The following is a 57,671-nucleotide window of genomic DNA, read 5'->3' on the forward strand; positions in this document are numbered from 1 at the left end:
GCGTCCGTGGCGAGCGCGCGGGCCAGGCCCACACGCTGCTGCATACCGCCGGACAGCTCGTCGGGGAAGGACTTCTCCCACCCCTCCAGACCGGCCAGACGCAGCGCCTCGATCGCCCGCTCCTCGCGCTCGGCGCGCGGAACGCCCTGCACCTCCAGGCCGTAACCCGCGTTCTCCATGACGGAGCGGTGCGGGAACAGCGCGAAGTGCTGGAAGACCATGCTGATCTTGTGGGAGCGGACCTCGCGCAGCTCCTTGGGAGCCAGCGTCGTCAGGTCCTGCCCGTCGAACGTCACCTGTCCCGACGTCGGGTCCAGGAGTCCGTTGAGCATCCTGAGCAGGGTCGACTTGCCCGATCCCGACAGGCCCATGACGACGAAGATCTGACCGGGCTCGACGGTGAACGACGCGTCGATCACGGCGGCCGTGGTTCCCTCGGCGCGCAGCTCCTCACGGTCCGCGCCGCCGCGGAGCCTCTCCACAGCCTTCTGTTGTCGCCCACCGAACACCATGTAAAGGTGTTCGGCCACCAGTCTGGAGGACACACCGACCTCTATTCTCTTTGACCTGTGAAAGGTTGAAAAGCCATACACACGGCTCAAGGTCGCGCCTGCCCCCGTCTGACCAGCGCAAACAAAAAGTGCCGGTCGAGATAATCTCGACCGGCACTCCGTGAGTGTCCGAGGGGGGACTTGAACCCCCACGCCCGATAAAGGGCACTAGCACCTCAAGCTAGCGCGTCTGCCATTCCGCCACCCGGACAAGGTGCGCTCGACACGGGGCGTACCCCGCGGCGACACCTCAACAATACCAAGGTTTCGGAGTGGCTTTCACGTGCGTATATCGGTGCCCTACCGGACACGGAGCGTTACTTCTTGATGCCGATGCCCTTCGGGTTCAGGTGGGCGATGTGGCCGCTCTCCGTACCGGCCGACGGGTCGATCACGCAGTCGATGAGCGCGGGGCCGCCGGAGGCGATGGCCTCGGTGAGGGCGGCCGTGACCTCGGCGGGGGTGGTGGCCCGGTAGCCCTTGCCGCCGAAGGACTCGATCATCCGGTCGTGGCGGGCGGCGCTCATGAGGGTGGTGGGGGCGGGGGCGTCGGTGATGGTCTCGTCGCCCTTGTAGACGCCGCCGTTGTTCATGATCACGGTGACGACCGGCAGGTGGTAGCGGCAGATCGTCTCCAGCTCCATGCCGCTGAAGCCGAAGGCGCTGTCGCCCTCGATGGCGACGACGGGCGCTCCGCCGCTCTCGACGGCGGCCGCGATCGCGTAGCCCATGCCGATGCCCATGACTCCCCAGGTCCCGGAGTCGAGGCGGCGGCGCGGGTGGTGCATGTCGATGACGTTGCGGGCGATGTCGAGGGTGTTGGCACCCTCGTTGACGATGTACGTCTCCGGGTGCTGGTGGACGACGTCGCGGACCGCCTTGAGCGCACCCATGAACTGCATGGGGTGCGGGTCGGCCTCCAGGCGCTTGGCCATCTTGGCGACGTTCTGCGCGGAGCGGTCGCCCAGTTCCTCGCGCCAGGCGGTCGACGCCGCGATCTGGCCGGGCTTGGTGCGGTCGGCGAGCTGGTCCAGGACCGACTCGATGTCACCGACGAGCGGGGCCGCGATCGGCTGGTTGGAGTCCAGTTCCCGGGACTCGATGTCGACCTGGATGAATTTCGCGTCCGGGTTCCAGCCGCGTTCGCCGTGGTTGAGCAGCCAGTTGAGGCGGGCGCCGACCAGCATCACGACGTCGGCCTTCTTCAGGGCGAGGGAGCGGGCCGTCGCCGCCGACTGCGGGTGGTCGTCGCGGAGCAGGCCCTTCGCCATCGACATCGGTACGTACGGGATGCCCGTGGACTCGATGAGGTTGCGGATCTTGTCGTCCGCCTGGGCGTAGGCCGCGCCCTTGCCGAGGACGATCAGCGGGCGCTCCGCGTTCTCCAGGAGGTCGATCGCGCGGTCCACCGCCTCGGGTGCGGGCAGCTGGCGCGGGGCCGGGTCGACGAGGCGGGAGAGGGTCCGCTCCCCCGCCTCCTTGTCCATGACCGAGCCGAGGACCGCCGCCGGGATGTCGAGGTAGACGCCGCCAGGGCGGCCGGAGATCGCCGTGCGCAGGGCGCGGGCGATGCCGCGGCCGATGTCCTCGACGCGGCTGACGCGGTACGCGGCCTTCACGAAGGGCTGGGCGGCGGCGAGTTGGTCCATCTCCTCGTAGTCGCCCTGCTTGAGGTCGACGAGGTGGCGCTCGCTCGACCCGGAGATCTGCACCATCGGGAAGCAGTTGGTGGTGGCGTTGGCGAGGGCGACCAGGCCGTTGAGGAAGCCGGGGGCCGAGACCGTGAGCGCGATGCCGGGCTTCTTGGTGAGGTAGCCGGCGATCGCGGCGGCGTGGCCCGCGTTCGACTCGTGACGGAAGCCGATGTAGCGGATGCCCTCGGCCTGCGCGAGGCGGGCGAGGTCGGTGACGGGGATGCCCACGAGTCCGTAGATGGTGTCGACGTCGTTCTTCTTCAGGGCGTCGACGACGAGGTGGTAGCCGTCGGTGAGCTCGGTCGGCGCGTCGGCTCCTGCCGCGGCCTCGGCGGTTTGGTCGGCGGTCGAGTCAGCGGTCATGATCCGAGTTCCTCCTTGGACGGGTCTCCTGTTCTCACCTTCGACAGGCGGCGGCGCCTCGTCCAAGACCCATCGGCTTCCAGGCGATAACCGGCGTCTATCGAGAGTCAAGCGTGCGCCAAATCCCCTGCTGGGGTGGGTCTTTGGGGGTTGATAAGCGGTTGCTATCGGGTGTTCGTGAGTGCGTATTGGACGTGTGCGGCCGCTGACCGCACGCTCGCTGAGGACGGGAGGTGGAAGGCATGGCCACATCGGCCCTGACCGTCACGGGGCTCGCCGATCTCCTCGACCGGCAGGCCCGTGCGCGGCCCCACGCCCCGGCGCTCGTCGTCGGCGCCGAGCGGGTTCCCCTGTCGTACGAGGCGTTGGACGCGCTCGCGGACCGGATGGCGGAGCGGATCGTCGGGGCGGGGCTGAGCGCCGGTGATGTGCTCGGTCTCGTCGCGGGCAATACCGCGGAGTTCGTGGCCGCGTTGCTCGGGGCGGGACGTGTGGGGGTGGTGGCCGCGCCTCTGGATCCGGGTCTTTCGGATGCCGAACTCCGGTTTCGGGTTGGCGAGTTGGGGGCGCGCGCCGTACTTGGCGCCGATGGGATCGCCGGTACCGACGCGGCACCGCACAGGAGGCAGGAGGACGCGCTCGTCCTGTTCACCGCGGGGGCCACGGGGCGTGCCCGCATGGTGCCGCTCACGCACACCAATGTGGCGGCGTCCGTCCACAACGTCTGTGCCACCTACGCGTTGGGGCCCGAGGACGCGACCGTCGCGGTCATGCCGTTCTTCCACGGGCACGGTCTTTTCGCGTCGCTTCTGTCCACGCTCGCCAGCGGGGGGCGGGTGCTGCTGCCCGCGGGTGGGCGGTTCTCGGCGGAGACGTTCTGGGCGGATCTGCGGGCGGCGGGGGCGAGTTGGTTCACTGCGGTGCCGACGATCCATGAGGCGCTGCTCGATCGGTCGTCGGAGGCGGCGGACCTGGGCGGCGTGGGTGACCTGGGTGACCTGGGAGCGCCGCCGCCGTTGCGTTTCGTGCGCAGTTGCGGTGCGTCGCTCAACGCTGCGTCCCAGCGGGCGCTTGAGCGGATGTTCGGGGCGCCGCTGCTGTCCGCGTACGGGGTGACCGAGGCCGCGCACCAGATCGCCAGTGAGCCGCTGCCGGAGCGCGGGCCGCTCAAACACGGGACGGTGGGGCGGGCGACCGGGGTACGGCTGCGCGTCGTCGACCGGGACGGGAGGGTGTGTCCGGCCGGGGTGCGGGGGGAGGTGTGGGTGTCGGGGCCGAGCGTGGCGGGTGACGGGTGGTTGCGTACGGGGGACCTGGGGTCGCTCGATGAGGACGGGTATCTGTCCCTTGCCGGACGGATCGAGAGCCTGATCGTGCGGCGGGGGCTGACGATCTCCCCGGAGTACGTGGAGGATGTGCTGGCCGGGTGCCCGTCGGTCGCGGAGGCGGCGGTGTTCGCGGTGGGTGGGGAGGGGATTGGGGCGGCGGTTGTGGTGCGGGGCGGAGAGTGTGTGGAGGTGGGTGAGGTGTTGCGGTACTCGCGCGAGCGGTTGGCTGCCGCCGAGGTGCCGGATCGGGTCGTGTTCGTGTCCGGTCTGCCTCGGACTGCGCAGGGAGGGTTGGACCGGGGGGCGGTGCGGGAGCGGTACGGGTGAGTCGACGTCACGGGGCTCTGCCCCGGACCCCGCGCCTCAATCGCCGGCGGGGCTTGATGTGCCCGTACCGCCGCACCGGCTCGAAAGGCCTGCTCAATCGCCGCAGGGGCTTGAATAACCGACCCCCGCCGGGCTCGGATGATCCACTCCCCGCCGGGCTCAGATGATCCAATCGCCGGCGGGGTTTGATCTATCAAGCCCCGCCGGCGATTGAGGCGGTCTTTCCAGCCCCGTCGGGGATTGAGGCGATTCAGCCCCGCCGGCCGATGGGCACTTCAAGCCCCGCCGGCGATTGAGGCGCGGGGTCCGGGGCGGAGCCCCGAGGCGTCGGCCGCGGTGCCGGTTGCTCAATCGCCGCAGGGGCTTGGGCTGCCGACCTGGGCCGGGACCCGGTGGGCGAAGACCTCGTCCAGGTTCAGGGCTGTCGCCGCGTTGACGAAGGCGCGGGCCGCCACCGAACCCGGCGTGCCCGCGTGGATGGCCACCGAGACCTGGGCCCCGGCCTCCGGGTCGACCAGTGGGAGCGCTCGTGTACGGCCGTCCACCGGCATCGCGCGGAGCCATGTGTGGGGCACGACGCTCGCCCATTCACCGCCGCCCACATGTGCGTACAGGGAGGCGATGGAGTCGGTCTCGACCTGTGGGGTGACCTCCAGGCCCTTGTTCGCGAAGACCTTGTCGATGATCTGGCGGATGCGCATGTCGGGTGTCAACAACGCCAGGGGGAGTTGCGCCGCGTCCGCCCACGTCAGGCTTCCGGTACTGGACTTGAACTGGTCGTCCGGAACCAGGAGGAGGTAGCGCTCCTGGTAGAGGGGGACCACTTGGAGGCCCTCCTGGTCGTCCGGGTCGAAGTGGGCGATGGCCACGTCGAGTTCGAAGTCGCGGAGCTGGCGGTGGAGCTCCTTCGTCGACAGACGGGAGCGGACCTGGACCTTCGCCAGGGGGTGCGCCGAGCAGAACGCGCCGACCGGGAGGGCCAACGTCGTGGACGCCGTGGGGTCCGTGCCCAGGCGGAGCGTCCCCGTGATGCCCGACTGGACCGCCGCCACCTCCGCCTTGAACGCGTCCTGTTCCGCGAGGATCCGTTTCGCCCACACCACCAGGCGCTCGCCCTCCGGGGTGAGGCCCTGGTAGTTGTGGCCGCGGTTGATCAGCGTGACGTTCAGCTCGCGTTCCAGCTTGGCGATCGCCGCCGAGAGCGCGGGCTGGGAGACGTAGCAGGACTCGGCGGCGCGTGCGAAGTGGCGTTCACGGGCCACCGCCACGAAGTACTCCAACTGCCGGAACAGCATGTACGTCTCCTCTGCCACGTGATCTTCATCCGTAGCGTGCTACGGCAGCACGGTGCGTGCCAATAGGTCGGTCGCCGCGTGGATGGCACGCAGCGTGGGTGCCTCGGCGCCGGTGATGTCGGCCATCTCCACGACCGCCGTGACGATCGCGTCGAGCTCCAGCTGCTTTCCCGCCTCCAAGTCCTGGAGCATGGACGTCTTGTGGGCGCCTACGCCCTCGGCTCCGCGCAGGCGCTTCTCGATGGAGATCTCGGGTGTCGAGCCGACGCGGGCCGCGATGTCGAGGATCTCCTCCATGACATGAGCCACCATCGCGCGTGTCAGGGGGTGGCGGCACATGTCTGTCATGGTGGCTCGGGTCAGCGCACTGATCGGGTTGAAGGCCGCGTTACCCATCAGCTTGATCCAGATGTCGTCGCGCAGGTTCCGCTCGACGGGGCACTTGAGGCCGCCCGCGACCATGGCCTCGCTCAGGTCCGTGCAACGGCGCGAGACACTGCCGTCCGGCTCGCCGATGGAGAAGCGGGTGCCTTCCAAGTGCCGTATGACGCCCGGGGATTCGATGACCGTGGCTGGGTAGACCACGCAGCCGATCGCGCGCTCGGGCGGCAGTACTTTGCTCGTCGCGCCGCCCGGGTCGACCGCCTCGATGCGGCGGCCCTCGTACGGGCCCGTGAGGCGGTGGAAGTACCACCACGGGACGCCGTTCTGGCCGGCCACCAGCGCGGTGTGCTCGCCGAGCAGCGGGGCGACGAGCGAGCCGCACGACGGGTACGAGTGGGCCTTGAGGCCGAGGAACACGTAGTCCACGTGGCCGATCTCGCTCGGGTCGTCGGTGGCATGCGGGTGGGCGGTGAAGTCGCCGCGCGGGCTGAGCACGCGGACGCCTTCGGCCTGGATGGCGCGCAGATGGTCCCTGCGGGCGACGAGGTGCACATCCGCGCCGCCGCGGTGGAGGGCCGCGCCCACGTACGCGCCGATGGCTCCGGCGCCGACAACTGCGATCTTCATCGTGGTGCCTCCTGGCTTCGAGGGTGTGGAGGTACGCACATGTCACCGGGCGCGCGCCGCACAGCACGCGGAACCGACGACACATGGAGAAGTGGGTGCGGCCGCCGCGCGTGCCCTGGCGCGCGGCGGCCGCTGGGAAGGTGGCCGGGACGGTCTCAGCGCATGAGTTTCACGGCCGAGACCACGAGCGGATCGAGGCCGCCCGCTCCGTCGTCCACGAGCGCGTAGAGCCGCGTCCGCATCCTCGGGTCCCAGAACCGGGTGAGGTGTCCGGCGATCGCCTCCGCCGCGGCGGCGTCCGGAAGGTGGCCCTGGTGGGCGGCGATGTCGTTCGCCATCCGGCGTTCCGCCGGGACGGTGTGTGCCCCGTCAGTGTGTGTCATGTCAGTCCACCACCGTGACGAGTTCCTCGGCGCCCTGCTGTTCCGCGAGTGCCTTGGGCGCGAGGCCGACCTGTACGGCTGTCACCTTGTACTCCGGGCAGTTGGTGGCCCAGTCGGAGTTCTCCGTCGTCACCACGTTCGCGCCCGTCACCGGGTGGTGGAACGTGGTGTAGACGACGCCCGGTGGCATCCGGTCGGAGATCTGCGCGTGCAGCGCCGTCGCGCCGACGCGGCTGGAGAGGGTGACGAGGTCGCCGTCGGTGATGCCGCGCTCCTCCGCATCGTGGGGATGCACCTCCAGGATGTCCTCGGGGTGCCAGGCGACGTTGCCGGTGCGGCGGGTCTGCGCGCCGACGTTGTACTGGCTGAGGATGCGGCCCGTGGTGAGGACCAGCGGGAAGCGGCGCGTGCTGCGTTCGTTGGTCGGTACGTAGGAGGTGACCACGAACCTGCCCTTGCCGCGCGTGAACGCGTCGACGTGCATGGTCGGTGTGCCCTCGGGGGCCTCCTCGTTGCACGGCCACTGGATGCTGCCGAGCTTGTCGATGAGGTCGAAGGAGACACCGGCGAAGGTCGGGGTGACCGAGGCGATCTCGTCCATGATCTGCGACGGGTGGTCGTAGTCCATGGCGTAGCCCATGGCGGTGGCGATCTCGCACACGATCTGCCACTCGTGCTTGCCCGCCTTCGGTGGCATCACCGACCGCACCCGGTTGACGCGCCGCTCGGCGTTGGTGAACGTGCCGTCCTTCTCCAGGAAGGAGGCGCCGGGCAGGAAGACGTGGGCGAACTTCGCGGTCTCGTTGAGGAACAGGTCCTGGACCACGACGAGTTCCATGGCTTCGAGGGCCGCCGTGACGTGCTGGAGGTTCGGGTCGGACTGGGCGATGTCCTCGCCGTGCACGAACAGGCCGCGGAAGTCGCCGTCGATCGACGCGTCGAACATGTTGGGGATGCGCAGGCCCGGTTCCGGCAGCAGCTCCCGGCCCCACAGGTTCTCGAAGACACCCCGCACGGCGTCGTCGGAGATGTGCCGGTAGCCGGGCAGCTCGTGCGGGAAGGAGCCCATGTCGCAGGAGCCCTGAACGTTGTTCTGCCCGCGCAGCGGGTTGACGCCGACGCCGTCGCGGCCGATGTTTCCGCAGGCCATCGCCAGGTTGGCCATTCCCATGACCATCGTCGAGCCCTGGCTGTGCTCGGTGACACCGAGGCCGTAGTAGATCGCGCCGTTGCCCGCGGACGCGTAGAGGCGGGCCGCCGCGCGCAGGTCGGCGGCGGGGACGCCGCTGATCTCCTCGGTCGCCTCGGGGCTGTTCTCCGGGCGGGCCACGAACTCGGCCCACTCCGCGTACCCCTCGCAGCGCTCCGCGACGAAGTTCTCGTCGGTGAGGCCCTCGGTGACGACGACGTGTGCCATCGCGTTGACGACGGCGACGTTCGTGCTGGGGCGCAGCTGGAGGTGGTGCTGGGCCTCGATGTGCGGGGTGCGCACCAGGTCGATGCGGCGCGGGTCGACGACGATCAGACCGGCGCCCTCGCGCAGCCGGCGCTTCATCCGCGACGCGAACACCGGGTGTCCGTCAGTGGGGTTGGCGCCGATGACCATGATGACGTCGGCCTCGGCGACGGAGCGGAAGTCCTGGGTGCCGGCCGATTCGCCGAAGGTCTGCTTGAGGCCGTAGCCGGTGGGCGAGTGGCAGACGCGGGCGCAGGTGTCGACGTTGTTGTTGCCGAAGGCGGCGCGGACCATCTTCTGGACGACGTACACCTCCTCGTTGGTGCAGCGGGAGGAGGAGATGGCGCCGATGGAGCCCGATCCGTACGTGCCCTGGATCTCGCGGAAGCGGCGCGCGACGGTACCGATGGCCTCGTCCCACTCGACCTCGCGCCACGGGTCGGTGATGCGCTCGCGGACCATGGGCTTGAGTTTGCGGTCGGGGTGGGTGGCGTAGCCGAAGGCGAAGCGACCCTTGACGCAGGAGTGGCCCTCGTTGGCGCCGCCGTCCTTGTGGGGGACCATGCGGACGAGTTCGTCGCCGCGCAGCTCGGCCTTGAACGAGCAGCCGACACCGCAGTACGCGCAGGTGGTGACCACGGACCGGGTCGGCATGCCGAGGTCAACTACGGACTTTTCCTGGAGAGTTGACGTCGGGCAGGCCTGGACGCAGGAGCCGCAGGACACGCACTCGGAGTCCATGAACGACTCCCCCGCGCCCGCCGACACCTTCGACTCGAAGCCGCGCCCCTCGATGGTGAGGGCGAACGTGCCCTGCACCTCGTCACAGGCGCGGACACAGCGCGAGCAGGCGATGCACTTCGACGGGTCGAAGTCGAAGTACGGGTTGGAGGTGTCCTTCTCGGCGTCGAGGTGGTTGGCACCCTCGTAGCCGTAGCGGACCTGGCGCAGACCCACCACGCCTGCCATGTCCTGGAGTTCGCAGTCACCGTTGGCGGGGCAGGTGAGGCAGTCGAGCGGGTGGTCGGAGATGTAGAGCTCCATGACGCCCTGACGGAGCTTCTCCACCTTCGGGGTCTGCGTCTTCACCGACATGCCGTCCGCGCACGGCGTCGTACAGGACGCCGGGGTGCCGCGCCTGCCGTCGATCTCGACGACGCACAGCCGGCAGGAGCCGAACGCCTCCAGGCTGTCGGTGGCGCACAGCTTCGGTACATCGATGCCCGCCTCGGCGGCAGCCCGCATCACGGATGTGCCCTCGGGGACCGTCACCTGTTGTCCGTCGATCTCCACCGAGACCGTGGCCGCTCCGGGGCGTTCCGGAGTGCCGAAGTCGGGTTCCTTCAGAAGCGTCATGCCTGGCCCTCCGTTCGAGTGTTGCCCCGCTGTACGGGGTGGATCTCCAGGAGCCGACGGTCGCCGCGGCCGACGAAGTCGTCGGCGAAGTGCGCGAGCGCGCTGCGCACGGGCATCGGGGTGAGCCCGCCCATGGCACACAGTGAACCATCGGTCATCAGCTCGCACAGGTCCTCGAGCAGCGCGAGATTCTCGTCCTGCTGCTCACCGGCCACGATCCGGTCGATGACCTCGACGCCGCGCACCGAACCGACCCTGCACGGCGTGCACTTGCCGCAGGACTCCTCGGCGCAGAACTCCATCGCGAAGCGGGCCTGCGCCGCCATGTCGACGGTGTCGTCGAAGACGACGACGCCGCCGTGCCCGAGCATCGCCCCGGCCTCGGCGAGCGCCTCGTAGTCCATCGGCAGGTCGAGCCGTTCCTCCGGCAGATACGCGCCGAGTGGCCCGCCCACCTGCACGGCGCGCACGGGTCGGCCGCTGAGGGTGCCGCCGCCGTAGTCCTCGATCAGCTCGCGCAGGGTGATGCCGAAGGCGGTCTCGACGATGCCGCCGCGCTTGATGTTGCCGGCGAGCTGGAAGACCTGGGTGCCGCGGGAGCGGCCGACGCCGAGGTCCTGGTAGGCCTTGGCGCCGTCGGCGAGGACGACGGGGACGGTGGTGAGTGTGAGGACGTTGTTCACCACGGTCGGCCTGCCGAAGAGGCCCTCGATCGCGGGGATCGGGGGTTTCGCGCGGACCATGCCGCGCTTGCCCTCCAGGCTCTCCAGCATGGAGGTCTCCTCGCCGCAGATGTACGCACCGGCGCCGACGCGGATGTGAAGGTCGAAGTCGAGGGACGAGCCGAGGATGCCGGCGCCGAGCCAGCCGCGGCCGCGGGCGATGTCGATCGCGGCGCCCATCGTGGCGATGGCGTCGGGGTATTCGGAGCGGATGTAGATGTAGCCCTCGCGGGCGCCGACGGCGTGGGCGGCGATCGTCATGCCCTCGATGAGGAGGAAGGGGTCGCCCTCCATGACCATGCGGTCGGCGAAGGTGCCGCTGTCGCCCTCGTCGGCGTTGCAGCAGATGAACTTGGTGTCGTCAGCGCAGTCCAGCACCGTCTTCCACTTGATGCCCGCCGGGAAGCCGGCGCCGCCGCGACCGCGGAGCCCGGAGTCGGTGACCTCGGTGACGACGTCGGCGGGCGGCATCTCCAGGGCCGCGCGCAGCCCTTGGAGGCCGCCGTGGGCCTCGTAGTCCTCGGGCGAGAGCGGGTCGGTGATGCCGACGCGGGCGAAGGTGACGCGGTTCTGCCGTGCCAGCCAAGGGAGTTGGTCGACCGGGCCGAGCCGCAGCGGGTGGTCGGCGCCGTCGAGCATTCCGGCGGCGAGGAGGTCGGGGACGTCGTCGGGGGTGACCGGACCGTAGCCGATGCGGCCTTCGGGGGTCACGACCTCCACGAGGGGTTCGAGCCAGAGCAGTCCGCGCGAGCCGTTGCGGACGACGTCGACTCCGAACCCGCCGTCGATCGCGGCGAGTTGGAGTTGCTGCGCCACTTCGTCAGCGCCGACGGAGCGGGCCGCGGCGTCACGGGGGACGTACGCGGTCGTCATGCCGTCCGAAGTCACGTGGTCGGAAGTCACCTCTCACACCGTCCCGTTGAGGATCGCGCCGAGCCGGGCCGGGGTCACGCGCCCGTGCAGCCCGCCGTTCGCCTCCACCGAGGGGCCGAGCGCACAATTGCCGAGACAGAAGACCTGCTCGACCGTGACACCGCCGTCGGCGCTGGTGTCGCCGAGCGTCAGGCCCGACTCCCGTACGTGGCTCAACAGCCGGTCGGCACCCAGGGCCTGGCAGGCTTCGGCGCGGCAGATGCGGACGGTGGAGCGGCCCGCGGGCTCGCGGCGGAAGTCGTGGTAGAAGGTCACCACTCCGTGCACGTCGGCCCTCGACAGGTTGAACTCGTCGGCGAGGACGGGGATCGCCTCCTGCGGTACGCACCCCAACTCGGCCTGCACGGCGTGGAGTACGGGCAACAGCGCGCCGCGCTCGCCGCGGTGCGCCACTGCCGCCCTCCTGACCACGCTCTCGACCGACACGTCCGTCCCGCTGGTCGTCATGATCGCTCCGCCTTCCGTCATGCGGGCCTCCGGCGCGGGTGCAGGAGACCCAGGCACTACCCCATACAGACTTCTGTATACAGAAGCCCGGTGTAAAGGAGTGGGACGAAATCGAGCGGAGTCGATCGGCCGACTTCCGTACACCGGGCGGGTGTTCACGAGGCCACGAGCGCGGGCTCCTGGCCCGGCACTGTGTCCGCCGCGGCGGCCAGTTCGGTCAGCCACGGCAGCACAAGTTCCCGCACCAGCCGTTCGCCGTCCCCGTCCTCGCCGAGCAGGGCCGAGGCCGGTACGCGCACGGGGTCGGCGCAGACCGTCGAGGTCGCGCTGCCGCTCGGCCCCGGTCCCGCGGCCCGGGCCGGCACGTACAGATCGGGGGCGTGGGCCGGGACCAGCCACAGACTCCGGCCTCCGGGGCCGACCTCGGAGGGCCCGGCCCCGGACGGCCCAGTCCCGGACGCCCCGGCCCCGGACAGCCCGCTCGACCAGACGTAGCTGTCGGCCTCCCCTGCCGCGACCACCTGGCGCTTGCGGCCCCGAAGGGTGACGACCTCGCCGGTGCGGCGCGCCGCGAACTCCGGCCCGTCCTCCTCCAGGGCGAGCGAGCACAGGTGGCGCCCGGCGGCGATCTCGGCGCGCACCCAGGCGCCGCCGTGCGCCTCGACGACGGCCACCGCAGCGTAGTGCGAGCGGAGCACGGCCGCGGCGGCCGGACAGACGCGGGCGACGCGCGCCACGACATCGGCGGCCTCGGCCAACCCTCGCCCGCCGCCGCCGAGTTCGGGGGCGACGGTAAGGCCGAGGAGTCCGGCGCGGCCGAGCGCAGTGACGCCGGAGCGGGGGAATCTTCCTTGTGTGCGGGCCGGTTCGCCGCCGGATGCAACGGCGCCGGTCAGGACGTGATCGAGTGCGGTGCGGTACGACACGGGGCGACCCCCTCGTCAGCGATACATGAAGCGGCACATGAGCTGCCGCGATGCGGCGCAGCAATTGCATGCGGTTGGTTGGGTGGAACGGGGCTACGCGGTGATCTCCCGCAACAGCCCCGTCCGAACGTCGAAGACGAATCCGCGGACGTCGTCGGTGTGCGGCAGGAAGGGCGACGTGCGCACCTTCCGCAGGGACTGCCGCACATCCTGGTCGACGTCGGTGAAGCCCTCCACCGCCCACGTCGGCCGCTGGCCGACCTCGCGTTCCAGCTCGTGCCGGAAGTCCTCGCTCAGCGATTCGAGACCGCATCCTGTGTGGTGGATCAGCACCACGCTGCGGGTGCCGAGCGCCCGTTGGCTGATGGCGAGCGAACGGATGGTGTCGTCGGTGACCACACCGCCCGCGTTGCGGACGGTGTGACAGTCGCCGAGTTCCAGGCCGAGCGCGGCGTGCAGGTCGATCCTGGCGTCCATGCAGGCGACGACGGCCACCTCGAGGACCGGGCGGGCGTCCATGCCGGGATCGGTGAACGCGGCGGCGTACCGTTCGTTCGCCTCGACGAGGCGGTCGACCACGGTGCCGTCCATCTCAGATGACACCCTGCTCGACAAGTTGCGCCAACTCCGCGGCATCCAAGCCGAGTTCGTCGGCGTAGATGGCGGAGTTGTGCTCGCCCAGGAGCGGGGAGCCGGAGATGGTGGTCGGCGAGTCGGAGAGTTTGAGCGGGTTGCCGACCGTGGTGTACGAGCCGCGTCCCGAGTGCGGCACCTCGACGACCATGTCATTGGCCACCAGCGACTCGTCCTCGATGATCTCTTTGGTGGAGAGGATCGGGCCGCAGGGGACGTTGTGGGCGTTGAGCTTGTCCAACACCTCCCACTTGGGGAGCGTCGAGGACCACTCCTCGATGAGCTGGAACATCTTGCCCAGCTTCGGAAGGCGCGCCTCCGGCGTCGACCACTCCGGGTCGTCCGCCATCTCCGGCCTGCCTATCAGCTCGGCCATCGGCTTCCAGCCGACGGGCTGGACGATGACGTAGACGTAGTCGTTGGGTCCGCCGGGTGCGCACTTGACGGCCCAGCCGGGCTGTCCGCCGCCGGAGGCGTTGCCGGAGCGGGGCACCTCGTCGCCGAAGTCCTCGTTCGGGTACTCGGCCAACGGTCCGTGCGTGAGGCGCTGTTGGTCGCGCAGCTTGACGCGGCACAGGTTGAGGACCGCGTGCTGCATGGCGACGTTCACGCGCTGCCCGCGCCCGGTGCTCTCGCGCTGGAAGAGCGCCGCCAGGATGCCGGCGACGGTGTGGATGCCGGTGCCGGAGTCACCGATCTGCGCGCCCGTGGCCGTCGGCGGTCCGTCCTCGAAGCCGGTGGTGGCCATCGAGCCGCCCATCGCCTGGGCGACGACCTCGTAGGCCTTGAAGTTGGTGTACGGGCCGTCGCCGAAGCCCTTGATGGAGGCGTAGATGATGCGGGGGTTGATCTCCTGGATGCGGTCCCACGTGAAGCCCATCCGGTCCACGGCGCCCGGTCCGAAGTTCTCCACCATGACGTCCGAGCGGCGGATCAGCTCCGTGAGGATCTCCTTGCCGCGGTCACTCTTAGTATTGAGGGTGATGCTCCGCTTATTGGAGTTGAGCATCGTGAAGTAGAGGGAGTCGACGTCCGGGATGTCACGCAGCTGTTTGCGCGTGATGTCACCGGTCGGCGCCTCCAGTTTGACGACGTCCGCACCCAGCCACGCCAGCAACTGGGTTGCGGACGGGCCCGACTGAACGTGCGTCATATCGAGGACCCGCACGCCCTCAAGAGCCTTGGTCATGATCGACACCCCATCTCTTCGCTTGCGCGTTCGGAGTAAGAAGGTCGGGACGGATACCACTCTTCATACAGTATTCGTCGACTGTATGCAATCCTTGGCGACAGCGAGAACCGGACGGTGCAAGGCAGTTGGGCCGCTGCTTCGCCCGCCTACTTCGCCCTCTGGTGGTACGACGTGCGCGTGTGCTCGGTGTGCGCGCGCATGACCTCCGCCGCGCGGCCCTCGTCCCGGTTCGCGAGCGCCGCGATCAGCTCCCGGTGCTCCGCCCAGGACTGGTGGCCGCGCTGCCGCGCCACCGGCGTGTAGTACCAGCGCACCCGGCGGTCGACCTGTGCGGCCAGCTCCGCGAGAACCTCGTTCGCCGCCAACTCCATTACCGTGCCGTGCAGTTGTGCGTTGAGCGCGACCGCCGCCTCCACGTCGTCCGCCGCGACCGCCCGCTCCCCCGCCTCGCACAGCTCCTCCAGCGCGGCGACCGCGGCGGCGTCGGCCTTGCCCGCGGCGAGCCGTACCGCCTCCGTCTCCAGGAGCTGGCGGACCCTCAGGAGCTGGTCCGCCTCGTCCTCGGTCGGCTCGTGCACGAACGCGCCCTGCGCGGGCCGCAGATCGACCCACCCCTCGGTACTGAGGCGCTGCAGCGCCTCCCGTACGGGCTGCCTCGACACCCCGAGCTGCACCGCGAGTTCCGTCTCGACGAGGTGTGCGCCCGGCGGCAGGACGCGGGTGATGATGAGTTCGAGGAGCGCGCCGTAGACCCGCTCGCGCAGCGGTCCCGGCCGGTCCAGCTTGGGCACCGCACCCTGTGGCAGTCCTGCGGTCGGCAACATCGCGCCCCTTCCGTCCTGCGTCCACGGTGTCTCGATCCACGCTTCTCGCATGGGAGTTGTCGTAGTTCTTGCCGAGGGCAATCCGAGCCTGTACACAGTATCCGGTCGACACATCGTGTGCGCGGGGCGGGCGAGAACTCGCCCCGCGGCACGGCGGCGGGGTCCACGTGCGGCGGGGAGCGCCCCCTGCGCCACGCGGGACCCCGCCGCAGCTGCGTCTACGTCAGGGCATCAGCTGGTACTCGGGGAAGTTGCCCGGCAGCCGCTCCCCCTTCGGCCCTTCGGTGACCGCGCGGACCAGGAGTTCGCCGCCCACGAACGCGCCGCGCCACGACGCCCCGAAGCCGCCGAACAGCTCGTCCCGGTCCCCGCGCGAACGCGGCTTGCCGTGGCCGACCTTGAACGCCCGGATCTGCGGGGCGAGCCGCTCGTACGTCGCCTCGTCGTCGGTGGACAGGGTGGCGACGAGGGCGCCGTTGGACGCGTTCATCGCCGCGAGGAGTTCCGCCTCCGTGTCGACGAGCACGATGGTGTCGACCGGGCCGAACGGCTCGGCGTGGTGCAGCGGCGAGGACGGCGGCGGGCCGAGCAGTGTCACCGGATGCATGTACGCGCTCGTGTCCTGGCCCGGCAGGAACAGCGCCGGGTCGGGGTCGGCGCGGTGCAGCGGGACGGCTCCGCGGTCGATCGCCTCCGCGACCTGGTCGTGCAGTTCCTTCGCCTTCGCCGCGTTGATGAGCGGCCCGAAGTCCAGTGCCGGGTACGGGTCTTCGGGGTGCTCGACGGCCAGCGGGTGGCCGACGCGCAGGGTGCGTACGGCGGGCAGGTAGGCGGCGAGGAAGTCGTCGAAGGCCTCGCGCTGCACGACGAACCGCGGGTAGGCGGTGCAGCGCTGCTTCCCGTAGTCGAACAGCTTGGGCAGGGCGGCCGTCAGCCTGTCCCAGTCGGTGAAGTTCCAGATGCCCCAAGTGTTGAGGCCCTCCTGCTCCAGGATGTGCCGCTTGCCGAGGTCGGCGACGTCCGTGGCGACCGCCGCGCCCGTGTCCCGGCCGCCGACGAAGGATACGCAGCCGATCTCCGGCGCCCGCACGAGCGCCTCGGAGAGCTGCCCGCCGCTGCCGCTGACCAGCGTGACCGGGATGCCCTCGCGGGCGGCGAGCGCGCAGGCCAGGGTGAGGCACGAGACACCGCCGTCGGTGGGTGTCTTGGCGATGACCGCGTTGCCGGCCAGCGCCTGGACCAGCATGGCGTGCACGAGCACGCTCATCGGGTAGTTCCAGCTGGCGATGTTCGACACGGGTCCTGCGAGCGGGGTGCGCTCGCCGAGGATGTCGTCGATGCCGTCGACGTACCAGCGCACGCCGTCGATGGCGCGGTCCACGTCGGCCTGCGCGAGCCGCCACGGCTTGCCGATCTCCCAGACCAGGAGCAGGGCGAGGAGTTCGCGGTGCTCGGTGAGGGCGTCGAGGGTCGCGGCGACGCGGGCGCGCCGCTCGGGAAGCGGGACGTGCCGCCAGGCGCGGTGCTGGTCGAGGGAGGCGCGCACGGCCTGGTGGGCAACGTCGGCGTCGAGTCGGGGCGGGCCCGCGATGGGGCTGCCGTCGACGGGGCTGGTAGCGGGCAGGGCGCGGCCGTCGGCCTGCCAGGCGCCGTCCCACAGGTTCAGGACGCGGTCGTCGCGGAACGCCTCGGGGGCGACGGCGAGACAGCGCTGCCAGGCGTCGGCCCAGGACGTACCGGACTTGAGGGTGGGTGTGTTGAGGGTGATTGCCATGGTCTTCGGTCTCCGCTCACGTTGCACAATCGGGGCGGGGGAACTTGATGGCTGGTGGTGCTGTGGACGGGAGGTGCCCAGCGGACACCTCCCGTATGCCAATAGCCTTACGTAGATGGCCAGTTGGCGCCTATGAGAAGCGTCACTGCCCGTCGGCGAGTCGGTCCTGGACGAGTCGCGCCGTCTCCGTCGGTGTCGATCCGACGCGGACGCCGGCCGCTTCGAGCGCCTTCTTCTTGGCCTCCGCCGTACCCGATGAACCGGAGACGATGGCGCCTGCGTGGCCCATCGTCTTGCCCTCGGGCGCGGTGAATCCGGCGATGTAGCCGACGACGGGTTTGGTGACGTGCTCGCGGATGTGAACCGCGGCCCGTTCCTCGGCGTCGCCGCCGATCTCCCCGATGAGGACGATGAGTTCGGTCTCGGGGTCGGCCTCGAACGCTTCGAGGCAGTCGATGTGCGTGGTGCCGATGACGGGGTCGCCGCCGATGCCCACGCACGTCGAGAAGCCGATGTCGCGCAGCTCGTACATGAGTTGGTAGGTGAGGGTGCCGGACTTGGAGACGAGTCCGATGCTGCCCGGCTTGGTGATGTCGGCCGGGATGATGCCCGCGTTCGAGGCGCCGGGCGAGATGAGCCCCGGGCAGTTGGGGCCGATGACGCGGGTGCCCTGCTGCTTCGCGTACGCCTGGAAGGTCACGGCGTCGTGCACCGGGATGCCCTCCGTGATGACGACGGCGAGCGGGATGCCCGCGTCGGCCGCCTCGATCACGGCACCCTTGGCGAAGGCCGGCGGGACGAAGACGACGGTGACGTCGGCTCCGGTGGCGGCCATGCCCTCGGCGACGCCGCCGAAGACGGGGATCTCGCGTCCTTCGAGGTCGACGCTGCTCCCGGCCTTGCGGGGGTTGACGCCGCCGACGACGTTCGTGCCCGCCTGGAGCATGCGGCGGGTGTGCTTCATGCCCTCGGCTCCGGTCATGCCCTGGACGAGGACCTTGCTCTCCTGGGTCAGGTAGATGGCCATGTCCGTTCTCCTCAGCGGGTGTTGGTGGCGAGGGAGAGGTCCGCCGCCTGGCGGGCGGCGCCGTCCATGGTGGTGGCCTGCTCGACCAGCGGGTGCGCGCGCTCCTCGAGGATGGTCCGGCCGCGCGCGGCGTTGTTGCCGTCGAGGCGGACGACGAGCGGCTTGGTCAACTGGACGTGCTCCAGGGCCTGGACGATGCCGTCGGCGACCGCGTCGCAGGCGGTGATGCCACCGAAGACGTTGACGAAGACGGACTTCACGGCCGGGTCGGAGAGGATGACGTCGAGCCCGTCCGCCATGATCTGCGCGGAGGCGCCGCCGCCGATGTCGAGGAAGTTGGCGGGCTTCGCGCCGCAGCCCGCGACCACGTCGAGGGTGGACATGACGAGCCCGGCGCCGTTGCCGATGATGCCGACCTCGCCGTCGAGCTTGACGTAGTTGAGTCCCTTGGCGGCGGCCCGCGCCTCCAGGGGCTCCTCGTGGTCCGCCTGCTCGTCGATGCCCCAACGGGCTTTGCGGAAGCGGGCGTTGTCGTCGAGGGTGACCTTGCCGTCGAGTGCGAGGATCTGCCCCTGCGCGGTGCACACGAGTGGGTTCACCTCGACGAGCAGCGCGTCCTCGCGGGTCAGGACGTCCCACAGGCGGACGAGGACGTCGACGGTCTGCGGCGGCAGTCCCGCCGCCTCGGCGATGCGGGCCCCGACGGCGGAGGTGACACCCACGGCCGGGTCGATGGGGATCCGGGCCACGGCCTCGGGCCGGGTGGCGGCGACCTCCTCGATGTCCATGCCGCCCTCGGCGGAGGCGATGGCGAGGAAGGTGCCGGCCGCGCGGTCGAGGACGTAGGAGACGTAGAACTCGGCTTCGATGTCGACGGGTTGGGCCAGCATCACCCTTCGTACGGTGTGGCCCTTGATGTCCATGCCGAGGATCTGGCGCGCCGCCAGTTCGGCGGCGGCCGGGTCGGCGGCGAGCTTGACGCCGCCCGCCTTTCCGCGTCCGCCCGTCTTGACCTGCGCCTTGACGACGACGCGACCGCCGAGCCTGCGCGCGAACTCGCGTGCCTCCTTGGCGGATTCGGTGACCTCGGCCCGCGGGACGGGGATGCCGTGCTCCGCGAACAGGTCCCTCGCCTGGTGTTCGTACAGGTCCATTTTGCGGCTCCTGTCTCAGTTCCTGCTTCAGCCACTGATTCGGCTACGGAAAGGAAAAGTGCTGCACGCCCCCTGGACACCACCCACTCAATGCGGGATACCAGTTTTCATACAGTATTCGGCGACTGTATGCAATGTACGAGCCGACGGTGGACCGACCGTGGACCAGTAGCGAGGTGAGTCGTTCGTGACCAAGGCACTCGAGGGTGTGCGCGTCCTGGACATGACCCATGTCCAGTCAGGCCCATCCGCCACGCAGATGCTGGCGTGGCTGGGTGCGGACGTCGTCAAACTGGAGGCGCCGACCGGTGACATCACGCGCAAACAGCTGCGTGACATCCCGGACGTCGACTCCCTCTACTTCACGATGCTCAACTGCAACAAGCGGAGCATCACCCTGAACACCAAGACAGAGCGCGGCAAGGAGCTGCTCACCGAACTCATCCGCAGGTCGGACGTGTTGGTGGAGAACTTCGGACCCGGCGCCGTGGACCGGATGGGTTTCACCTGGGACCGCATCCAGGAGATCAACCCCCGCATCATCTACGCCTCCATCAAGGGCTTCGGCGACGGCCCGTACACCAACTTCAAGGCCTACGAAGTGGTGGCCCAGGCCATGGGCGGCTCCATGTCGACCACCGGCTTCGAGGACGGGCCGCCCCTCGCGACCGGCGCACAGATCGGCGACTCCGGCACCGGCATCCACACCGTCGCCGGCATCCTCGCCGCCCTGTTCCAGCGCGAGAACACGGGGCGCGGACAGCGCGTGAACGTCGCCATGCAGCACGCGGTCCTCAACCTGTGCCGCGTCAAGCTACGCGACCAACAGCGCCTGGCACACGGCCCGTTGGCCGAGTACCCGAACGAGGACTTCGGCGACGAGGTGCCCCGTTCCGGCAACGCCTCCGGCGGCGGACAGCCCGGCTGGGCCGTCAAGTGCGCACCCGGCGGGCCCAACGACTACGTCTACGTCATCGTCCAGCCCGTCGGCTGGAAGCCACTCACCGAGCTGATCGGGCGGCCCGAACTGACCGAGGACGCCGACTGGGCGACACCCGAGGCACGCCTTCCGAAGCTGAACAAGATGTTCCAGCTCATCGAGGAGTGGTCCTCGACGCTCCCCAAGTGGGAGGTGTTGGACAAGCTCAACGCCCACAACATCCCCTGCGGCCCGATCCTCTCCACCAAAGAGATCATCGAGGACGAGTCGCTGGTCGCCAACGAGATGGTCGTCGAAGTGCCGCACTCGGGACGCGGCTCCTTCAAGACCGTCGGTTCCCCTCTCAAGCTCTCCGACTCCCCCGTCGACGTCACCTCCTCCCCGCTGCTCGGCGAGCACAACGCGGAGGTCTTCATCGGTGAACTCGGCCTCGGGGACGAAGAGTTGCACCTGCTTAAGTCGAACGGAGTGATCTGATTGATGGCCGAGGAACGTGAGCTCAAGGTACGGGCGCTGCTCGATGCCGTACGGGCCGAGGGACGTACAGCGCTCACCGCGCCCGAGGGAAAGGTGATCGCCGACGCGTACGGGATCGCCGTCCCCGGCGAGGAGCTCGCGACCGATGCCGACCAGGCGGTGGCGGCCGCGGCCCGCTTCGGCGGACCCGTGGTGCTCAAGATCGTCTCGCCCGACATCCTGCACAAGACCGACGCCGGCGGCGTCATCGTCGGAGTGGAGGGCGAGGCCGCCGTACGGGAGGCGTACCAGCGGATCGTCGACAACGCGCACGCCTACGCGGCCGATGCCCACATCACCGGCATCCAGGTGCAGGAACTGCTGCCCACCGGGCCCGACACCCAGGAGGTCATCGTCGGGTCCGTCACCGACCCGACCTTCGGCAAGGTCGTCGCCTTCGGGCTCGGCGGCGTCCTGGTCGAGGTGCTCAAGGACGTCACCTTCCGGCTCGCGCCGGTGACGGCGGACGAGTCCCTCGACATGCTCGACTCGATCAAGGCCGCGGAGGTGCTGCGCGGAGTGCGCGGCGCCAAGGGTGTCGACCGGGAGGCACTGGCCGAGCAGATCCGCCGAGTGTCCCAACTGGTCTCGGATTTCCCGGAGATAGCCGAGGTCGACCTCAACCCGGTGATCGCGACCCCGAAGGGCGCGCTCGCCGCCGACATCCGCGTCATCCTCGCCGAAGGCGAGCCGAAGAAGCGGCGCACGTACACCCGGGAGGAGATCCTGGGCACGATGCGACGGCTGATGGAGCCGCGCTCCGTCACCGTGATCGGTGCCTCGAACGAGCAGGGCAAGATCGGCAACTCGGTGATGCGCAACCTCATCGACGGCGGCTTCTCCGGCGAGATCCACCCGGTGAACCCGAAGTCCGACGACATCCTGGGCCGCAAGGCGTACAAGAGCGTCACGGACGTCCCCGGCGACGTCGACGTGGCGATCTTCGCGATCCCCGCCAAGTTCGTGGCCTCGGCACTCGAGGAGGTGGGTCGCAAGGGCATTCCCAACGCGGTGCTCATCCCCTCCGGGTTCGCCGAGACCGGCGAGCAGGAGCTCCAGGACGAGATCGTGGCCATCGCCGAGCGCTACGGCACCCGCCTCCTCGGCCCGAACATCTACGGCTACTACTCGACGTGGCAGGACCTGTGCGCCACGTTCTGCACGCCGTACGACGTGAAGGGCGGCGTCGCCCTTACTAGTCAGTCCGGCGGCATCGGCATGGCCATCCTGGGCTTCGCGCGCACCACGAAGACGGGTGTCTCGGCGATCGTCGGGCTCGGCAACAAGTCGGACCTCGACGAGGACGACCTGCTGACCTGGTTCGGCGAGGACCCCAACACCGACTGCATCGCGATGCACTTGGAGGACCTCAAGGACGGGCGGGCCTTCGTGGCGGCCGCGCGCGAGACCGTGCCGAAGAAGCCGGTCGTCGTCCTGAAGGCGGGACGTACCGCGGCGGGCGCCAAGGCGGCCGGTTCGCACACGGGCGCGCTCGCGGGCGACGACGCCGTGTACGAGGACATCCTCAAGCAGGCCGGTGTCATCCGGGCACCGGGCCTGAACGACATGCTGGAGTACGCGCGGGCGCTGCCGGTGCTTCCGACCCCCAAGGGCGACAACGTCGTGATCATCACGGGGGCGGGCGGTTCGGGTGTGCTGCTCTCGGACGCGGTGATGGACAACGGGCTCCAACTCATGGAGATCCCAGACGACTTGGACGCGGCATTCCGCGCGTTCATTCCGCCCTTCGGCGCCGCCGGCAACCCCGTGGACATCACGGGCGGCGAGCCCCCGTCGACGTACGAGGCGACGATCCGGCTCGGGCTCGAGGACCCGCGGATCCATTCGCTGGTGCTCGGCTACTGGCACACCATCGTCACCCCGCCCATGGTGTTCGCGGAGGTGACGGCGCGCGTCGTCCAGGAGTTCCGGGAGCGCGGCATCGAGAAGCCCGTGGTGGCCTCGCTGGCCGGCGACGTCGAGGTCGAGGAGGCGTGCCAGTACCTCTTCGACCGGGGTGTCGTCGCGTACCCGTACACGACCGAGAAGCCCGTCGCGGTGCTCGGCGCGAAGTACAAGTGGGCCCGCGCGGCAGGGAAGTTGGGGGGCGCTCGATGACGTAGGCGAGCGGCGGGTCCGGTCGGCGGTGTGCGCCGACCGGACCCAGGACCCGTGCGCACACGAAAGACATGTGGACAGGGGGCGCTGCCCAGTTCTTTCGACGCAAGGGAAACGATCGACATGACAACAACCGATCTGCCGAATTCCGTCCCCTACAGGGAGGTGACGGACGCCAACGGCCGGATGTACCGGGTTGGCGAGACCGACATCGACATCATGGGTCGCGGGCGCAAGTGGATGGTCATCCTGCCCTGGGTGGGCATGATGGGCATCTCGTCAGCGGAGTACGCGTTCGCGTCCGCCGAGGACACACTGCACACCGCGCACCATTGGAACAGCGGACACATCTTCTGGATGATGACCGTCTGGATCTTCTTCCAGGCCGCCGTGGCCATGCCCGCGGGCAGGCTGCGGGAGAGCGGCAAACTGGCGGCCCGCTGGGCGATGATGCTCGGTGCGGCCGGCACACTGCTCGGCTATCTGTCGCTGGCCTACGCGCCGCACGTCATCGTCGCGTACATCGGCTTCGGCATGTTCAGCGGTATGGGCGCGGGCATGGTGTACGCGACCTGCGTCAACATGGTCGGCAAGTGGTATCCGGAGCGCAGGGGTGGCAAGACCGGCTTCGTCAACGGCGGTTTCGCCTACGGTTCGGTGCCGTTCGTCTTCCTCTTCACCGGGTTCATGGACCTGACCAACTTCCGTTGGGTGCTGGTCTCGGTGGGTGTGCTGCTCGCCGGGGTGGTCGCCGTGGCCGGCTACTTCTTCAAGGATCCGCCGAAGAACTGGTGGCCGGCGAACGTCGACCCGCTCAACCCGCCTGCGGACCCGCGAGCCCGCAGGTCCCTGGAGAAGAACCCGCCGGCCGTCAAGCAGTACAGCCCGTCGGAGGCGTGGAAGACCGGCCGCGTGGGGCTGATGTGGTTCTGTCTCGCCTGTACGTCGGGCGTGAACATCTTCGGCATCGCCTTCCAGGTCGACATCGGCAAGGAAGCGGGCTTCGCGGGCGGCATCGTGGCGACCGCGATGTCACTCAAGGCGGTCGTCAACGGCACCGGTCGCGGTGTCATCGGCTGGCTCTCCGACCGGTACGGGCGCAAGCAGTGCCTGCTGGCGGTCTGCGTGATCCTGGGCCTGGCCCAGTTCGGCATCATCTGGTCGGCGTCGGAGCAGCTCCTCGCGATGTTCCTGATCTTCTCCGCGATCTCCGGCTTCGGTGGCGGCGCGATCTTCCCGATGTTCGCGGCCCTGACCGCGGACTACTTCGGGGAGAACAACAACGCCACCAACTACGGCATGGTCTACAGCTCCAAGCTCGTCTCAGGGCTCGGCGCGGGCATGGGGTCCGTCGTCGTCGGCGCCTGGGGGCACTCCGGTGCGTTCATCCTGGCCGGCTGCATTTCGTTCTTCGCCGGCTTCGTGGCCATCTTCCTGTCCCCGCCCGGTAGGCCCAAGAACCGTGGGATCCGCCCCAACCCACAACCCCTAGGTGAGGAGATGGCTTGATATGACAGCGGAACCTGTCTCCGCTAGTAATACGGCACCGGCTACGGGGAGCCGGTACCGAGAAATCACCGATGAGCACGGCCGGATCTACCGGGTGGGCGAGACCGACCGCGACATCCTCGGCCACTCCCGCAAGTTCATGGTGTATCTGCCATGGGTCGCGATGATGGCCATCAGTGTCTCCGAGTACGCCTACGGGTCCGCCGAGGACACACTGTCGTCGGCACACGGCTGGACGCAGTCCAACACCTTCTGGATCCTGAGCATTTGGGTGTTCTTCCAGGCGGGTGTGGCGTTCCCGGCCGGCTGGCTGCGGGAGAAGGGCATCATGCCGGCCCGCCGGGCCATGTATGTCGGCTCCTTCATGTGTCTCATCGGGTTCCTGGCCCTGTCACACCTCCACAACGTGTGGCTGGCCATCCTCGGATTCGGCGTCATCGGCGGGCTCGGCTCCGGGTTCGTGTACGCGACCTGCATCAACATGGTCGGCAAGTGGTACCCCGAACGCAAAGGCGGCAGGACAGGTTTCGTCAACGGAGGCTTCGCCTATGGGTCGCTTCCGTTCATCTTCATCTTCAACTACGCCTTCGACACGTCGAACTACCACCGTGTGCTCGACATGATCGGTGCGTACGTACTGGTCGTCGTGCTGGTGTGCGCGTTCTTCTTCCGGGACCCGCCGAAGAACTGGTGGCCCTCCGAAGTCGACCCGCTGGCGAAGTCGGGCAACAGCAAGACCCAGGCGGCCCTGGCCAAGAACCCGCCCGCGGTCAAGCAGTTCACGCCCATGGAGGCCATCAAGACGGGTCAACTGCCGCTGATGTGGCTGAGCCTGGTCCTGACGGCAGGTGTGTCGATCTTCGGCATCTCCTTCCAGGTCGACTTCGCCAAGGAGGTCGGCTTCGGTCCGCTCGTGGCCGCGTCGTCGATGGGTGTCATGGCGGTCATCAACGGGGTCGGCCGTGCCGTGGTCGGCTGGATGTCGGACATCTGGGGCCGCAAGGCGAGCCTGATCCTCGTGATCGTCGTTCTCGGACTCGCCCAGTTCGGCATCATCTGGGCGGGCGACATGCACAGCGAATGGCTGTTCCTGGTCTTCGCGTTCCTGTCCGGCTTCGGTGGCGGCGCGTTCTACCCGATGTTCGCGGCGCTGACCCCGGACTACTTCGGGGAGAACTTCAACGCCACCAACTACGGCCTGGTGTACAGCGGGAAGCTCGTCAGTGGTCTGTTTGGCGGCGGACTCGGCTCGATGGTGGTCGGCGCCTGGGGTTACAACGGGGCGTACGCCCTGGCCGGCGGGATCTCCATGCTGTCGGCGCTCGTGGCGCTGCTGTTGCGGCAGCCCGGTCGGAACAAGAAGGCGGTGTCATTGACATGATCACGTAAAGCGCGTCCGTAACAGTTGAGTGGGGCCCGGCCATGTCGGCCGGGCCCCACTCATGTGGTGTGCGCTATTTCCTGAGTGCGGCCAGGTTGTCGTAGCCGATACGGGCGTGGGTCAGGGACTGGGCGGGGACGGTGGAGCTGGGCGCGTTGTCCTGCTCGACCATGGGGTTGCGGTAGTTGCGGGCGCCGACCCGCTTGAAGAACGTCCGGTAGTCGATGACACCTTCGCCGAAGGGCACCATGTCGTAGCCCTCTCCGCTGGTGTCGTTGCGGGTGCCGTCCTTCGCGTGGAAGAGCGGGTAGCGCGCGTTGTGGGCGACGACGAGGGCGGCCGGGTCGAAGACCTTCTCGCGCGTGGAGCCGTCGTGCGCGGTGTAGGTGTGGAACTTGTACTGGGCCACGTGCGCCCAGAAGATGTCCATCTCCAGCCACACCGACTTCGGGTCGCTGATCCGCAGGAAGTACTCGAGCTTGCGGATGCCGGAGCTGCGGGTCGGGCGACCCTGGTCGTCGAGCGGCCCTCCGTCGATGAGGAATCCGTACGCCGCGTCGTGGTTGTGCGTGTAGAGCTTGAGGCCCGCGCGGTCCGCGATCCGCCCCAGCGCGTTCCACTTGTCGGCGGCGACGTCCCAGTCCGCCTTGTACGAACTGCCGGTGGGGTCGCCGCCGGTGCCCATGTGGTCCATGCCGAGGATGTTCGCGATCTCCAGATGCTTCTTGAACTGGTCGGTGTCGGCCTGGGTGAGCGGCCAGGACGACGGGATGAAACCGTGGTTGCCCTGGGCGCGCAGGCCGTACTCGTCGAGCCAGGAGCGCAGCAGCTTCGCGCCCGCGACGGACTCCAGGTTCGCCCCTCCGGGCGCGTTGGCGTGCTGGCCGTACCCGGCGAACTCGACCTGCTTGTAGCCGTAGCGGGCCAGCTCCTTGAACACCTCGCGGAATCCGGAGGGCAGGGTGCTGGTCAGCGGATCGCGGCCGGTGGCGTCGCGCACGGTGTAGAGGATGATGCCGCGCTTGTCCGCGGGTACGAGCCTGGTGCCGAGGCCGCCGCCGGAGCTGGTGGCGGTGCCGGTCGCCGGCTGGGCGAGGGCGGGGGCCGCGCCGAGGACGGGCGCGGCGATGGCGGCGCCTGCGACCGCGGTGCAGGTGCTGAGGAAGCGGCGGCGGTTGATGCCGAGGCGCGATCTGAGGGCTTCGTCGGGGCCTGCTGCCGCATCTGCGGCGGTGGTGCGGTGGAGTTCGGTCACGGGTGCCTTCTCTCGGTCCGGGCGTTGTCAGTGGCGTGTGCTTCACTCTCTGTAACTGCTTCTGCTCCTCCGGCCAGAGCGAGGAGCAGGGCTTTCACTTCGGTGGCCGCGACGCGGCCGGAGAACGCGTGGGGGGTGGAGCACAGGATGAGCGGACCTTCTTCATCGCTCGTCGGGAGCCGTCCGTGGCTGCCGCGAATAGGCGAGGCGTCCAGCGGGACGACGGCCATGCGGTAGCGCATGCCGAGCTTCTTGCGGGCGAGGGCGGTGGCCGCCTTGACCTTCACATAGGGGTCGAGGGGGTCCATGAAGAGTTCGACCGGGTCGTAGCCGGGTTTGCGGTGGATCTCGACGAGCTGCGCGAAGTCGGGCGCGCGGGCGTCGTCGAGCCAGTAGTAGTACGTGAACCAGGCATCGGCCTCGGCGATCGCGACGAGTTCGCCGGAGCGCGGGTGGTCGAGCTGGTGCGCCTTCTTGCCCTCGTCGTCGAGGAGTTGCTCGATGCCGGGCACGTCGGCGAGCGCTTCCCGGGTGGCGTCGAGGTCCTCGGGCCGGCGTACGTAGATGTGCGCGATCTGGTGATCCGCGACGGCGAAGGCGCGGGAAGCCATCGGGTCGAGGTACTCCATGCCGTCCTGCGTGTGCACCTCGAGCAGTCCGGCGCGGCGCAGCGCCCGGTTGATGTGGACGGGGCGGTCGGCGCGGGTGATGCCGTACTCGGACAGGGCGACGACGGTGCGGCCTTCGGCGCGGGCGTCGTCCAGGAGCGGGGCGAGGGCGGCGTCGAGATCGGCGGCCGCCCGGTGGGAACGCGGGTCGTCTGGGCCGTAGCGCTGCAAGTCGTAATCGAGATGCGGGAGGTAGCTCAGGATCAGGTCGGGGTGACGGGTGTCCAGGACGTGCCGGGTGGCGTCGACGATCCACTGGCTCGAGACGAGGTCGGCGCCCGGACCCCAGAAGTGGAACAGGGGGAACGTGCCGAGCTTGTCGGTGAGTTCGTCGTGCAGGGCCGGGGGCCGGGTGTAGCAGTCGGGTTCCTTGCGGCCGTCGGCGTAGTAGACGGGACGGGGAGTGACGGTGATGTCGGTGTCGGCGCCCATGGCGTACCACCAGCAGATATTGGCGACCGTGTAACCGGGGTGAGCCCGACGGGCGGCGTCCCACAGTTTGTCCCCGGCGACGAGCCCGTTGTGCTGCCGCCACAGCAGCACGTCACCGAGCTCACGGAAGTACCACCCGTTGCCGACGATCCCGTGCTCGGCGGGCATCGCGCCGGTCAGAAAGGTGGACTGGGCGGCGCAGGTGACGGCGGGCAACACGGTCCCGAGCGGGGCGCGGGAGCCGTCCCGGCCGAGGCGTTGAAGGTTGGGCATGTGATCGAGCAGACGGGGGGTGAGACCGACGATGTCGAGGACGAGGAGAGGGGTGGGCATCTCCGCCCCCTGAGCACTCTTAAGCCCCTGCGGCGATTGAGCAGGCCCTTCAAGCCCCCGCGGCGCTTGAGCAGGCCCTTCAAGCCCGCGCGGCGCTTGAGCAGGCCTTTTAAGCCCCTGCGGCGATTGAGCAGCGGGGTCCGGGGCGGAGCCCCGTGGCGTGGGGGCGGCGCCGCGCCGGGCATCCGACGACTGACCGGAGGTCATGGCAACTCCTTGAGGCCGAGGTCGGTCAACAGATCACGGGCCAGGGCCAGTTCCGCCGCAATGCCATCGGCCAACTGCTGCCGCCCACGCGGCCGCAAGGCCACCGGCAGCGCCTGCCACGTGTAGGTCTCGACCTCCAGGTGACGGGTGAGCGGACGCGCACCACCGACGAGGCGGACGAGCGCGTCCTTGAGGACATCGAGTGTGGAGGTGAGAGGCGCGGCGGGAGCCGCGTGCAGCGGTACGTGGAAGTGGGCCCGCCAGGGCACCCCCTGCGGCAGACCACCCCGCCCACCGCCAGCCAGGGCCTCGCCGAGGTCGTCGACGCCATGCAGGGCGCCGTCGGCACAGGCCCGGGTCTGGTGCAGGAAGCGGGGCTCGTCGAACGCGGCGAGCGCGGCCCGGACTTCGGGCAGATGGGGCTGTTCGGCATGGAGCGCGGCGGAGAGTTGCGCCTTCACGACGGGGATGTGGGCGGCGCCCAGGGCGTCGAGCGCGGTGTCGGGTTCTTCAAAGGAGGTGGCGAGGTGGCAGGTGTCCAGACACAGGCCGATACGGTCGGTGCGGGCGACGTCGGTGAGGGGGCCGATGGCGTCGCCGGTGGTCTCGACGGTGCAGCCGGGTTCGGGTTCAAGGCCGACGCGGATCGAGTGGCCGGTCAGCTCCTCGATGGTGTCGAGGCGTTCGGCGAGGGTGCGCAGGGCGTCACGGGCCCGTTCGGCGCGCGGCGGATCGTGCGCGGTGCGCCAGGCGAGCGGCAGGGTGGAGACGGTGCCCTCGGTGGCGTCGGCGGGCAGCAGGGCGCCGAGCAGCCGGGCCAGGTCGACGGTGTGGGTGAGGCGCTCCTCGTCGGCCCAGTCCGGCTTGTAGACGCGGTACTTGACCTCCGCCGCGCCGAACCCCTCGTAGGGGAAGCCGTTGAGGGTGACGACCTCGAGGCCGCGCCGGTCGAGTTCGGCGCGCAGTCCGCGCAGCGCGGTGGGGTCGGTGACGAGGGCGCGGGCAGCGTCCCTCGCGAGCCACAGGCCGATGCCGAGTCGGTCCCTGCCGAGGCGCTTGCGCACGGGTTCGCAGTGGTCGCGCAGTTGGGCGAGGACGCCGTCGAGGGTCTCGGCGGGGTGCACGTTGGTGCAGTACGCGAGGTGGACGGTGGAGCCGTCGGGGTGCCGGAAGCGCATGGGTCACTCACCGCCGCGCAGGACCGAGTTGCCTTCGTGGGTAGCGGGTTCCGTCGCCGGGACGTCGAGTCGCAGGCGGTCGCTGAGCCCGTAGAACGCGACCGGGTTGCGCCACAGCACGTGGTCGACGTCGTCGGCGGTGAAGCCGGTGGCGAGCATGGCGTCGGCGACCTTGCGGGTCTTGAGCGGGTCGCTGTTGCCCCAGTCGGCCGCGGAGTTGACGAGGACCTTATCCGGCCCTTGGACGCGCAGGATCTCCACCATCCGCTCCTCGTCCATCTTGGTGTCCGGGTAGACGGAGAAGCCGAGCCAGGCGCCGGAGTCCTTGGCCTCCTTGACGGTGGTCTCGTTGAGGTGGTCGATCAGGACCCGCTCGACGGGCAGCGCGGACTCGCGGACGACGTCGAGGGTGCGGCGAAGCCCGGCGAGCTTGTCGCGGTGCGGGGTGTGCACGAGGGCGGGCAGGCCGTGGTCGGCGGCCAGTTGAAGCTGGACGGCGAGCGCGGTGTCCTCGGCGGCGGTCATGGAGTCGTAGCCGATCTCGCCGACGGCGACGACGTTGTCCTTCACGAGGTAGCGGGGCAGCGCGTCCAGGACGGGGGTGCAGCGCGGGTCGTTCGCCTCCTTGGGGTTGAGGGCGATCGTGCAGTGGTGCGCGATCCCGTACTGGGCGGCGCGGAAGGGCTCCCAGCCCAGGAGGGAGTCGAAGTAGTCGTAGAAGGAGGCGGGCGACGTGCGGGGCTGGCCGAGCCAGAAGGCGGGTTCCACCAGGGCCCGCACCCCGGCGGCGTGCATCGCCTTGTAGTCGTCGGTGGTGCGCGAGGTCATGTGGATGTGGGGGTCGAAGATGCGCATCAGGACTCCTTGCCGTGGGGATCGGCCCGGTTCTCCGTCAGGGGCTCGGGCGCGGTGCGGGCCAGGACGCGGTGCAGGTCGTCGGGGACGGGGCGCCCGGCGGCGGTGCGCTCGTCGGCGAAGTCGGCCAGCATGCGGGCGAGTTCGCCGTCGCCGCGGGCGCGGTCGGTCAGCAGCGCCACGGCGTCCACCGGTACCCCGGTGAACAGGCACTTGAGGACGGCGTGCCGCCACGCGTGGGCGGGCAGGTGCGTGGCGGCGTACGGCCCGACGGCGGCCGCCACCAGGCGGGTGTCGTTGGCGCGCAGGGCGTCCTCGACCAGCGGGAGGGCGTCCGGGCCTGCCACCAGGTGGGGCAGGGCGAGCAGTACGGCGCGGCGTTCGGCGGCGCTGCCCTGGGTGTACAGCGCGGCGAGCGTGGCGGTGTCTGCTCTGGCGGCGTGCAGCAGCAGGAGCCGGGCGGCGTCCGCGTGTTCGTCGCCGGCGCGGCGGCCGGCTTCGGCGAAGCGCAATTGCCATGCCGGGAGGGGGTGTTCGCGCGCTTCGTCGGCTGGGTGCGTGGCCGCGTCGGTGAGCGCCGCGTGCAGCCAGGCGCGGGCGGTGTCGTCCAGCGCGGCGTCGAGCCGTTCACGGACGACGCCGAGGGCCGGGAGGGAGACGGTGTCGGTGTCGTACGTCATGGGGTACCTCCTCGCAGCGCCGACGGGGTCACAGCACGCAGGAAGTCGATTGATTGGGAGGCCAGTTGGGGGCCCGCGTGGGAGTGGCGGGGCAGTTCGACGACGGTCAGGCCGCGGTAGCCGGTGGCGGCGAGGGCGTCGAGCACGGGCGGGAAGTCGATCTCCCCTTCGCCGAACGGCAGATGCTCGTGGACGCCCCGGCGCATGTCCTCGATCTGCACATGCCGCAGCCAGGGCGCCGCCGCGCGGACGCAGTCGGCGGGAGGCAGCGGCTCCAGGCACTGGCAGTGCCCGATGTCGAGGGTCAGGCCGAGCGCCTCGGGGCTGCCCAGGTCGCGGCGCAGCCGGTGGAAGTCGGCCAGCGTGGCGAGGAGATGGCCGGGTTCGGGCTCGATGGCGAGCGGCACACCGGCGGAGTCGGCGGCTTCCAGTACGGGGGTGAGCGCTGCGGCGAGGTGCTTCCACGCGGTGTCCGGGTCGGTGCCGTCGGGGGTCACGCCGCTGAAGCAGTGCACCGCGTGGGCGCCCAGGTCGGCGGCGGCCTGGGCGGCGCGGACGAGCAGTCGGATACGTAGGGCCCGGGCGTCGGGGTCCGGGTCGAGGAGGGAGGGGCCGTGTTTGCGGCGTGGGTCGAGAACGTAACGGGCGCCGGTCTCCACGGTGACCGTGAGCCGGTGCCGGTCAAGGGCGCGGGCCACCTCGCGGGTGCGCGCCGCAAGGTCCGGGGCGAGCGGGTCGAGGTGCATGTGGTCGAGGGTGAGCCCGACACCGTCGTAGCCGAGGTCGGCGAGGAGGCCGAGGGCGTCGTCGAGGCGCAGGTCGGTGAGGCCGTTGGTGCCGTAACCCCAGCGGGGCGGGAGCGCGGCACGTTCGGGGCCGGTCGCGGTCATGTGACGCTCACCTTCTTCGCGAAGCGGCGGGCGAGCGGAGCGAGGGCGAGGGTGGCCAGGGCGCTCACGGGGGCGCCGGAGCGGGCGGCCAGCGCGGACTGGAGGGGGACGAGCGCGCGAATCCCGGCGCCGACGGCGCGCTGGGTGAGCGGGGGCGAGGGGTTGAGCGCGGCGTGGAAGAGGGGGCGCAGGGCGGTGGCGGCGTATGCGGCGACGGGGAGGACGAGGGTGCCCCGGCCGTCGCCCCACGCCAGGCGGGGGCCCCTCCCCTGCGGGGCCAGGAGCGCGGCGGCGATCGCGGCACCCGTGGCCAGGGCCGTCAAGGGCCCGACGACGGAGCCACCCTGGGCTTCGCTGCGGGAGACGGTGGTGACCGCGGTCGCGTGGGTGGCCAGGGTGGCGGCCGCGGCGAGCACCGGCACCAGGGCGCCGCGCACCCCGGCCGAAGGCGCCATCGCCCCCGCAGGGGCTGTCGCCGCCGCAGGCACTGTCGCCGCCGCAGGCACTGTCGCCGCCGCAGGCACTGTCGCCGCCGCAGGGGCTGTCGCCGCCGCGCCCATGAGCAGGTCCAAGCCGCGGGCGGCGCCCATCGCTGCCGGGCCCGCCGCGGTGTGCTTGAGGTGCAGGTCGTATGCCCACACCGTCGCCGCGAGGGCCGTCGCCAGCGTGCCGGTCGTCCGGCCGGCACGGGAGGCCAGGGCGAGGCCGGTGCCGGTCAGCGCTCCCGCCGCGATCAGCGCGTGGCCCGGGCGGATGCGTCCGGAGGGCAGTGGGCGGTGCGGGCGGTCGCGGGCGTCCTCGTCGCGGTCGGCCCAGTCGTTGAGCGCCATGCCCGCCGCGTACAGGCTGACGGAGGCGCCGACGGCGAGGAACGTGCCGCGGGTGGGCCGGGCCCCTGCCGCGGCGGCCCCGGCCAAGGCGTCCCCCGGCACGGTGAACAGGGCCGGGAGCCGCAGGAGTTCGACCCACGCCCGGCCTCGCGACGCCGGCCCCCGCTCCCCCACCCCCTCCCCACTCACGCCGCACCGTCCCGCAGGCGCTCCGCGAAGGAGAGAAGGGACTCGTACTGGCGGTCCAGGTCGGAGGACGCGCCGGGGTCGGGATCCTTGAAGTAGAAGCCCAACTCGGGCCGTGGGCCGGTCAGTCCGGACTCCGCGGCGCTCAGCAGCAGGCGCACGAGGTCGAGGACGAGGGGCGCGGCGAGGGCCGAGTCGCAGCCCTGCCACGTGGTCTGCAGGGTCATCCGCGCGCCGAGGAAACCGTCGAAGGCGATGTGGTCCCAGGCCGTCTTCCAGTCGCCGAGCGCCGGGACGTCGTCGATGTGGACCTCGCCCTGCGGGACGGCGCCGAGGGTGTCGGCGAGGACGCGTTCCTTGCCGGCGTTCTTCGCGGCGGCCGCGGCCGGATCGGCGAGGGCGGCGCCGTCACCGCCGCCGAGGAGGTTGGTGCCGGACCACGCGCGCACGTCGAGCGCGCGCTTGCGGAACATCGGGCCGAGCACGGACCGCAGCAGCGTCTGCCCGGTCTTGCCGTCGCGGCCCGCGTAGGGGACGCCCGCGGTGTGCGCCGCGTGCTGAAGAGAGAGGTGGTGGAGTCCCGTGGAGGGGGTGAAGTTGATGTACGGAAGGCCGGCGCGCAGGGCCGCCGCGGCGTACAGGGAGCTGGCCGGGAGCTCGTCCCCGCGTGGTGGCGCCTCGGTGGAGGCGACGTTCACGACGACGGCCCCGGCCAGGGCGTGGCGTCGTACGAAGGACTGGATGTCGGCGGTGAAGGCGGCGATCAGCTCGTCCTGGGGGCGGCCGTCGCCGGGCAGCGGTCGGCCGGGCACGATCTCCCGGTCGGCGGCGGCGAGTTCGGCGCCCACCGCTCCCGGAAGTCCGTGCGGCAGCACTCCCCCGGCGGCGAGCTGTTCGGCGCGCTTGGGGAGCGGGCAGTCGAGGGTGTCGTGGCCGCCGAAGACGAGGGACGTCAGGGACGGCAGGCCCACCGTGGTGAACGGCTCGGTCTCCGTGACCATGCCGGACGGCGAATGCAGCCCGGCGCCGATGGCGGCGCACCCCGCGATCGCCGTGGTGGCGACGGAGCCGCGGGCCCCGACCAGCCACACACCGAACCGGGGGCCGGGCGGGGACGAAGGGCAGGACGGTCCGGCGGACATGGGCAGCCTCCTAGTCGAACGTGAAGCCATGCGTGGAACCAGTCGTGAAGCCATGCGTGCGCATCTGCGCGAACCAGCTGGGCGCGAACCACCTGGGCGCGAACCCGCTGGGTGCCCCGCCGTTCCCGGCGGGGCAAGACGGCGGGCGGGGGTCCGGCGTCCCTCGCCCGCCGCCGTCCTAGTCCCCCGCTCCGGGCAGCGCGCCCGAGTTGGACGCAGGGTCGAGTTCCTTCAGGCGGATCTTGCGGAAGGACACCTGGTCGGAGTCGCCGTGGTTCTGCAGGCCGATGTAGCCGTCGGTCAGGCTCCGCTCGGGGTCCTTGTTGGTGAAGTCGTTGATCTTGACTCCGTTGAGGAACAGCTCAAGGTGCTCGCCCCGCACCTTGACCTCGTACGAGTTCCACTCCCCCGGCGGCTTCAGGGTCTTGTCGCGGGCCGCGAGGTCGGCGGACTGGAAGGAGTAGATCGCGCCGGTGGTGCGGTCGGGTGCGTCGGTGGCGTCGATCTGGATCTCGTAGCCCTTATCGACGGCCGACCAGGGGTCGTCGGAGGCCGGAAAGCCCACGAAGACACCCGAGTTGTCGTCACCGTCGGCGCTCGCCATCTTCCAGTCGAGCTTCAGGGAGTACGAGTGCAGCTCCTTGGCCTGGTACCAGAGCAGACCCATGCCGCCTTGGGAATTGAGCGTCCCCTTGGCCGGGTCCACGGCGAAGCCGCCGGGCCCCGCCTGCTTCCAGCCGTCGAGCGTCTCGCCGTTGAAGATGTCCCGGTAGCCGGTGTTCGGGCGGCAGTTGGCCGCGGCCAGCCCGGTGACGTACTTCAGGCCGCCGCGCAGATGGCTGCGGAACGCGGGGTCGGCGTAGGACTCCTTGGTGTGTCCGCCGCCGGTGTAGAAGGAACGCCCGCCGCCGTAGTTCTGGCACCAGGCGATCGGATGGTCGCCGTTCATGGTGCCGCCGGTGTACGTCGTCTCGTCGAGGGACGCGAGTACATGGACGTTCTCGCGCGGGTTGGAGCGGTAGTTGTACCACTCGTCGGTGCGCTGCCAGGCGTCCGGCAGCCCGCGGGTCGCCGGATGCTTGTGGTCCTCGACGCGGACCGTGGCCGGCTGGATCGCCGGATGCCCCTGGAACCAGGCGCCGACGAGGCCGCCGTAGTAGTTCCAGTCGTACTCGGTGTCGGCGGCGGCGTGCACGCCCAGGTAGCCGCCGCCCTTGGCTACGTAGCCCTCGAACGCCTTCTGCTGGGTGGCGTCGAGCACGTCGCCGGTGGTGGAGAGGAAGACGACGGCCTTGTACCGGGCGAGGTTGCCCGGGGTGAAGGCGCTCGCGTCCTCGGTGGTGTCCACGGCGAGCTTGTCGGCGGCGCCGAGTTCCTTGAGGGCGGCGATGCCCTCGGGGATGGAGTCGTGCCGGAACGCGGCGGTCTTGGAGAACACCAGGACCCGGTCCCGGGCCCGGGCGCCCTCGGGCGCCGAGGTGGCCGGGACGGTGAGCCCACCGACGAGCAGGGCGGCGGCGGCCGTCGCGAGGCCGATGCGTACGGAGGTGCGCATGCTGTCCTGCTCCTCTCAGCTCGTGGTGAAGGTGAAGTCGTCGATCTCGAACAGGTTCTTGTCGCCCGAGCCCTTGAAGACCAGGAAGAGCGTGGTGCTCTTGGTGGTCTGCTTGCTGATGGACGTGGTGACGTCCGCGTACGTCTCCCAGGAGCCGGTGGGTGCGACCTTGGCGCTGCCGACGAGCCGGCCGGTGGCCGAGCCGGTGCGGATCTCCAGGGTGCCGCCACTGCCTGCGGAGGCGACGCGCGCCTTCAGGGACTTGGCGTTCCCGATCGCGTACGGCTTGAAGGAGATCCAGTCGCCGTTCTCGATGGTGCCGACGGCCTTGCCGCCGTTGGCCGCGTCGTGGCTGACGACCGACACACCCTTGGAGTCGCCGTAGTGCTCGGCCTGGCGGTGCTTCTGCTGGGTGACGTGCTGGTCGTGCGTGGTGAGGGCGGGCTGACCGTTGGCGCCCTTGTCGGTGTACTCGGCGTCGAAGACACCGAAGACGTTGGCGTTCGGGTCGTGCTCGCTGTCGGCGCTGGTCTGGATGGTGCCGGAGCAGCCGGTGGCCGAGGTGATCGGGTGGCCGTGGCTGTCATGGCCGAGGATGTGGGTGACCTTGACCTTGGAGCAGTCGATCGCCCCGTCCTCCGGGTCGGTGACCTTCACCTTGAAGGGAACCTTGTCGCCGAAGGTGAACAGCTGGCCGTCGGCGGGCAGTTCCAGGGTCACCTTGGGCGCGGTGTTGCCGACGGTGAGGTGCACATCGGCGCTGCCGGTGCGTCCCGTGGAGTCCTTGGCGGTCACGGTCGCGGTGTAGGTGCCGTTCTTCTTGTAGGTGTGGCTGGGCGAGGCGCCGGTACCAGTGGTGCCGTCGCCGAAGTTCCAGGAGTACGTGAGCGCGTCACCGTCGGCGTCGGACGCCGTGGACGTGAACCTGACCTTCAGGGGAGCCTGGCCGGACGTCTTGTCGGCCTTGGCGTCGATGGTCGGCGAGTGTCCTTCGGTGGCGTTCTCGATGCGGTACAGGGCGGAGTTCTCGTCGCCGCCGAACCAGGAGAGGCCGTAGTCGAGGACGTACAGCGCGCCGTCGGGGCCGAAGGCCATGTCCATCACCTGGGTGCCGGTCCAGGGGAACGGGTTGATCGAGGAGACCTTGCCGTCCGCGTCCTGCTCGATCCGCTTGATCCACTGCCGGCCGAACTCACCGGCGAAGAAGTCCCCGTCGTACGCCTCGGGGAACTTCACCGGGGAGGTGTTGGCGGAGTCGTACCGGTAGACGGGGCCTGCCATCGGGGACTCGGAGCCGGAGCCGAACTCCGGGAGGGAGCCGCCGTCGTAGGGGATCCAGGCGGCCTGCGCGGGCGGCAGGTCGGTGAGGCCGGTGTTGTGCGGCGAGGTGTTCTTCGGCGCCGCGCAGTCGAACTTGGCGCCGGAGGCCTGCGTCGCGAAGTCGTAGTCCACGTAGGCGTCGTTGTTCCCGGTGCAGTACGGCCAGCCGAAGTTGCCGGCCTTCGTCACGCGGGCGAACTCGACCTGTCCGGCCGGGCCGCGGGTGTCCGACGCGGTGCCCGCGTCGGGCCCGTAGTCGCCGACGTAGACGGTGCCGGTGGGCTTGTCGACGCTCATCCGGAACGGATTGCGGAAACCCATCGCGTAGATCTCGGGGCGCGCCTTGTCGGTGCCGGGCGCGAAGAGGTTGCCTTCGGGGACGGTGTACGAGCCGTCGGCCGCGACCTTGACGCGCAGGATCTTGCCACGCAGGTCGTTGGTGTTGCCGGACGAACGCTGGGCGTCGTAGGCCGGGTTGCGGGTGGTGCGCTCGTCGATGGGCGTGTAGCCGTCGGAGGCGAACGGGTTGGAGTCGTCGCCGGTCGACAGGTACAGGTTGCCGTCCTTGTCGAAGTCGATGTCGCCGCCGACGTGGCAGCAGATGCCGCGCGACGTCTGGACGTCGAGGACCTTCTTCTCGGACTCCTTGTTCAGCGTGCCGTCGGTGTCGAGGGTGAAGCGGGAGAGCCGGTTGTAGCCGTCGAAGGGGGCGAAGTCGGCCGCGGTGCCGTCGTTGGGGGCGTCGCCCGCCGGGGTGTTCAGCGGGGGCGCGTAGTAGAGGTAGATCGCGCGGTTCTCGCTGAAGTTCGGGTCGACGCCGACGCCCTGGAGGCCCTCTTCGTCGTGGCTGTAGACGTCGAGTTTGCCGGCGACCTTGGTGGTGCCGTTCTCGTCGGTGAGGCGCAGCACGCCGTCGCGCGAGGTGTGCAGGACCTTGCGGTCCGGCAGCACGGCCAGCGACATGGGCTCGCCGACCTCCTCCGCGCCCTTGGCGAGGGTGACCTGCTGGAAGTCCTCGGCCGCGGCCGTGCCGGCCACGGGTGCGGGGGCCGCGGCAGCCGAGAAGGTGAGCGAGGCCGCGGCGAGCAGGGTGCCGGTGAGCAGGGCGAGTGCGTTGCGGGTTCTCAGGCGTTTCCTGTGCACGGGTTCCTCCGGACAGAGGGGCGGGTCGTGCGTGACGCCGGGGCGCGCCGTCACCCCGGGGGGATCTGTGCCGTGAGTGCCATGTGTGTGCGGTGTGTGCGGTGTGCGCCGTGCGTGCGTTCGGGGGAGGACGCTAGTCGCGTTTGTCCCGCCCGAACAGCCCTTGTACAGCTGCGAGTTGAACTTTTTCCTACTTCAGGACAAAGCCGTTTTCGGGCGCGTCCGACCGGCCGCGCGACCATCGGATCGGGTCGCGCGGCCCGGGCTGCCGACTCAGCTGTTGAACGCCGCGTCGAAGGACGCCGTGGGCGGTTCGTAGTCGAAAGCCTTGAGGCGGGCCAGTGCCTCGGGGGCGCCCTGGAGGCGGTCCATGCCCGCGTCCTCCCACTCGACCGAGATGGGCCCGGAGTAGTCGATGGAGCGGAGCATGCGGAAGACGTCCTCCCAGGGGACGTCCCCGTGCCCGGCGGACACGAAGTCCCAGCCGCGGCGGGGGTCTCCCCATGGGAGGTGGGAGCCGAGGCGGCCGTTGCGGCCGTCGAGGCGCTTGCGGGCCTCCTTGCAGTCGACGTGGAGGATGCGGTCGCGGAAGTCGTAGAGGAAGCCGACGGGGTCGAGGTCCTGCCACACGAAATGAGAGGGGTCGAAGTTGAGGCCGAAGGCCGGGCGGTGGTCGACCGCTTCGAGCGCCTTGTGCGTGGTCCAGTAGTCGTACGCGATCTCGCTCGGGTGGACCTCGTGGGCGAAGCGGACGCCCTCGGCGTCGAACACGTCGAGGATGGGGTTCCAGCGTTCGGCGAAGTCCTCGTAGCCGCGCTCGATCATCGACTCGGGTGCGGGCGGGAACATGGCGACGAGATGCCAGATGGCCGATCCCGTGAAGCCGATGACGGTGTCGACACCGAAGGCGGCGGCCGCGCGGGCGGTGTCCTTGATCTCGGCGGCGGCCCGCTGGCGGACGCCCTCGGCCTCGCCGTGCCCCCAGATGCGGGAGGGCAGGATCGCCTCGTGGCGTTCGTCGATGATGGCGTCGCAGACGGCCTGCCCGACCAGGTGGTTGGAGATGGCCCAGCACTTGAGGCCGTACTTGTCGAGGAGGGCGTGGCGGCCCTTGACGTAGCCGGGGTCGTCGAGGGCCTTGTCGACCTCGAAGTGGTCGCCCCAGCAGGCGAGTTCGAGGCCGTCGTACCCGGCGTCGCGGGCGATGCGGCACACGTCTTCGAGCGGCAGGTCGGCCCACTGACCGGTGAAGAGGGTGAACGGGCGGGGCATGGATGGCTCCTCTCGGGTCGGGGGCTCTCAGGCCGGTACGGCGGTGTAGACGGAGTTCTTGGCCGCGCTCTCCTCGACCGCCGCGAGGACGCGCTGCACCTGGAGTCCGTCGGCGAACGACGGCCGGGGCTGGGCGCCTTCGGCGATGGCGGTGACGAAGTCGCGTGCCTGGTGGGTGAACGTGTGCTCGTAGCCGAGGCCGTGGCCGGGCGGCCACCAGGCCTCCAGGTAGGGGTGGCCGGGTTCCGTGGCGAGGATCCGGCGGAAGCCGGCGCGCTCGGCGGGCTCGGTGTGGTCGTGGAAGGTCAGTTCGTTGAGGCGCTCCAGGTCGAAGGTCAACGAGCCGTGGGAGCCGTTGAGTTCGATGGTGAGCGCGTTCTTGCGGCCGGTCGCGAACCGGGTGGCCTCGAAGGAGGCGAGGGCGCCGGAGGCGAACCGGCCGGTGAACAGGGCCGCGTCGTCGACCGTGACGGGCCCGGTGCCGGCGTCACCGCCGCCGGCCGCCGAGAGGCCGGAGGACGCCCCGTCCAGGAGCGGCCGTTCGCGCACGAAGGTCTCGGTGAGCGCGGAGACGCCGGCCACGGGTTCGCCCGCGAGGTACTGGGCGAGGTCCACGGCGTGCGCGCCGAGGTCGCCGAGGGCTCCGGAGCCCGCGTGCGGTTTCTGGAGCCGCCAGGTGAGCGGGAAGCCCGGGTCGACGAGCCAGTCCTGGAGGTAGTGGGTGCGGACGTGGCGCAGGGTGCCGATGCGGCCGTCCGCGACCATGCGGCGGGCGAGCGCGACGGCCGGGACGCGCCGGTAGTTGAAGCCGACCATCGCCAACTGGCCGTTGACAGTGGCCCGTTCGGCGGCAGCCGCCATGACCTCCGCCTCCTCCACCGAGTTGGCGAGGGGCTTCTCGCACAGCACGTGCTTGCCTGCCTCCAGGGCGGCGACGGCGATCTCGGCATGGCTGTCGCCGGGGGTGCAGATGTCGACCAGGTCGACGTCGTCCCGGGCGATCAGCGCCCGCCAGTCGGTCTCGGCCGCGGCCCACCCGAGCCGGTCGGCCGCGGCGCGCACCCCCGAGGCGTCGCGGCCGCAGATCGCGGCGAGTTTGGGCGTGAGCGGCAGGTCGAAGACGTGGCCCACGGTGCGCCAGCCCTGCGAGTGGGCGGCGCCCATGAACGCGTACCCGACCATGCCGACACCCAGGGCGGGCCGTCCGTCGACCCCGTCGTGTCCGTTGCTGCCTGCCATACAGAAGTCCTCCTCGTCCGCGCGGTGTTCGCTGGCCCTCCAGTCGTACGGACGAGGCTCACTTGAAGCCGGTGGGCATGTACTGGTCGACGTTCTTCTTGTCGACGACGGCCGAGTACAGGGTCATGTGGGCGGGGATCTCGAACTCGGCGATGCCGCTGATGCCCCTGCCCTGGCCGAGCGCGCGGGCCAGGTCGATCGCGGAGGCGGCCATGGTCGGCGGGTACAGGACGGTGGCCTTCAGCACGCCCCGGTCCTGTTTGATCTCTTCGAAAGCGGAGAGGGCGCCCGCGCCGCCGACCATCAGGAAGTCGTCACGCCCGGCCTGCTTGATGGCGCGCAGGGCGCCGACGCCCTGGTCGTCGTCGTGGTTCCACAGGGCGTCGAAGTTCTTCTGCGCCTGGAGGAGTTGGGCCATCTTGGTGTTGCCGGACTCAACCGTGAACTCGGCGGCCTGCCGGGCCACCTTCTTGATGTTCGGGTAGTTCTTCAGGGCGGCGTCGAAGCCCTCGGTGCGCTGTTTGGTGAGTTCGAGGTTGTCGAGCCCGGCGAGCTCGACCACCCTCGCGTTCTTCTTGTCCTTGAGCTGCTCGCCGATGTAGTGACCGGCGCTCAGACCCATGCCGTAGTTGTCGCCGCCGATCCAGCAGCGGTACGCCTGCGGGCTGTTGAAGATGCGGTCCAGGTTCACGACGGGGATACCGGCGCGCATCGCCTTCAGGCCCACCTGGGTCAGCGCCTTGCCGTCGGCGGGCAGCACGACGAGGACGTCGACCTTCTTGTTGATGAGGGTCTCGACCTGGCCGATCTGCGCGGCCGTGTCGTTGGAGCCCTCGGTGGACTCCAGGGTGACGTCCGCGTACTTCTTGGCGCGTTCCTTGGCGTTGTCGTTGATGGCGTTGAGCCAGCCGTGGTCGGCCTGCGGGCCCGCGAAGCCGATGGTGACCTGCTTGCCCTTCTTGTCGTCGGCGACCGGCTGGTCGGCGGCCTTCTTGTCGTCGCTCTTGTCGCTGGGCTCGTTGCTGGTGCAGGCGGTGAGCAGTCCGCCCGCGGTGACGGCCGCGGCCGCGCCGAATATCAGTCCTCGGCGGCTCGTTGTCTCTGGCATGGCGTGTCCCTTTCCGCGTTTCAGTGGGAAGTGCTGGCCGTGCGCCGCTGCACCAGGACCGCCACGACGATGATGGCGCCCTTGGCGATCTGCTGGACGTCGCTCTGCAGGTTGTTCAGCGCGAAGATGTTCTGGATCGTGGTGAAGATCAGGACGCCGAGGACGGAGCCGATGATGGTGCCGCGGCCGCCGGTGAGCAGGGTGCCGCCGATGATGGCGGCGGCGATGGCGTCGAGTTCGTAGAGGTTGCCGTTGGTGTTCTGGCCCGAGCCGGAGAGCACGATCAGCAGGAAGGCCGCGATGCCGCAGCACAGGCCGGAGAGCAGGTAGAGATAGAGGCGCTGGCGGCGTACGTCGATGCCGGCGAGGCGGGCCGCCTCCGCGTTGCCGCCGACGGCGACGGTGCGGCGGCCGAAGGTGGTGCGGTTGAGGACCAGCCAGCCGATCACGGTGACCGCGACGAACACGAGCACCAGGGGCGGGATCCCGAGGACGTACGAGTCGCGCTCGCCGAGCTTCAACACACCTGGCACGGTGACCATTTGGGTCTTGCCGTCGGTGATCTGCAGGGCGAGTCCGCGGCCCGAGGCGAGCATCGCGAGCGTGGCGATGAACGGGACCATGCCGCCGTACGCGATCAGTACGCCGTTGACGAGGCCGCAGCCGACGCCGACGAGTATCGCCGTGAACAGGACACCGGCGAAGCCGTACTCCTGGGTGGCGACGGTCGTGGCCCAGACACCGGCGAGGGCGACGATCGCACCGACGGAGAGGTCGATCCCGCCGGAGATGATCACGAAGGTCATTCCGACGGTGACGACGCCGATGACGGAGGCCTGGGTGAGGACGAGTTGGAGGTTGTCCGCGTCCAGGAAGGAGTCCGGCTGCGTGATGCCGCCGATCACGACCAGGGCGGCGAGGACGCCGAGGAGCGAGAGCGTACGGATGTCCATCCGGACGACGCGGGGACGGCTCTTGACCGGAGCGGTCTCGGGGGCCGCCGGGCTGGCGGCGGGGGCGGGGTGCGTCATGACGCCAGGTCCCTTCGGGGGCGGGTGGTGCGGGGTGTCTTCGTCGTACTCTCCGCGGCGCACGTCATCGCGCTCCCTCCAGGACCAGGTCGAGGACCGCGTGTTCGTCCAGGTCCGTGGCCGGGGACTCGTGGACCACGCGGCCCTCCCGGAGAACCAGCACCCGGTCGGCGAGGCCGAGCACTTCGGGCACCTCGCTGGAGACGAGGAGGACGGCGAGGCCCTCGTCGGCGAGGCGGCGGATCACGGCGTACAGCTCGGCGCGAGCGCCGACGTCGACGCCGCGGGTCGGCTCGTCGAGCAGCAGCACCCGGCAGCCGCGCAGCAGCCAGCGCGCGAGCACGGCCTTCTGCTGGTTGCCTCCGGAGAGCGTGCGCACCGGCACGGAGGGGTCGTCGGGGCTCAGGGAGAGTTCGCGGGTGGCGCCGCGTGCGGCCTCGCGCTCCCGGCCGCGATCCAGCCAACCCCCGTACGAGAAGCGGGACATGGAGGAAACCGAGACGTTGCGGGTGACCGATTCGAGCATCATCAGGGCCTGCGCCTTGCGCTCCTCGGGAGCCAGCCCGAGCCCCGCACGAACGGCGGCGCGGACGCTCCCGGTGCGCAACGATCGCCCACCGACGTGGATCTGACCGGCCGTCGGTTTGCGGGCCCCGTAGATCGTCTCCAGGATTTCGGAGCGCCCGGAGCCCACGAGCCCGGCGAGGCCGACGATCTCGCCGGGGCGGATGTCGAGGTCGAACGGTGCGAACTCCCCGCTACGGGTGAGGCCTTGGACCTTCAGGAGGGTGTCGGTACGCGGCCCGGAGTTGGGCCGGTCCGGGAAGACGTACTCGACGTTACGGCCCGTCATCAGGGAGATGATGTCGCGAGTCGCGGTCCGCTCGGCCGGCAGCCCGACCGCCACGGCGCGACCGTCCTTGAGGACGGTGACACGGTCGCCGATGCGGCGGATCTCCTCCAGGCGGTGGGAGATGTAGACGACGGCGACGCCCTCGGCGGTCAGGTCACCGACGATCCGGAAGAGATTGTCGACCTCGTCGGGATCGAGCGCCGCGGACGGCTCGTCCATGACCATGAGCCGTACGTCGTGGGAGAGCGCGCGGGCCATGGAGACGATCTGCTGGTGGGCGGCGGACAGGTCACCGACGAGCCGCTCGGGGTCGATCTCCGGGTGGCCGAGCCGCAGCAGCAGCGCGGCCGTGTCAGTACGGGCCGCACGCCCCCGTACGACGAACCCGCCGGAGGTCGGCTCGTGCCCGAGGAAGACGTTCTCGGCCACGGACAGGGCCTCCACCAGGTCGAGTTCCTGGTAGATGGTGGCGATGCCGAGCCGCATCGCGGCGATCGGTGAGCGCAGCGCGACCTGTTCGCCGCGCCAGGTGATGACACCGTCGTCGGGCTGGTGCGCCCCGGCGAGGACCTTGATCAGGGTCGACTTTCCGGCGCCGTTCTGGCCGAGCAGACAGTGCACCTCCCCGGCCTGGACCTCCAGGTCGACGCCGTCCAGGGCGCGCACGCCGGGGAACGACTTGGTGATGCCGGACATGGTGAGCAGCGGTGGTGCAGAGGCCGTATCGGGTCCCATGACGGTTCCCCTCGGGGCGGGTGCGGACCGGTTTCAGGGCAAAATCGGGCAAGGCAGGGCTGTGCGCCGTACGGGAGGTGCGTGGAGCAGCAGTGCTTACGCGGGTGAGAACAGGTGATCGCTGATCAGTCGGGCACCGCCGGTCACTCCGGCGGTGGGCCCCAACTCCCCAAGCACAATGGGGAGATTGCCGGTCGCCAGGGGGAGCGACTGACGGTAGACCTGGGTGCGTACGGCGGCCAGCAGGGTGTGGCCGAGCCCGGTGACACCGCCGCCGATGACGACGAGCCCCGGGTTGAAGAAGCTGACGAGTGACGCGATGACCTGCCCGGTGCGGTTGCCGCCCTCACGGATCAGGTCGAGACAGGTGGTGTCACCGGCCGCGGCGGCCGCCGCGACATCGGCGGCGGTGAGCCGGCCCGCGCTCTCCAGGCGTGCGGCGAGTTCCGCGGAGCGCCCGTCGCGGGCGGCGGCCTCCGCGTCACGGGCGAGCGCCGCACCGCTGAAGTGCGCTTCCAGGCAGCCCTTGTTGCCGCAGGCGCACGGCCGGCCGTCCTGCTCGACGCGGATGTGCCCGATGTCGCCTGCCGACCCGGTGGTGCCGCGGTGGACCTCGCCGCCGACGACGATGCCGCAACCGATGCCGGTACCGATCTTGACGCAGAGGAAGTCGCTCGCCTGGCGGGCGACGCCGGCGTGCTGCTCCCCCATCGCCATCAGGTTCACGTCGTTGTCGACCATGACGGGGCAGCCCAGCTCCTGGCTGAGCGCCTCGCGGACCGGGAAGCCGTCCCAGCCGGGCATGATCGGCGGCGCGACCGGCACACCTTCGGGGAACCGCACGGGCCCCGGTACCCCGATGCCCGCGCCGTCGAATCCCTCGGCGAGCCCGGACGCCCTCAACTTGGCTGCCATGGCGAGGACTTGCTCGAAGATCGCGACGGGGCCCTCGCGTACGTCCATGGGCTGGGCGATGTGGCCGAGGATCTCCAGCTCGGCGTTGGTGACCGCGACGTCGACCGAGGTCGCGCCGATGTCCACGCCGAGGAAGCGGAGCGAGGGGGCGAGCCGGACGTTGTGGGAGCGGCGACCGCCGCGCGAGGCGGCGAGTCCGTCGGCGACCACGAGTCCGGTGTCCAGGAGGCGGTCCACCTCGACGGCGAGCCGCGACCGGGACAGCTCCACCTGATCGCCCAGCTGGGCACGGGAGTTGGGGCCTGCGTCGCGCAACAGCCGCAGCAGGCGCGCCTGGTGCGCGTTGGCGGGTCGAGCCGTCATACGTCTCACGTGCCCCTCCCGCCGCTTTGGGCCTCAATGGGTGGTGGTGCCGTGCGCCCTCGTTCGTCTTTCGATGGGGAACGTAGCAGCGCCCACCCGGCGCGGGAAGAAGTTGCGCGGGAATCGTGCACAACTTTCTCCGGCAACAGGACAAAGACTGCCGCCGGACTCGGGGAACGGCCCCCGTTCAGGCCCTGCCGGACCTCACCCGACCCCGTCAGGCCCCGTCGCGGTGGTGGTACGTCTCGCGGGTGTGCTCGGTGTGCGCCCGCATCACGGCCGTGGCCTTCGCCTCGTCGCGCGCCGAGATCGCCGCGATCAACTGCCGGTGCTCGATCCAGGACTGGTCACCGCGCTGCCGGGCGACGGGCTGGTAGTACCAGCGCACCCGGCGGTCGACCTGGCCCGCGAGCTCACCGAGGACCACGTTGCCCGCGAGTTCCATGACCTTGGCGTGGAACTCCGCGTTGGTGGCGACGACCAGGTCGACGTCCCCGTCGACGACGGCCCGCTCACCCTTGGCGCAGAGCGTCTCCAGCTCGTCGATACCGGTCTTGCCCGCGTTGGCCGCCGCGAGTCGGGCGGCCTCGGCCTCCAACAGCGTACGGACGCTGAGGAGTTGGTCGGCCTCGTCCTCCGTCGGCTCGTGCACGAACGCGCCCTGCGCGGGGCGCAGGTCCACCCAGCCCTCGGTGTTCAGTCGCTGCAACGCCTCGCGCACCGGCTGGCGGGAGACCCCGAGATGGCCGGCGAGTTCGCTCTCGACCAGGTGCTGGCCGGGCTGCAGGGCGCGCGTCGTGATCAGTTCGAGCAGCGCCTCGTAGACCCGCTCGCGCAGCGGTCCGGGGCGCTCCAGCTTGGGCACCGCCCCCTGCGGCAGTCCTGTGGACAACATCGCGGTCCCCCTCCTGTGCTTCGAGCATCCGGCAAACCGGCTCCGGCGATTGCCGGATTGGCTTTGGAATACAGTTTACCGAGCGCAATCGCTACGGCTAGGGCGAGTCGACCTCGTCACATTCTGTATGCCGGTGATACGCGACAAGGTCACGGGCAGCGCACGACCTGCCCCGCGTACGAGAGGTTGCCGCCGAAGCCGAAGAGCAACGCGGGTGCGCCGCTGACCAGTTCGCCGCGCTCGACGAGCTTCGACAGGGCGATCGGCACGCTCGCGGCCGAGGTGTTGCCGGAGTCGACGACGTCCCGGGCGATCACCGCGTTCAACGCGCCGATCTTCTCCGCGAGGGGCTCGATGATGCGCAGGTTGGCCTGGTGGAGGACGACCGCGGCGAGGTCCTCCGGTCCGAGCCCGGCCTTCGCGCAGGCCTCGCGGGCCAGCGGCGGCAGCGAGCGGGTGGCCCAGCGGTAGACGGACTGGCCCTCCTGGGCAAAGCGGGCCGGCTCGCCCTCGATGCGTACGGCGTCGCCCATCTCGGGGACCGAGCCCCACAGGACCGGGCCGATCCCCGGCTCCTCGCCCTCGGCGCACGGCTCGACGACCACGGCGCCCGCCCCGTCCCCGACCAGGACGCACGTCGAGCGGTCGGTCCAGTCGGTGACGGCGGACATCTTGTCGGCGCCGATGACCAGGGCGCGGCGGGCGGCCCCGGCGCGCAGCGTGTGGTCGGCGGTGGCGAGGGCGTGCGTGAAGCCCGCGCACACGACGTTCAGATCGAGCGCCGCCGGGGACGGGATGCCCAGGCGGTGGGCGACGCGGGCCGCCATGTTCGGCGAGCGGTCCACGGCCGTGGAGGTCGCGACGACGACCAGGTCGATGTCGGCCGCGGTCAGTCCCGCCGCGGCCAGCGCCTTGGCGGCGGCGTGGGCGGCGAGCTCGTCGACGGGCTCGTCGGGGCCCGCGATGTGCCGGGTACGGATACCGACACGACTGCGAATCCACTCGTCATTGGTGTCGACCATGCCCGCCAGCTCCTCATTGGTGAGGATCCTGGCGGGCTGGTGGTGCCCGATGCCGACAATGCGCGAACCGACCATGGAGGCCCCCTCGTGAGCTGCGGACCCTCCAGTCTGGTCAGCGACTCACGAGTAACCGGTGGCGGCCTGTGACAGGAAAGTGCCGTTTCACTTGGAGACTTCTGATGGAGACGCCAGACCGGTTACGGGCATTCACCCGGTGAACAACTGTGTGGCCTTTTGCACCAGTTCGTACACTCCGTACGCGAGCGGCAGCCCGACCCACAGCCAGGCGAGGGTGATCAGGCCGCGCCGCTCAGGCGCGCTCCTTGCGGTCTCCGGCGGCGGTGTCGTTGTCATCTGCGGGCTCCCTGGGGGCGGGGACTACGTGGTGGCGGGCGTGCACGGGACGTACCAGTTCATTGGCGATGAAGCCGACGACCAGCAGCCCGATCATGATCATGAGCGAGAGGCCGTACAGACCGGCGCCGTGCTTGCCCGCGCTCTCCTGGCTGTCGGCGACCCAGTTGACGATGAGCGGGCCGAGGACGCCCGCCGTGGACCAGGCAGTGAGCAGCCGGCCGTGGATGGCGCCGACCTGGTACGTGCCGAAGAGGTCCTTCAGATACGCGGGGATCGTCGCGAAGCCGCCTCCGTAGAAGGAGAGGATCACGAGGGCGCACAGCACGAAGAGGGGCTTGGAGGAGTCGCCCCACAGGACGATGAGCAGGTACATCAGGGCGCCGACGCCGAGGTAGACGCGGTAGATGTTCTTGCGGCCGATGAGGTCGGAGGTCGAGGACCAGCCGATGCGGCCCGCCATGTTCGCCGCGGAGAGCAGTGCCACGAAGCCCGCGGCCGCGGAGACGGACACCGGGGTGCTGGTGTCGGAGAAGAAGTCCGTGATCATCGGCGCGGCCTTCTCCAGGATGCCGATGCCCGCGGTCACGTTCATGGTCAGGACGACCCACAGGCACCAGAACTGGGGCGTGCGGATCGCCTGCTTCGCGGAGACCTGCGGGCCGCTGAGTGCGGCCTCCTCGGCGCGCCCACCCGGCTGGGCCTTCGGCCGCGGCACCCGGATGAGCAGCACGCCGAGCGTCATGAACACCGCGTACGCGAGCCCGTGGACGAGGAAGGCGAGCGCGATGCCGCCGCTGTCCGCGCCGAAGGACTCCAGCATCTGGGCGCTCCACGGGGACGCGATGAGCGCGCCGCCGCCGAAGCCCATGATCGCGATGCCGGTGGCCATGCCGGGCCGGTCGGGGAACCACTTGATCAGCGTGGAGACGGGCGAGATGTAGCCGATGCCGAGGCCGATGCCACCGACGAAGCCGTAGCCGAAGACGATCAGCCAGTACTGCTCCGTGTACGCGCCCAGCGAGGAGAGCAGGAAGCCGGAGGAGAAGCAGACGAGCGCGACGGTCATCGCCCAGCGCGGCCCGTTGCGCTCGACGAGCGTGCCGCCGAAGGCGGCCGACAGGCCGAGCATCACGATGCCGAGCTGGAACGGCAGCGCGCTCTGCGTGCCGCTCAGCCCCAGCGCCGACTCCAGGGGCGGCTTGAAGACACTCCAGGCGTAGGCCTGACCGATGGAGAGATGGACGGAGAGCGCGGCGGGGGGAACGAGCCAGCGGCTCCATCCGGCCGGCGCGACGGGGGGCTTCATGATCCCGAACGGTAGGCAGTCACAAGGCCGTTGGGAAGCCCCTTTGCGCAGCCCCTTGTCGACGAACCCGCCGACTTCCATACTGTAGGCAATATCCCGTCACGGCTGGTGCCGGGCCGGGCACCGCCCCGCGCCATCGGTGCAGGAGAATGGGAGCCATGGGACGAGTCACGGAACGACGCAAGGTGATCCGGATACGGGACGGACACGTCTCCACGCGGCCGGACACCCTTGTCGCCGAGGAACCGCTGGAGATCCGGCTGAACGGCAAGCCGCTCGCCATCACCATGCGCACCCCGGGCGACGACTTCCCGCTCGCGGCCGGCTTCCTGGTCAGCGAGGGCGTCCTCGCCGGCGCCGACGACCTGCGGAACATCGTGTACTGCGCGGGCGCCACGGAGGACGGCAGCAATACGTACAACGTGGTCGACGTCCGGACCGCGCCAGGCCTCGTCCTCCCCGACATCACCCTCGAACGCAACGTCTACACGACCTCCTCGTGCGGCCTGTGCGGCAAGGCGAGCCTCGACGCGGTGCGCACCACGGCCCGGTTCCCGATCGCCGACACTCCCCCGGTCCGGCTGACACCCGAGCTGCTCGCCTCGCTCCCCGACCGGCTGCGTGAGGCCCAGCGCGTCTTCGACCGGACCGGGGGGCTGCACGCGGCGGCGCTCTTCGACGAGGAGGGGCGACTCGTCGACATCCGCGAGGACGTGGGGCGGCACAACGCGGTGGACAAGCTTGTCGGCCGCGCCCTGCAGAACGGCGAACTGCCGCTGTCCCGCTCGATCCTGATGGTCTCGGGCCGCGCCTCCTTCGAGCTGGTGCAGAAGGCCGTGATGGCGGGCATCCCCATGCTCGCGGCGGTATCGGCCCCCTCCTCCCTCGCGGTGGACCTCGCGAGCGAGACGGGCCTGACCCTGGTCGGCTTCCTGCGGGGCAGCTCCATGAACGTGTACGCGGGCGAGGACCGGATCGTCCTGGAGGCGGCGGTCGCGCAGGGCTGATCCGGCGTGGGACCTGGGCTCACATCCCCGCGACCCGCCGCAGCATGTCCATGAACCGCTCCCGCTCCGCCGCCGACAGCGGCGCGAGAAGCTCGTCGCCCGCGGCGCGCGCCGCCACTGCGCAGGTGTCGACGAGGCGGGCGCCCTCGGCGGTGATCGTGACCGCGTTCTTGCGCCGGTCCCTGGGGTCGGGCGCGCGCTCGACGAGGCCCGCGGCCTGCAGGTCGTTGAGGACGCCGACCATGTCCTTGGGGTCGAGCCCGACGCCGCGCACGAGATCGGCCTGGGCTACAGGACCTCGGTCGGACACCGCGCTGAGCACCACGTGGTGCCACATCTTCAGCCCCTTCTCGGCCAGCGCGTCGGCGACGAGCGCACGCCCGCGCGCGGCGGCCCGGCCGAGCAGCCAACTGGGCAGGTCACGGATGACGCCGGGGGCGGTGGGTGGCGGGCTCGACGAACTCATGCGGCCACCGTACCGATAAACGTTGGCCTTCCCAATGAAATCCGCGTAGCGTCATTACCGTTGGGAGCCCCAATGAAATCCGACGGAACGCGGAGGTGGTCACGTCCATGCGTCGTGTCCGGTACGAGCACAGCGGCGGGCCCGAGGTCCTGTTCCTGGAGGAGGCGCCCGTTCCCGAGCCGGGACCCGGTGAACTCCTCGTGCGCGCCGAGGCGATCGGGGTCACGCTGCCCGTCGTCCGCAAGGTCCGCGAGGCGTGCGAGCCGATCGCGCTCGGCGGCGAGATCGCGGGCGAGGTGGTCGCGCTCGGCGCAGGCGTGACGGGGTACGCGATCGGGGACCGGGTCACCGGCCTCGTCTTCGACCATGGCTACGCCGACTACGCGCCGCTGCACACCGCGAGGGCCTCCCCGATCCCGGACGGCGCGAGCGCGGTCGACGCGGTGGCGCTGGTGCGCAGCGGGCTCGTCGCGTACGGGGCGTTGCACGCCGCGCGGCCCGAGCCCGGCGAGGCCGCCCTGGTGACCGCGGCGGCGAGCGGCGTGGGCCATCTCGCTCTGCAATTGGGCAAGTTGAAGGGCGCACGGCGGTCGGTGGCGGCGGTCTCGGACGCCGGCAAGGCCGAATTCGTGCGGGCGCTCGGGGCCGACGACGTGGTGACGTACGACGCCGAGTCCTGGGGCGAGCCCGTCGACTACGCGCTCGACGCGGTCGGCGGCGCGCTCCTGAAGCCCGCCGTGGCCGCGCTCGCGCCGCACGGCAGGCTCGTGGCGTACAGCTCGGGCGGCGGCACCGTGGAGGCGTACGACCTGCTCGTGGGTGCGAAGTCGGTGATCGGTTTCCAGATGCGCCTCATCGCGCGGGGGCAGCCGGAGACATACGAGCGGTGGCGCACGGAGCTGTGGGAGCTGTTCCTGACGGGGGCTCTGAAACCGGTGGTCCACGGGGAGTTCTCGTTGGAGGACGCCGCGAAGGCGCATGCCGTGATCGAGGGACGGGCCAACACCGGGAAAGTCGTGCTCGTACCCTGACCTGCGGTCGGCGCCGCGGTTCAACCGCCTCGCCTTCGCCGTCAACGCCGAGACGTGGAACGGCAACCGGGTCACCGCGAACCGCCGTCGCACTGATGGTCAGCGGCGACGGCGCCTTGACTGCCACGGTCGTGCTTGCGACCCGGCCCCTCGGGGTCCACGCCCCGGACCCCGCGCCTCAATCGCCGGCGGGGCCTGCTTCTGGACCAGCAGCACCGCGCACATTAACGTCACCTCGCGTGCAGGGGCATGAGCAGAGGACGACGCGGCGCGGCCGGCGCAGGCCGGGGGCGCCGTTGCTCGCGCTGCTCGCCGCGCTCGTGCTCGTGCTGATCGCGCTCGTCGCCCTCCCCGGCCGGGAGGGCGATGCGCGTTGTGGGCCCCGGGGGGTCACCTCGTGGTCCGCGGACACCCGGCTCACCGGTGAGTTCGCCCGGTACGGAGACGATGCCGCGCGGCTCGACGACTGGACGGGGGGCGACGGCACGCACTCCGTGCGGCTGCCGGACGGGCGGTTGTTGTGGCTGTTCTCCGACACGTATCTGGGTGCCGTGAACCAGCCCCCCAACCCCGCCGGACAGCCGCACCCCTGGCGGACCGCGGAGGCGCCCTTCGTCCGCAACTCCGCGGTGGTGACGGACCGTTCGGGACGGCTCGACCGGACGCTCGCGGCGCCGCTGTTCCCGGACACGGCCGCGGGCGAGTGGCGCTGGCCGGTCGCGGCGCGCGTCGAGGAGAGCGGCGGAAGGAAGGTCGTACGGGTGCTGCTGTGGACGCGGGCGAAGGGCACGGGACCGTACGTCTTCGGGGTGCCGAACGCGACCGAGGTGGCCACCCTGTCGCTGCCCGACCTGCGCCTCGAAGGCATCACCCAGGTCCTGGACCAGCGTCAGGTGCGGGATCCGGCGCGGCGCGTGCTGTACGGGACGACGGCCGTGGACCACCAGGGCTGGACGTATGTGTTCGGAGCCGACGACGGGGAGAAGGCCGTGCATCGCGCGTACGTGGCACGGGTCCCGCAGGGCCGCCTCGGGGACGTACGGGCATGGCGGTACTGGGACGGCGAGCGGTGGGGCACGCGCGCCGCGCCGGTCCTGGGCGACGGCGGGCGTCGCGGCGTGGGCACCGCCTTCTCCGTGGTGCGGGACGCCGACACTTACGTCCTGTTCACGACGGCGGCGGGCGCGAAGGGGCTGACGGAGGTCACCTCGTACTGGGCCTGTTCACCGGCCGGGCCCTGGCACGGCCCCGCGAAGGCGTTCACGCCGCCGCTCCCCCGCGACGGGGCGACGCCCTCGCGCGCGGCGGCGTACAACCCGCAGGCGCACCCGGCGTTGAGCGGCGGCGGCCGGCTCGTCCTGAGCTATGACGTCAACTGGCTGGACGCCGCGCCCGCCGCCGCACAGGCCGAGCTCAGCCGGAACGTGTCGCTGTACCGACCGCGGTTCGTGTCTCTTCGGCTCGGCCCTCCAGCGGCTCGCTGAACTCCGGCTCCTCGGGGTCCCGGGAGCGGCGCTTGGCGATGACCGCGCACACCATGAGCTGCATCTGGTGGAAGAGCATCAGCGGCAGCACCGCGAGGGAGGCGTGCGCACCGAACAGCACGCTCGCCATGGGGAGCCCCGAGGCGAGGGACTTCTTCGAGCCGGCGAACTGGATGGCGACGCGGTCGCCGCGGTTGAAGCCGAGGGCCTTCGCTCCGTACCAGGTCACCGACAGCATGATCGCGAGCAGCACCGCCTCCACGACCAGGAGTCCACCGAGGCGGACCACGCTGACCTGGTGCCAGATGCCCTGCACCATGCCCTCGCTGAACGCGGTGTAGACGACGAGCAGGATCGAGCCGCGGTCGACGTAGCCGAGGATCTTCTTGTGGCGTGCGATGAACCCGCCGACCCAGCGGCGCAGCAACTGGCCCGCGAGGAACGGCACGAGGAGTTGCAGCACGATCTTGATGAGCGAGTCGGCGGAGAAGCCGCCCCCACTGTTGCCGAGCAGCGCGGCCGCGAGCAGCGGCGTGAGGACGATGCCGGCGAGCGAGGAGAAGGAGCCGGCGCAGATCGCCGCCGGGACGTTGCCGCGTGCGATCGAGGTGAACGCGATCGACGACTGGATCGTCGACGGGACGAGGGTGAGGAAGAGGAATCCCTCGAAGAGGTTCTGCGGCAGCAGTACGGGGACCAGTCCGCGCGCCGCGAGGCCGAGCAGCGGGAACACGATGAACGTACAGGCGAGGACGGCGACGTGGAGCCGCCAGTGACGCAGTCCGTCCATCGCCTCACGGGTGGAAAGGCGCGCCCCGTAGAGGAAGAAGAGGAAGGCGACGGCCGCGGTGGAGGCACCGGACGCGACGTCGGCGGCGGCCCCTCGGGCCGGGAGCAGTGCGGCGAGGCCCACTGTCGCGATCAACGCCAGGATGTACGGGTCGATCGGCATCCAGCTCGGCCAGGTCAGGCGTTTCATTGGTTCCTTGCTCTCGGTTCATGTCGTGCCCTCTCCATGGTCCTCCTCAAGGTCTTGATCGGGAATCCTGCATACCGCTCTGACTGTGATCGCGTCGCGTGATGAGCGGGGGTACGGTTCGGGGCATGTACGAGCCGGGCCACCTCAGGACGTTCCTCGCCGTCGCACAGACGCTGAGCTTCACGCAGGCCGCGCGCCGCCTTGGCCTGCGGCAATCGACCGTGAGCCAGCATGTGCGGCGCCTGGAGGACGCGACCGGGCGCACGCTCTTCACGCGGGACACGCACTCCGTGGAGCTGACGGAGGACGGGGAGGCGATGCTCGGATTCGCGCGGAGGATTCTGGAGGTGCACGAGCAGGCGGCGTCGTTCTTCACGGGGACGCGGCTGCGCGGCCGGCTCCGGTTCGGGGCGTCGGAGGACTTCGTGGTGACTCGGCTGCCCGAGATCCTGGAGTCGTTCCGGGCCGAACACCCTGAAGTGGACCTGGAGTTGACGGTCGAGCTGTCGGGGACACTGCACGCGCAGCTGGACGCGGGGAAGCTGGATCTGGTGCTCGCCAAGCGGCGCCCGGAGGATCCGCGCGGCGAGTCGGTGTGGCACGACCGGCTGGTGTGGATCGGTTCCGAGCGGCTCCGCATCGACCAGGACCGGCCCGTCCCGCTGATCGTCTATCCGCCGCCGGGGATCTCGCGCGCCCTGGCCCTCGAGGCGCTGGAGCGGTACGGCCGTGCGTGGCGGATCGCCTGCACGAGCGGCTCGCTGAACGGGCTTGTCGCGGCGGCGCGGGCCGGACTCGGCGTGATGGCCCACTCGCGCGGGCTCATCCCGCCGGGCCTCGTACGGGTGCCGGACCGGGTGGGCCTTCCGGAGCTGGGCGAGGTCGACTTCGTGGTGCGCAGCGCGGCACGGGACGAGAGCGAGCCCGCGCGGGCGCTCGCGCAGGCGATCCTGGCGGGCGGGGACCGGCTGCACCGGAGCGCCCGCTAGTGCCCGTCGGCGCAGTGGTAGCGTCCAGCGGAACTGACCGCTCCGTATAAAATCCCGGGCGGTGACCAGGGGTGACCTCTTTGCACAGATCCAATGGAGGCCCGTGAAGAGCGCCGGGAGATTACGCTCCCGAAACTTACTGCGGCGTAAATATTCTGCCCAGCTCCACCCGTTGTGGCCTGTTATAAACGCCTGACCTGTGCAAATTCCGCGCACCTTCCGCCCGTTGCAGGCACTCCCGCGAAGCCTTCCGGTCAGGTACCGTCACCGACGCTGTGCGGAGCGCCACAAGGAGCAACTTTGCGTGAGTTCACCAACCCCCCTGTGGCGTCGGCGCCGCTCGTCGGCGGCCTGGCCGACGCCGTGTTCGATCATGCCCTGGACGTACCGGGGCATATAGCCCTGGCCCGTAAGGACCGGCACGACAAGTGGCAGGACGTCACGTCGGCCCAGTTCTGCGACGAGGTGATGGCCCTTGCCAAGGGCCTGCTCGCGCAGGGCATCCGGTTCGGCGACCGTGTCGCGATCATGTCGCGCACCCGCTACGAGTGGACGCTGTTCGACTTCGCGCTGTGGACCATCGGCGCCCAGGTCGTCCCGATCTACCCGACGTCCTCGGCCGAGCAGGTCTTCTGGATGCTGTACGACTCCGAGGTGACGGCGGCGGTCGTGGAGCACGAGGACCACGCGATGACGGTCGCCACGGTCATCGGGCGGCTGCCCCACCTGCACCGCCTGTGGCAACTCGACGGCGGCGCCGTCGACGAGATCACCGGTTCCGGCACCCACATCGACGACGAGACCGTGCACCGGCACCGCCGCGCGATCACCCCCGAGTCGACGGCCACGATCATCTACACCTCCGGCACCACGGGCCGCCCCAAGGGCTGTGTGATCTCGCACGGCAACTTCATGTACGAGGCCGACACCGTTGTCGCGTACTGGGAGCCGGTGTTCTCCTCCAAGCGCGACCGCACGCCGGCCACGCTGCTCTTCCTGCCGCTGGCCCACGTCTTCGGGCGGATGGTGGAGGTCGCGGCGATACGCGGTGGCGTGAAACTGGCCCACCAGCCGGAGCTGCGGGCGTCCGCGCTCATGCCCGACCTCCAGTCCTTCAAGCCGACCTTCATCCTCGCCGTGCCGTACATCTTCGAGAAGGTGTTCAACGCGGCCCGCAGGAAGGCCGAGAACGACGGCAAGTCGGGGCCGTTCGAGAAGGCCATCGAGTGCGCCGTGAAGTACGCGGACGCGCAGGAGGCGAAGGCCTTCGGTACGGGCCCCGGCCCCTCCGCCTCGCTGCGCATGCAGCACTCCGTCTTCGACAAGCTCGTCTACTCCAAGGTCCGCGCGGCGATGGGCGGCCGGGTGCGGCACGCGTTCTCCGGCGGCTCGGGCATGGACCGCAAGCTCGGCCTGTTCTTCGAGGGCGCGGGCGTCTCCATCTTCGAGGGCTACGGCCTCACCGAGTCGACGGCCGCGGCGACCGCGAACCCGCCCGAGCAGACCCGCTACGGCACGGTCGGCCAGGCGATACCCGGCTCGTCCGTGCACATCGCGGACGACGGCGAGGTGTGGATCTACGGCGGGAACATCTTCCAGGGCTACCTCAACGACCCGAAGTCCACCGACTCCTCCCTGTACGACGGCTGGCTCGCCACCGGTGACCTGGGCGCCCTCGACGAGGACGGCTACCTCACCATCACCGGCCGCAAGAAGGAGATCCTCGTGACCTCCGGCGGCAAGAGCGTGTCGCCGCAGCAGCTGGAGGAGCGGGTGCGTGACCATCCGCTGATCGCGCAGTGCCTGGTCGTGGGCAACGACCGCCCGTACATCGCGGCGCTCGTCACCCTCGACACCGAGGCCGTGGACCACTGGCTCGGCATGCGCGGCAAGCAGTCGATGTCACCGGCGGACCTGGTGCGCGATCCGGATCTGGAGACGGAGGTGCGGCGTGCGGTGGTGGCGGCCAATACGCTTGTCTCGCAGGCCGAGTCGATCCGGACGTTCCGGATCCTGGCGCATCAGTTCACGGAGGAGCACGGGTTGCTCACGCCGTCCCTGAAGCTGAAGCGCAAGGCGATCGAG

General features: G+C 70.2%; 47 protein-coding genes and 1 tRNA gene (1 of these 48 running past the window's edge). 10 read left to right on the forward strand and 38 right to left on the reverse strand.

Features of this window, described 5'->3' with window-relative positions; genetic code table 11:
* From ACWD2L_RS32890 to oxc, 3 genes are all read right to left on the reverse strand, one after another.
* Positions 1–512: ATP-binding cassette domain-containing protein (locus ACWD2L_RS32890; RefSeq protein ID WP_451192821.1), on the reverse strand; the 512-nt coding region annotated here is incomplete at its 3' end.
* A 165-nt stretch (positions 513–677) separates the two neighbouring features.
* Positions 678–762: transfer RNA gene (locus ACWD2L_RS32895), tRNA-Leu, on the reverse strand.
* Between the two features lie 106 nt (positions 763–868).
* On the reverse strand, positions 869–2,608 hold the full coding sequence (oxc, locus tag ACWD2L_RS32900) for an oxalyl-CoA decarboxylase (RefSeq protein ID WP_351342042.1): 1,740 nt from the start codon (positions 2,606–2,608) through the stop codon (positions 869–871).
* Between the two features lie 242 nt (positions 2,609–2,850).
* Here oxc and ACWD2L_RS32905 point away from each other — a divergent pair, with 242 nt between their 5' ends.
* Positions 2,851–4,263, forward strand: coding sequence for an AMP-binding protein (locus ACWD2L_RS32905; RefSeq protein ID WP_351342040.1), 1,413 nt, complete (start codon positions 2,851–2,853; stop codon positions 4,261–4,263).
* Positions 4,264–4,610: 347 nt separating this feature from the next.
* Here the strand turns inward: ACWD2L_RS32905 and ACWD2L_RS32910 are convergent, their stop codons facing one another.
* The 13 genes from ACWD2L_RS32910 to sucC form a co-directional block, all read right to left on the reverse strand.
* Entirely contained in the window at positions 4,611–5,558 is a 948-nt protein-coding gene (locus ACWD2L_RS32910) for a LysR family transcriptional regulator (protein WP_451192824.1), read from the reverse strand.
* Positions 5,559–5,597: 39 nt separating this feature from the next.
* A complete protein-coding gene (locus ACWD2L_RS32915) occupies positions 5,598–6,569 on the reverse strand; it encodes a 2-dehydropantoate 2-reductase (protein ID WP_351342036.1) in 972 nt (323 codons plus the stop codon).
* 155 nt (positions 6,570–6,724) lie between these two features.
* Positions 6,725–6,952 carry a formate dehydrogenase subunit delta gene (locus tag ACWD2L_RS32920; RefSeq protein WP_351342034.1) on the reverse strand — a complete coding sequence of 76 codons (228 nt, stop codon included), beginning with the start codon at positions 6,950–6,952 and terminating at the stop codon, positions 6,725–6,727.
* 1 nt (position 6,953) lies between these two features.
* Positions 6,954–9,764, reverse strand: coding sequence for a formate dehydrogenase subunit alpha (gene fdhF, locus ACWD2L_RS32925; RefSeq protein ID WP_451192789.1), 2,811 nt, complete (start codon positions 9,762–9,764; stop codon positions 6,954–6,956).
* Complete coding sequence (locus ACWD2L_RS32930; RefSeq protein WP_351342046.1) at positions 9,761–11,359, reverse strand: formate dehydrogenase beta subunit; 1,599 nt, start codon at positions 11,357–11,359, stop codon at positions 9,761–9,763. Before ACWD2L_RS32930 ends, fdhF begins: the two co-directional genes overlap by 4 nt.
* A 33-nt stretch (positions 11,360–11,392) precedes the next feature.
* Complete coding sequence (locus ACWD2L_RS32935) at positions 11,393–11,887, reverse strand: NAD(P)H-dependent oxidoreductase subunit E (RefSeq protein WP_451192792.1); 495 nt, start codon at positions 11,885–11,887, stop codon at positions 11,393–11,395.
* A gap of 134 nt (positions 11,888–12,021) precedes the next feature.
* Positions 12,022–12,792, reverse strand: coding sequence for an acyl-CoA dehydrogenase family protein (locus ACWD2L_RS32940; protein WP_351342028.1), 771 nt, complete (start codon positions 12,790–12,792; stop codon positions 12,022–12,024).
* 93 nt (positions 12,793–12,885) lie between these two features.
* The gene (locus ACWD2L_RS32945) at positions 12,886–13,428 is read right to left on the reverse strand and encodes a beta-class carbonic anhydrase (protein WP_451192795.1); all 543 of its coding nucleotides are present in this window, start codon (positions 13,426–13,428) and stop codon (positions 12,886–12,888) included.
* Positions 13,385–14,614 carry a formyl-CoA transferase gene (gene frc, locus ACWD2L_RS32950; RefSeq protein WP_351342024.1) on the reverse strand — a complete coding sequence of 410 codons (1,230 nt, stop codon included), beginning with the start codon at positions 14,612–14,614 and terminating at the stop codon, positions 13,385–13,387. The genes ACWD2L_RS32945 and frc (ACWD2L_RS32950) overlap by 44 nt, the downstream gene beginning before the upstream one ends.
* A gap of 149 nt (positions 14,615–14,763) precedes the next feature.
* Positions 14,764–15,438: a GntR family transcriptional regulator gene (locus ACWD2L_RS32955; protein WP_451192827.1), complete on the reverse strand. Its 675-nt coding sequence runs from the start codon at positions 15,436–15,438 to the stop codon at positions 14,764–14,766.
* 226 nt (positions 15,439–15,664) lie between these two features.
* Positions 15,665–17,215 (reverse strand): aldehyde dehydrogenase family protein, encoded by a 1,551-nt coding sequence (locus ACWD2L_RS32960; protein WP_351342020.1) that lies wholly within the window; start codon positions 17,213–17,215, stop codon positions 15,665–15,667.
* A gap of 142 nt (positions 17,216–17,357) precedes the next feature.
* Complete coding sequence (gene sucD / locus ACWD2L_RS32965; protein ID WP_351342018.1) at positions 17,358–18,242, reverse strand: succinate--CoA ligase subunit alpha; 885 nt, start codon at positions 18,240–18,242, stop codon at positions 17,358–17,360.
* A gap of 11 nt (positions 18,243–18,253) precedes the next feature.
* Entirely contained in the window at positions 18,254–19,396 is a 1,143-nt protein-coding gene (gene sucC, locus ACWD2L_RS32970) for an ADP-forming succinate--CoA ligase subunit beta (protein WP_351342016.1), read from the reverse strand.
* Between the two features lie 187 nt (positions 19,397–19,583).
* Here sucC and frc (ACWD2L_RS32975) point away from each other — a divergent pair, with 187 nt between their 5' ends.
* From frc (ACWD2L_RS32975) to ACWD2L_RS32990, 4 genes are all read left to right on the forward strand, one after another.
* On the forward strand, positions 19,584–20,813 hold the full coding sequence (frc, locus tag ACWD2L_RS32975; protein WP_351342014.1) for a formyl-CoA transferase: 1,230 nt from the start codon (positions 19,584–19,586) through the stop codon (positions 20,811–20,813).
* A gap of 3 nt (positions 20,814–20,816) precedes the next feature.
* Positions 20,817–22,970, forward strand: coding sequence for an acetate--CoA ligase family protein (locus tag ACWD2L_RS32980; protein ID WP_351342012.1), 2,154 nt, complete (start codon positions 20,817–20,819; stop codon positions 22,968–22,970).
* Positions 22,971–23,093: 123 nt separating this feature from the next.
* On the forward strand, positions 23,094–24,479 hold the full coding sequence (locus tag ACWD2L_RS32985; protein WP_351342010.1) for an OFA family MFS transporter: 1,386 nt from the start codon (positions 23,094–23,096) through the stop codon (positions 24,477–24,479).
* Position 24,480: 1 nt separating this feature from the next.
* Positions 24,481–25,860 carry an OFA family MFS transporter gene (locus ACWD2L_RS32990; protein ID WP_351342008.1) on the forward strand — a complete coding sequence of 460 codons (1,380 nt, stop codon included), beginning with the start codon at positions 24,481–24,483 and terminating at the stop codon, positions 25,858–25,860.
* Between the two features lie 73 nt (positions 25,861–25,933).
* Here ACWD2L_RS32990 and ACWD2L_RS32995 read toward each other — a convergent pair whose 3' ends face one another.
* The 20 genes from ACWD2L_RS32995 to ACWD2L_RS33090 form a co-directional block, all read right to left on the reverse strand.
* Entirely contained in the window at positions 25,934–27,115 is a 1,182-nt protein-coding gene (locus ACWD2L_RS32995; protein WP_351342006.1) for a sugar phosphate isomerase/epimerase family protein, read from the reverse strand.
* Entirely contained in the window at positions 27,112–28,548 is a 1,437-nt protein-coding gene (locus ACWD2L_RS33000; protein ID WP_351342004.1) for a nucleotide pyrophosphatase/phosphodiesterase family protein, read from the reverse strand. The genes ACWD2L_RS32995 and ACWD2L_RS33000 overlap by 4 nt, the downstream gene beginning before the upstream one ends.
* Before the next feature lie 203 nt (positions 28,549–28,751).
* On the reverse strand, positions 28,752–29,933 hold the full coding sequence (gene eboE / locus ACWD2L_RS33005; protein ID WP_351341822.1) for a metabolite traffic protein EboE: 1,182 nt from the start codon (positions 29,931–29,933) through the stop codon (positions 28,752–28,754).
* Between the two features lie 3 nt (positions 29,934–29,936).
* Positions 29,937–30,788 carry a TatD family hydrolase gene (locus tag ACWD2L_RS33010; RefSeq protein WP_351341820.1) on the reverse strand — a complete coding sequence of 284 codons (852 nt, stop codon included), beginning with the start codon at positions 30,786–30,788 and terminating at the stop codon, positions 29,937–29,939.
* The gene (locus ACWD2L_RS33015; protein WP_351341818.1) at positions 30,788–31,468 is read right to left on the reverse strand and encodes an EboA domain-containing protein; all 681 of its coding nucleotides are present in this window, start codon (positions 31,466–31,468) and stop codon (positions 30,788–30,790) included. Before ACWD2L_RS33015 ends, ACWD2L_RS33010 begins: the two co-directional genes overlap by 1 nt.
* Entirely contained in the window at positions 31,465–32,358 is an 894-nt protein-coding gene (locus ACWD2L_RS33020; protein WP_351341817.1) for a sugar phosphate isomerase/epimerase family protein, read from the reverse strand. The genes ACWD2L_RS33015 and ACWD2L_RS33020 overlap by 4 nt, the downstream gene beginning before the upstream one ends.
* Positions 32,355–33,377: an SCO3242 family prenyltransferase gene (locus ACWD2L_RS33025; RefSeq protein WP_351341815.1), complete on the reverse strand. Its 1,023-nt coding sequence runs from the start codon at positions 33,375–33,377 to the stop codon at positions 32,355–32,357. Before ACWD2L_RS33025 ends, ACWD2L_RS33020 begins: the two co-directional genes overlap by 4 nt.
* The gene (locus ACWD2L_RS33030; RefSeq protein ID WP_351341813.1) at positions 33,374–34,516 is read right to left on the reverse strand and encodes an inositol-3-phosphate synthase; all 1,143 of its coding nucleotides are present in this window, start codon (positions 34,514–34,516) and stop codon (positions 33,374–33,376) included. The genes ACWD2L_RS33025 and ACWD2L_RS33030 overlap by 4 nt, the downstream gene beginning before the upstream one ends.
* Before the next feature lie 178 nt (positions 34,517–34,694).
* Complete coding sequence (locus ACWD2L_RS33035) at positions 34,695–36,071, reverse strand: ThuA domain-containing protein (protein ID WP_351341811.1); 1,377 nt, start codon at positions 36,069–36,071, stop codon at positions 34,695–34,697.
* Positions 36,072–36,086: 15 nt separating this feature from the next.
* Entirely contained in the window at positions 36,087–38,534 is a 2,448-nt protein-coding gene (locus ACWD2L_RS33040) for a PQQ-dependent sugar dehydrogenase (RefSeq protein ID WP_351341809.1), read from the reverse strand.
* Between the two features lie 273 nt (positions 38,535–38,807).
* On the reverse strand, positions 38,808–39,806 hold the full coding sequence (locus ACWD2L_RS33045; RefSeq protein WP_351341807.1) for a sugar phosphate isomerase/epimerase family protein: 999 nt from the start codon (positions 39,804–39,806) through the stop codon (positions 38,808–38,810).
* Positions 39,807–39,833: 27 nt separating this feature from the next.
* A complete protein-coding gene (locus tag ACWD2L_RS33050) occupies positions 39,834–41,045 on the reverse strand; it encodes a Gfo/Idh/MocA family protein (RefSeq protein ID WP_351341805.1) in 1,212 nt (403 codons plus the stop codon).
* A gap of 58 nt (positions 41,046–41,103) precedes the next feature.
* Entirely contained in the window at positions 41,104–42,153 is a 1,050-nt protein-coding gene (locus ACWD2L_RS33055; protein ID WP_351341804.1) for a substrate-binding domain-containing protein, read from the reverse strand.
* A 20-nt stretch (positions 42,154–42,173) separates the two neighbouring features.
* Complete coding sequence (locus tag ACWD2L_RS33060; RefSeq protein WP_351341826.1) at positions 42,174–43,106, reverse strand: ABC transporter permease; 933 nt, start codon at positions 43,104–43,106, stop codon at positions 42,174–42,176.
* 142 nt (positions 43,107–43,248) lie between these two features.
* Positions 43,249–44,733 carry a sugar ABC transporter ATP-binding protein gene (locus ACWD2L_RS33065; RefSeq protein WP_351341824.1) on the reverse strand — a complete coding sequence of 495 codons (1,485 nt, stop codon included), beginning with the start codon at positions 44,731–44,733 and terminating at the stop codon, positions 43,249–43,251.
* A 135-nt stretch (positions 44,734–44,868) separates the two neighbouring features.
* On the reverse strand, positions 44,869–46,050 hold the full coding sequence (locus tag ACWD2L_RS33070; RefSeq protein WP_351341802.1) for an ROK family transcriptional regulator: 1,182 nt from the start codon (positions 46,048–46,050) through the stop codon (positions 44,869–44,871).
* Positions 46,051–46,267: 217 nt separating this feature from the next.
* Complete coding sequence (locus ACWD2L_RS33075) at positions 46,268–46,945, reverse strand: GntR family transcriptional regulator (protein WP_351341800.1); 678 nt, start codon at positions 46,943–46,945, stop codon at positions 46,268–46,270.
* Between the two features lie 149 nt (positions 46,946–47,094).
* Positions 47,095–48,042, reverse strand: coding sequence for a beta-ketoacyl-ACP synthase III (locus tag ACWD2L_RS33080; RefSeq protein WP_351341798.1), 948 nt, complete (start codon positions 48,040–48,042; stop codon positions 47,095–47,097).
* A gap of 132 nt (positions 48,043–48,174) precedes the next feature.
* Complete coding sequence (locus tag ACWD2L_RS33085) at positions 48,175–48,321, reverse strand: MFS transporter small subunit (RefSeq protein WP_451192807.1); 147 nt, start codon at positions 48,319–48,321, stop codon at positions 48,175–48,177.
* The gene (locus tag ACWD2L_RS33090) at positions 48,278–49,630 is read right to left on the reverse strand and encodes an L-lactate MFS transporter (protein ID WP_351341796.1); all 1,353 of its coding nucleotides are present in this window, start codon (positions 49,628–49,630) and stop codon (positions 48,278–48,280) included. Before ACWD2L_RS33090 ends, ACWD2L_RS33085 begins: the two co-directional genes overlap by 44 nt.
* A 158-nt stretch (positions 49,631–49,788) precedes the next feature.
* On the opposite strand from ACWD2L_RS33090, the gene fdhD reads away from it, so the two are divergent.
* The gene (fdhD, locus tag ACWD2L_RS33095; protein ID WP_351341794.1) at positions 49,789–50,637 is read left to right on the forward strand and encodes a formate dehydrogenase accessory sulfurtransferase FdhD; all 849 of its coding nucleotides are present in this window, start codon (positions 49,789–49,791) and stop codon (positions 50,635–50,637) included.
* 19 nt (positions 50,638–50,656) lie between these two features.
* On the opposite strand, the gene ACWD2L_RS33100 is transcribed toward fdhD, so the two are convergent.
* Positions 50,657–51,103 (reverse strand): MarR family winged helix-turn-helix transcriptional regulator, encoded by a 447-nt coding sequence (locus ACWD2L_RS33100; RefSeq protein WP_351341793.1) that lies wholly within the window; start codon positions 51,101–51,103, stop codon positions 50,657–50,659.
* 107 nt (positions 51,104–51,210) lie between these two features.
* Here ACWD2L_RS33100 and ACWD2L_RS33105 point away from each other — a divergent pair, with 107 nt between their 5' ends.
* A complete protein-coding gene (locus tag ACWD2L_RS33105; RefSeq protein WP_351341791.1) occupies positions 51,211–52,134 on the forward strand; it encodes a quinone oxidoreductase family protein in 924 nt (307 codons plus the stop codon).
* Between the two features lie 239 nt (positions 52,135–52,373).
* Entirely contained in the window at positions 52,374–53,618 is a 1,245-nt protein-coding gene (locus tag ACWD2L_RS33110) for a DUF4185 domain-containing protein (RefSeq protein ID WP_351341789.1), read from the forward strand.
* Here the strand turns inward: ACWD2L_RS33110 and ACWD2L_RS33115 are convergent.
* The gene (locus tag ACWD2L_RS33115) at positions 53,548–54,597 is read right to left on the reverse strand and encodes a bile acid:sodium symporter family protein (protein ID WP_351341788.1); all 1,050 of its coding nucleotides are present in this window, start codon (positions 54,595–54,597) and stop codon (positions 53,548–53,550) included. The two genes, ACWD2L_RS33110 and ACWD2L_RS33115, sit on opposite strands and share 71 nt — an antisense overlap.
* Positions 54,598–54,722: 125 nt before the next feature.
* On the opposite strand from ACWD2L_RS33115, the gene ACWD2L_RS33120 reads away from it, so the two are divergent.
* Positions 54,723–55,586, forward strand: coding sequence for a LysR substrate-binding domain-containing protein (locus tag ACWD2L_RS33120; RefSeq protein ID WP_351341786.1), 864 nt, complete (start codon positions 54,723–54,725; stop codon positions 55,584–55,586).
* 300 nt (positions 55,587–55,886) lie between these two features.
* Positions 55,887–57,671, forward strand: partial view of an AMP-dependent synthetase/ligase gene (locus ACWD2L_RS33125; protein WP_351341785.1) — the 5' portion only. 45 nt of this gene lie beyond the right edge of the window; the window shows 1,785 of its 1,830 coding nt (coding positions 1–1,785); the start codon lies at positions 55,887–55,889; its stop codon lies off the right edge, out of view.

The sequence above is a fragment of the Streptomyces sp. NPDC002754 genome (genome assembly GCF_053592315.1).

Coding starts and splice junctions, on each gene's coding strand:
- ACWD2L_RS32915 (WP_351342036.1), bottom strand. CDS start 6,569: ATGAAGATCGCAGTTGTCGGCGCCGGAGCCATCGGCGCGTACGTGGGC.
- ACWD2L_RS33035 (WP_351341811.1), bottom strand. CDS start 36,071: ATGCGCACCTCCGTACGCATCGGCCTCGCGACGGCCGCCGCCGCCCTG.
- ACWD2L_RS33060 (WP_351341826.1), bottom strand. CDS start 43,106: ATGGACATCCGTACGCTCTCGCTCCTCGGCGTCCTCGCCGCCCTGGTC.
- ACWD2L_RS33120 (WP_351341786.1), top strand. CDS start 54,723: ATGTACGAGCCGGGCCACCTCAGGACGTTCCTCGCCGTCGCACAGACG.
- ACWD2L_RS33000 (WP_351342004.1), bottom strand. CDS start 28,548: ATGCCCACCCCTCTCCTCGTCCTCGACATCGTCGGTCTCACCCCCCGT.
- ACWD2L_RS33030 (WP_351341813.1), bottom strand. CDS start 34,516: ATGTCCGCCGGACCGTCCTGCCCTTCGTCCCCGCCCGGCCCCCGGTTC.
- ACWD2L_RS33055 (WP_351341804.1), bottom strand. CDS start 42,153: ATGCCAGAGACAACGAGCCGCCGAGGACTGATATTCGGCGCGGCCGCG.
- ACWD2L_RS32920 (WP_351342034.1), bottom strand. CDS start 6,952: ATGACACACACTGACGGGGCACACACCGTCCCGGCGGAACGCCGGATG.
- ACWD2L_RS33100 (WP_351341793.1), bottom strand. CDS start 51,103: ATGAGTTCGTCGAGCCCGCCACCCACCGCCCCCGGCGTCATCCGTGAC.
- ACWD2L_RS32905 (WP_351342040.1), top strand. CDS start 2,851: ATGGCCACATCGGCCCTGACCGTCACGGGGCTCGCCGATCTCCTCGAC.
- ACWD2L_RS32935 (WP_451192792.1), bottom strand. CDS start 11,887: ATGACGGAAGGCGGAGCGATCATGACGACCAGCGGGACGGACGTGTCG.
- ACWD2L_RS32980 (WP_351342012.1), top strand. CDS start 20,817: ATGGCCGAGGAACGTGAGCTCAAGGTACGGGCGCTGCTCGATGCCGTA.
- ACWD2L_RS33015 (WP_351341818.1), bottom strand. CDS start 31,468: ATGACGTACGACACCGACACCGTCTCCCTCCCGGCCCTCGGCGTCGTC.
- oxc (WP_351342042.1), bottom strand. CDS start 2,608: ATGACCGCTGACTCGACCGCCGACCAAACCGCCGAGGCCGCGGCAGGA.
- ACWD2L_RS32990 (WP_351342008.1), top strand. CDS start 24,481: ATGACAGCGGAACCTGTCTCCGCTAGTAATACGGCACCGGCTACGGGG.
- sucC (WP_351342016.1), bottom strand. CDS start 19,396: ATGGACCTGTACGAACACCAGGCGAGGGACCTGTTCGCGGAGCACGGC.
- ACWD2L_RS33070 (WP_351341802.1), bottom strand. CDS start 46,050: ATGACGGCTCGACCCGCCAACGCGCACCAGGCGCGCCTGCTGCGGCTG.
- fdhD (WP_351341794.1), top strand. CDS start 49,789: ATGGGACGAGTCACGGAACGACGCAAGGTGATCCGGATACGGGACGGA.
- ACWD2L_RS33085 (WP_451192807.1), bottom strand. CDS start 48,321: ATGACAACGACACCGCCGCCGGAGACCGCAAGGAGCGCGCCTGAGCGG.
- ACWD2L_RS33115 (WP_351341788.1), bottom strand. CDS start 54,597: ATGAAACGCCTGACCTGGCCGAGCTGGATGCCGATCGACCCGTACATC.
- ACWD2L_RS33090 (WP_351341796.1), bottom strand. CDS start 49,630: ATGAAGCCCCCCGTCGCGCCGGCCGGATGGAGCCGCTGGCTCGTTCCC.
- ACWD2L_RS32960 (WP_351342020.1), bottom strand. CDS start 17,215: ATGGCAATCACCCTCAACACACCCACCCTCAAGTCCGGTACGTCCTGG.
- ACWD2L_RS32985 (WP_351342010.1), top strand. CDS start 23,094: ATGACAACAACCGATCTGCCGAATTCCGTCCCCTACAGGGAGGTGACG.
- ACWD2L_RS33075 (WP_351341800.1), bottom strand. CDS start 46,945: ATGTTGTCCACAGGACTGCCGCAGGGGGCGGTGCCCAAGCTGGAGCGC.
- fdhF (WP_451192789.1), bottom strand. CDS start 9,764: ATGACGCTTCTGAAGGAACCCGACTTCGGCACTCCGGAACGCCCCGGA.
- ACWD2L_RS32930 (WP_351342046.1), bottom strand. CDS start 11,359: ATGACGACCGCGTACGTCCCCCGTGACGCCGCGGCCCGCTCCGTCGGC.
- eboE (WP_351341822.1), bottom strand. CDS start 29,933: ATGCGCTTCCGGCACCCCGACGGCTCCACCGTCCACCTCGCGTACTGC.
- ACWD2L_RS33080 (WP_351341798.1), bottom strand. CDS start 48,042: ATGGTCGGTTCGCGCATTGTCGGCATCGGGCACCACCAGCCCGCCAGG.
- ACWD2L_RS32910 (WP_451192824.1), bottom strand. CDS start 5,558: ATGCTGTTCCGGCAGTTGGAGTACTTCGTGGCGGTGGCCCGTGAACGC.
- ACWD2L_RS33065 (WP_351341824.1), bottom strand. CDS start 44,733: ATGTCCGGCATCACCAAGTCGTTCCCCGGCGTGCGCGCCCTGGACGGC.
- ACWD2L_RS33010 (WP_351341820.1), bottom strand. CDS start 30,788: ATGCGCATCTTCGACCCCCACATCCACATGACCTCGCGCACCACCGAC.
- ACWD2L_RS32945 (WP_451192795.1), bottom strand. CDS start 13,428: ATGCCGCGGAGTTGGCGCAACTTGTCGAGCAGGGTGTCATCTGAGATG.
- ACWD2L_RS33050 (WP_351341805.1), bottom strand. CDS start 41,045: ATGGCAGGCAGCAACGGACACGACGGGGTCGACGGACGGCCCGCCCTG.
- ACWD2L_RS33020 (WP_351341817.1), bottom strand. CDS start 32,358: ATGACCGCGACCGGCCCCGAACGTGCCGCGCTCCCGCCCCGCTGGGGT.
- ACWD2L_RS33045 (WP_351341807.1), bottom strand. CDS start 39,806: ATGCCCCGCCCGTTCACCCTCTTCACCGGTCAGTGGGCCGACCTGCCG.
- ACWD2L_RS33105 (WP_351341791.1), top strand. CDS start 51,211: ATGCGTCGTGTCCGGTACGAGCACAGCGGCGGGCCCGAGGTCCTGTTC.
- sucD (WP_351342018.1), bottom strand. CDS start 18,242: ATGGCCATCTACCTGACCCAGGAGAGCAAGGTCCTCGTCCAGGGCATG.
- frc (WP_351342024.1), bottom strand. CDS start 14,614: ATGACCAAGGCTCTTGAGGGCGTGCGGGTCCTCGATATGACGCACGTT.